Source organism: Candidatus Accumulibacter meliphilus (assembly GCF_036625345.1).
Taxonomy (GTDB): Bacteria; Pseudomonadota; Gammaproteobacteria; order Burkholderiales; family Rhodocyclaceae; genus Accumulibacter; species Accumulibacter meliphilus.
The window spans coordinates 1-56,763 of record NZ_JAZKTZ010000018.1; the positions used below are offsets into that span (position 1 = coordinate 1).

Annotated in this window: 50 protein-coding genes and 2 pseudogenes (1 of these 52 only partly in view); 18 read left to right on the forward strand and 34 right to left on the reverse strand. The window is 63.4% G+C overall.

Features of this window, described 5'->3' with window-relative positions:
• From V5B40_RS23320 to V5B40_RS23335, 4 genes are all read left to right on the forward strand, one after another.
• Positions 1-273 (forward strand): hypothetical protein (locus V5B40_RS23320; RefSeq protein WP_332356793.1); only part of this gene is annotated, 273 nt, incomplete at its 5' end.
• Entirely contained in the window at positions 270-578 is a 309-nt protein-coding gene (locus V5B40_RS23325; protein WP_332356794.1) for a hypothetical protein, read from the forward strand. The genes V5B40_RS23320 and V5B40_RS23325, both read left to right, overlap by 4 nt.
• 160 nt (positions 579-738) lie before the next feature.
• On the forward strand, positions 739-2,277 hold the full coding sequence (murJ, locus tag V5B40_RS23330; protein WP_332356795.1) for a murein biosynthesis integral membrane protein MurJ: 1,539 nt from the start codon (positions 739-741) through the stop codon (positions 2,275-2,277).
• 19 nt (positions 2,278-2,296) lie between these two features.
• Positions 2,297-2,923 (forward strand): YbhB/YbcL family Raf kinase inhibitor-like protein, encoded by a 627-nt coding sequence (locus V5B40_RS23335; RefSeq protein WP_332356796.1) that lies wholly within the window; start codon positions 2,297-2,299, stop codon positions 2,921-2,923.
• 152 nt (positions 2,924-3,075) lie between these two features.
• Here V5B40_RS23335 and V5B40_RS23340 read toward each other — a convergent pair whose 3' ends face one another.
• From V5B40_RS23340 to V5B40_RS23370, 7 genes are all read right to left on the reverse strand, one after another.
• Positions 3,076-5,544: a sodium-translocating pyrophosphatase gene (locus tag V5B40_RS23340; RefSeq protein WP_332356797.1), complete on the reverse strand. Its 2,469-nt coding sequence runs from the start codon at positions 5,542-5,544 to the stop codon at positions 3,076-3,078.
• Between the two features lie 181 nt (positions 5,545-5,725).
• Positions 5,726-6,379, reverse strand: a complete 654-nt coding sequence (gene adk, locus V5B40_RS23345) for an adenylate kinase (protein WP_332356798.1) — start codon at positions 6,377-6,379, stop codon at positions 5,726-5,728.
• 115 nt (positions 6,380-6,494) lie between these two features.
• Positions 6,495-7,283 (reverse strand): 3-deoxy-manno-octulosonate cytidylyltransferase, encoded by a 789-nt coding sequence (gene kdsB, locus V5B40_RS23350; RefSeq protein ID WP_332356799.1) that lies wholly within the window; start codon positions 7,281-7,283, stop codon positions 6,495-6,497.
• A gap of 15 nt (positions 7,284-7,298) precedes the next feature.
• A complete protein-coding gene (locus tag V5B40_RS23355) occupies positions 7,299-7,478 on the reverse strand; it encodes a Trm112 family protein (protein WP_332356800.1) in 180 nt (59 codons plus the stop codon).
• Positions 7,459-8,523: a tetraacyldisaccharide 4'-kinase gene (gene lpxK / locus V5B40_RS23360; RefSeq protein WP_332356801.1), complete on the reverse strand. Its 1,065-nt coding sequence runs from the start codon at positions 8,521-8,523 to the stop codon at positions 7,459-7,461. Before lpxK ends, V5B40_RS23355 begins: the two co-directional genes overlap by 20 nt.
• The gene (locus tag V5B40_RS23365) at positions 8,523-8,939 is read right to left on the reverse strand and encodes an ExbD/TolR family protein (RefSeq protein ID WP_332356802.1); all 417 of its coding nucleotides are present in this window, start codon (positions 8,937-8,939) and stop codon (positions 8,523-8,525) included. Before V5B40_RS23365 ends, lpxK begins: the two co-directional genes overlap by 1 nt.
• A 10-nt stretch (positions 8,940-8,949) precedes the next feature.
• Positions 8,950-9,558: a MotA/TolQ/ExbB proton channel family protein gene (locus tag V5B40_RS23370; protein ID WP_332356803.1), complete on the reverse strand. Its 609-nt coding sequence runs from the start codon at positions 9,556-9,558 to the stop codon at positions 8,950-8,952.
• A gap of 442 nt (positions 9,559-10,000) precedes the next feature.
• Between V5B40_RS23370 and xseA the strand changes: the two genes are divergently transcribed.
• From xseA to V5B40_RS23385, 3 genes and pseudogenes are all read left to right on the forward strand, one after another.
• Positions 10,001-10,687, forward strand: a complete 687-nt coding sequence (gene xseA, locus V5B40_RS23375) for an exodeoxyribonuclease VII large subunit (protein WP_332356860.1) — start codon at positions 10,001-10,003, stop codon at positions 10,685-10,687.
• Between the two features lie 7 nt (positions 10,688-10,694).
• Positions 10,695-11,350, forward strand: a pseudogene (locus V5B40_RS23380) (exodeoxyribonuclease VII large subunit).
• A gap of 183 nt (positions 11,351-11,533) precedes the next feature.
• Positions 11,534-12,123, forward strand: a pseudogene (locus V5B40_RS23385) (Fe-Mn family superoxide dismutase).
• 79 nt (positions 12,124-12,202) lie between these two features.
• Here V5B40_RS23385 and V5B40_RS23390 read toward each other — a convergent pair.
• Positions 12,203-13,594 (reverse strand): HAMP domain-containing sensor histidine kinase, encoded by a 1,392-nt coding sequence (locus tag V5B40_RS23390; RefSeq protein WP_332356804.1) that lies wholly within the window; start codon positions 13,592-13,594, stop codon positions 12,203-12,205.
• 2 nt (positions 13,595-13,596) lie between these two features.
• Positions 13,597-14,286 carry a response regulator transcription factor gene (locus V5B40_RS23395; protein WP_332356805.1) on the reverse strand — a complete coding sequence of 230 codons (690 nt, stop codon included), beginning with the start codon at positions 14,284-14,286 and terminating at the stop codon, positions 13,597-13,599.
• A gap of 231 nt (positions 14,287-14,517) precedes the next feature.
• On the opposite strand from V5B40_RS23395, the gene V5B40_RS23400 reads away from it, so the two are divergent.
• Positions 14,518-15,024 carry a Spy/CpxP family protein refolding chaperone gene (locus V5B40_RS23400; RefSeq protein ID WP_332356806.1) on the forward strand — a complete coding sequence of 169 codons (507 nt, stop codon included), beginning with the start codon at positions 14,518-14,520 and terminating at the stop codon, positions 15,022-15,024.
• Between the two features lie 61 nt (positions 15,025-15,085).
• Here V5B40_RS23400 and leuA read toward each other — a convergent pair whose 3' ends face one another.
• Positions 15,086-16,792, reverse strand: coding sequence for a 2-isopropylmalate synthase (gene leuA / locus V5B40_RS23405; protein WP_332356807.1), 1,707 nt, complete (start codon positions 16,790-16,792; stop codon positions 15,086-15,088).
• A 172-nt stretch (positions 16,793-16,964) separates the two neighbouring features.
• Here leuA and V5B40_RS23410 point away from each other — a divergent pair, with 172 nt between their 5' ends.
• Complete coding sequence (locus V5B40_RS23410; protein WP_332356808.1) at positions 16,965-17,438, forward strand: Lrp/AsnC family transcriptional regulator; 474 nt, start codon at positions 16,965-16,967, stop codon at positions 17,436-17,438.
• 186 nt (positions 17,439-17,624) lie between these two features.
• Here the strand turns inward: V5B40_RS23410 and V5B40_RS23415 are convergent, their stop codons facing one another.
• From V5B40_RS23415 to V5B40_RS23465, 11 genes are all read right to left on the reverse strand, one after another.
• On the reverse strand, positions 17,625-18,398 hold the full coding sequence (locus tag V5B40_RS23415; protein ID WP_332356861.1) for a LamB/YcsF family protein: 774 nt from the start codon (positions 18,396-18,398) through the stop codon (positions 17,625-17,627).
• A 13-nt stretch (positions 18,399-18,411) separates the two neighbouring features.
• On the reverse strand, positions 18,412-19,443 hold the full coding sequence (locus V5B40_RS23420; protein WP_332356809.1) for a biotin-dependent carboxyltransferase family protein: 1,032 nt from the start codon (positions 19,441-19,443) through the stop codon (positions 18,412-18,414).
• Positions 19,440-20,231: a 5-oxoprolinase subunit PxpB gene (gene pxpB / locus V5B40_RS23425; protein ID WP_332356810.1), complete on the reverse strand. Its 792-nt coding sequence runs from the start codon at positions 20,229-20,231 to the stop codon at positions 19,440-19,442. The genes V5B40_RS23420 and pxpB overlap by 4 nt, the downstream gene beginning before the upstream one ends.
• Positions 20,210-21,502: a TRAP transporter large permease gene (locus tag V5B40_RS23430; RefSeq protein ID WP_332356811.1), complete on the reverse strand. Its 1,293-nt coding sequence runs from the start codon at positions 21,500-21,502 to the stop codon at positions 20,210-20,212. The genes pxpB and V5B40_RS23430 overlap by 22 nt, the downstream gene beginning before the upstream one ends.
• A 17-nt stretch (positions 21,503-21,519) precedes the next feature.
• The gene (locus V5B40_RS23435) at positions 21,520-22,032 is read right to left on the reverse strand and encodes a TRAP transporter small permease (RefSeq protein WP_332356812.1); all 513 of its coding nucleotides are present in this window, start codon (positions 22,030-22,032) and stop codon (positions 21,520-21,522) included.
• A gap of 148 nt (positions 22,033-22,180) precedes the next feature.
• Positions 22,181-23,140, reverse strand: a complete 960-nt coding sequence (locus V5B40_RS23440) for a TRAP transporter substrate-binding protein (RefSeq protein ID WP_332356813.1) — start codon at positions 23,138-23,140, stop codon at positions 22,181-22,183.
• A 456-nt stretch (positions 23,141-23,596) separates the two neighbouring features.
• Entirely contained in the window at positions 23,597-25,612 is a 2,016-nt protein-coding gene (locus V5B40_RS23445) for a spermidine synthase (protein ID WP_332356814.1), read from the reverse strand.
• Positions 25,613-25,721: 109 nt separating this feature from the next.
• Entirely contained in the window at positions 25,722-27,368 is a 1,647-nt protein-coding gene (locus tag V5B40_RS23450) for a mechanosensitive ion channel family protein (protein ID WP_332356815.1), read from the reverse strand.
• A gap of 127 nt (positions 27,369-27,495) precedes the next feature.
• Positions 27,496-28,947, reverse strand: coding sequence for a metalloprotease TldD (gene tldD, locus V5B40_RS23455; RefSeq protein WP_332356816.1), 1,452 nt, complete (start codon positions 28,945-28,947; stop codon positions 27,496-27,498).
• 52 nt (positions 28,948-28,999) lie between these two features.
• On the reverse strand, positions 29,000-29,842 hold the full coding sequence (locus V5B40_RS23460) for a carbon-nitrogen hydrolase family protein (protein WP_332356817.1): 843 nt from the start codon (positions 29,840-29,842) through the stop codon (positions 29,000-29,002).
• Between the two features lie 37 nt (positions 29,843-29,879).
• The gene (locus V5B40_RS23465; RefSeq protein WP_332356818.1) at positions 29,880-33,869 is read right to left on the reverse strand and encodes a YhdP family protein; all 3,990 of its coding nucleotides are present in this window, start codon (positions 33,867-33,869) and stop codon (positions 29,880-29,882) included.
• Between the two features lie 326 nt (positions 33,870-34,195).
• On the opposite strand from V5B40_RS23465, the gene glnE reads away from it, so the two are divergent.
• On the forward strand, positions 34,196-36,967 hold the full coding sequence (gene glnE, locus V5B40_RS23470) for a bifunctional [glutamate--ammonia ligase]-adenylyl-L-tyrosine phosphorylase/[glutamate--ammonia-ligase] adenylyltransferase (protein WP_332356819.1): 2,772 nt from the start codon (positions 34,196-34,198) through the stop codon (positions 36,965-36,967).
• Positions 36,968-36,993: 26 nt separating this feature from the next.
• Positions 36,994-37,359, forward strand: a complete 366-nt coding sequence (locus tag V5B40_RS23475) for a translation initiation factor Sui1 (protein ID WP_332356862.1) — start codon at positions 36,994-36,996, stop codon at positions 37,357-37,359.
• Between the two features lie 49 nt (positions 37,360-37,408).
• On the opposite strand, the gene V5B40_RS23480 is transcribed toward V5B40_RS23475, so the two are convergent.
• Positions 37,409-38,791 (reverse strand): EAL and HDOD domain-containing protein, encoded by a 1,383-nt coding sequence (locus V5B40_RS23480; RefSeq protein WP_332356820.1) that lies wholly within the window; start codon positions 38,789-38,791, stop codon positions 37,409-37,411.
• Between the two features lie 234 nt (positions 38,792-39,025).
• Here V5B40_RS23480 and acuR point away from each other — a divergent pair, with 234 nt between their 5' ends.
• From acuR to mads3, 3 genes are all read left to right on the forward strand, one after another.
• On the forward strand, positions 39,026-39,682 hold the full coding sequence (gene acuR, locus V5B40_RS23485; RefSeq protein WP_332356821.1) for an acrylate utilization transcriptional regulator AcuR: 657 nt from the start codon (positions 39,026-39,028) through the stop codon (positions 39,680-39,682).
• 142 nt (positions 39,683-39,824) lie between these two features.
• A complete protein-coding gene (gene acuI, locus V5B40_RS23490; RefSeq protein WP_169064961.1) occupies positions 39,825-40,808 on the forward strand; it encodes an acrylyl-CoA reductase (NADPH) in 984 nt (327 codons plus the stop codon).
• A 286-nt stretch (positions 40,809-41,094) separates the two neighbouring features.
• Positions 41,095-42,384: a methylation-associated defense system AAA family ATPase MAD3 gene (gene mads3, locus V5B40_RS23495; protein WP_434735906.1), complete on the forward strand. Its 1,290-nt coding sequence runs from the start codon at positions 41,095-41,097 to the stop codon at positions 42,382-42,384.
• A gap of 291 nt (positions 42,385-42,675) precedes the next feature.
• Here mads3 and V5B40_RS23500 read toward each other — a convergent pair whose 3' ends face one another.
• The 4 genes from V5B40_RS23500 to V5B40_RS23515 form a co-directional block, all read right to left on the reverse strand.
• Complete coding sequence (locus tag V5B40_RS23500; protein ID WP_332356823.1) at positions 42,676-42,906, reverse strand: addiction module antitoxin RelB; 231 nt, start codon at positions 42,904-42,906, stop codon at positions 42,676-42,678.
• Positions 42,907-42,987: 81 nt separating this feature from the next.
• Positions 42,988-43,233 (reverse strand): YgaP family membrane protein, encoded by a 246-nt coding sequence (locus tag V5B40_RS23505; RefSeq protein ID WP_332356824.1) that lies wholly within the window; start codon positions 43,231-43,233, stop codon positions 42,988-42,990.
• The gene (locus V5B40_RS23510) at positions 43,230-46,463 is read right to left on the reverse strand and encodes an efflux RND transporter permease subunit (RefSeq protein ID WP_332356825.1); all 3,234 of its coding nucleotides are present in this window, start codon (positions 46,461-46,463) and stop codon (positions 43,230-43,232) included. The genes V5B40_RS23505 and V5B40_RS23510 overlap by 4 nt, the downstream gene beginning before the upstream one ends.
• 4 nt (positions 46,464-46,467) lie before the next feature.
• The gene (locus V5B40_RS23515) at positions 46,468-47,499 is read right to left on the reverse strand and encodes an efflux RND transporter periplasmic adaptor subunit (protein WP_332356826.1); all 1,032 of its coding nucleotides are present in this window, start codon (positions 47,497-47,499) and stop codon (positions 46,468-46,470) included.
• A gap of 137 nt (positions 47,500-47,636) precedes the next feature.
• On the opposite strand from V5B40_RS23515, the gene V5B40_RS23520 reads away from it, so the two are divergent.
• Positions 47,637-49,433, forward strand: a complete 1,797-nt coding sequence (locus tag V5B40_RS23520; protein ID WP_332356827.1) for a gamma-glutamyltransferase family protein — start codon at positions 47,637-47,639, stop codon at positions 49,431-49,433.
• Between the two features lie 167 nt (positions 49,434-49,600).
• Here V5B40_RS23520 and V5B40_RS23525 read toward each other — a convergent pair whose 3' ends face one another.
• On the reverse strand, positions 49,601-50,221 hold the full coding sequence (locus V5B40_RS23525; RefSeq protein WP_332356828.1) for a hypothetical protein: 621 nt from the start codon (positions 50,219-50,221) through the stop codon (positions 49,601-49,603).
• Positions 50,218-50,916 carry an SURF1 family protein gene (locus V5B40_RS23530; protein WP_332356829.1) on the reverse strand — a complete coding sequence of 233 codons (699 nt, stop codon included), beginning with the start codon at positions 50,914-50,916 and terminating at the stop codon, positions 50,218-50,220. The genes V5B40_RS23525 and V5B40_RS23530 overlap by 4 nt, the downstream gene beginning before the upstream one ends.
• A gap of 77 nt (positions 50,917-50,993) precedes the next feature.
• On the opposite strand from V5B40_RS23530, the gene V5B40_RS23535 reads away from it, so the two are divergent.
• Positions 50,994-51,185 carry a twin transmembrane helix small protein gene (locus V5B40_RS23535; RefSeq protein ID WP_332356830.1) on the forward strand — a complete coding sequence of 64 codons (192 nt, stop codon included), beginning with the start codon at positions 50,994-50,996 and terminating at the stop codon, positions 51,183-51,185.
• 80 nt (positions 51,186-51,265) lie between these two features.
• On the opposite strand, the gene V5B40_RS23540 is transcribed toward V5B40_RS23535, so the two are convergent.
• The 6 genes from V5B40_RS23540 to coxB are packed head-to-tail and all read right to left on the reverse strand — an operon-like array spanning position 51,266 to position 55,688.
• The gene (locus V5B40_RS23540; RefSeq protein WP_332356831.1) at positions 51,266-52,120 is read right to left on the reverse strand and encodes a cytochrome c oxidase subunit 3; all 855 of its coding nucleotides are present in this window, start codon (positions 52,118-52,120) and stop codon (positions 51,266-51,268) included.
• A 59-nt stretch (positions 52,121-52,179) separates the two neighbouring features.
• Positions 52,180-52,392 carry a DUF2970 domain-containing protein gene (locus V5B40_RS23545; RefSeq protein WP_332356832.1) on the reverse strand — a complete coding sequence of 71 codons (213 nt, stop codon included), beginning with the start codon at positions 52,390-52,392 and terminating at the stop codon, positions 52,180-52,182.
• 3 nt (positions 52,393-52,395) lie between these two features.
• Complete coding sequence (locus tag V5B40_RS23550; RefSeq protein WP_332356833.1) at positions 52,396-52,938, reverse strand: cytochrome c oxidase assembly protein; 543 nt, start codon at positions 52,936-52,938, stop codon at positions 52,396-52,398.
• 38 nt (positions 52,939-52,976) lie between these two features.
• Positions 52,977-53,093, reverse strand: a complete 117-nt coding sequence (locus tag V5B40_RS23555) for a cytochrome oxidase small assembly protein (protein ID WP_332356834.1) — start codon at positions 53,091-53,093, stop codon at positions 52,977-52,979.
• Complete coding sequence (ctaD, locus tag V5B40_RS23560; protein ID WP_332356835.1) at positions 53,090-54,700, reverse strand: cytochrome c oxidase subunit I; 1,611 nt, start codon at positions 54,698-54,700, stop codon at positions 53,090-53,092. The genes V5B40_RS23555 and ctaD overlap by 4 nt, the downstream gene beginning before the upstream one ends.
• 31 nt (positions 54,701-54,731) lie before the next feature.
• Positions 54,732-55,688 carry a cytochrome c oxidase subunit II gene (gene coxB / locus V5B40_RS23565; protein ID WP_434735907.1) on the reverse strand — a complete coding sequence of 319 codons (957 nt, stop codon included), beginning with the start codon at positions 55,686-55,688 and terminating at the stop codon, positions 54,732-54,734.
• Between coxB and V5B40_RS25355 the strand changes: the two genes are divergently transcribed.
• Both V5B40_RS25355 and V5B40_RS23570 read left to right on the forward strand, forming a co-directional pair.
• On the forward strand, positions 55,588-55,890 hold the full coding sequence (locus V5B40_RS25355) for a hypothetical protein (protein WP_434735908.1): 303 nt from the start codon (positions 55,588-55,590) through the stop codon (positions 55,888-55,890). The two genes, coxB and V5B40_RS25355, sit on opposite strands and share 101 nt — an antisense overlap.
• Positions 55,891-56,346: 456 nt before the next feature.
• Positions 56,347-56,763, forward strand: partial view of a DUF2244 domain-containing protein gene (locus tag V5B40_RS23570; RefSeq protein WP_332356836.1) — the 5' portion only. 75 nt of this gene lie beyond the right edge of the window; 417 of the gene's 492 nt are visible here — the first part of the coding sequence; it begins with the start codon at positions 56,347-56,349; the stop codon falls past the right edge of the window.

The following is a 56,763-nucleotide window of genomic DNA, read 5'->3' on the forward strand; positions in this document are numbered from 1 at the left end:
GCCCTGCTCGCCCTGGGAGCCTTGGCGCTGTGTCTGGCGATTGTTAACGCGGTGATGTTCAGCGCCAATCGGCAGGCGCAGAACGAACTGGCCACGCGCGGCCAATACATTCAGGAGAGCCTGCAACTGGAACCGCTCTACCAGTCCCTGATCAAGTCGCTGGCCGATCTGGCAGCACGCGACAACGATACCGCCCTGCGCGAGCTGCTGGCGTCACAGGGGATCACTTTCACCGCCGGCGCAGCAGCCGCTACGCCACGGTCAGCGCCATGAACGAACATCCGCAGCAACAAGCGAGACTCTTTCTCCCGGTGTTATTGATCGCCCTGGCGCTGGTGGTCTGGTTCGGCTTCCAGGCCAGCCAATTGAATCAGGAACGATCCCAGCTGGCCAACTTGCGCATCAATCAGGAAACCACCTATCAGAACGCGCAGAAAATGCGCGCGCAGCTCGATTCGCTGGCCGCCGGCACGCAGAAGCTGGCCAGCGCCGGCAACAGGAATGCGCAGACAGTGGTAGGCGCACTGCAACAGCGCGGTATCACCATCAATGCCGAGGCCAAGCCGGCCGCCCAGTAGGTCCTCATCGAAGGCTGCGCCGGGGGCCCGCCAACAGCGCACGGAGGCGCGCAGCTGGCTCGCCGGGATCCGGGTATCCGCCGTAGATTCGCCTTGCTTGCCGGCCAGCAAGCGCTAAGATGACGGGCTTTGCGCCTGCGCGGCGCCGCCCGGAGTCGCAATGAACCTCCTGAAGACCCTCGCCACCGTCAGCAGCATGACCCTGCTGTCGCGTATCCTCGGCTTCGTTCGCGACTTCGTGATTGCCCGTACTTTCGGTGCCGGCCTGTTCACCGACGCTTTCTTCGTCGCTTTCAAGCTCCCCAACCTGCTGCGCCGGCTTTTTGCCGAAGGCGCTTTCTCGCAAGCCTTCGTGCCGATTCTCGGCGAATACCGGAACCAGCGCGGCCCCGAGGAAACCCGGCTGCTGGTGGATCGTGTCAGCAGTACTCTTTTTCTTCTCGTCCTGGTCGTAACCGTGCTCGGCATGGCCGGCGCCTCGCTGCTCGTCTACCTCTCGGCACCGGGCTTTGCCGACGACCCGGAAAAGTTTGCCCTGACCGTCAGCCTGACGCGCATTACCTTCCCCTATATTCTCTTCATGTCGCTGGTCGCGCTCGCCGGCGGCGTGCTCAACACCTGGAGTCGCTTTGCCGTACCCGCTTTCACGCCGGTACTGCTCAACGTCTCCTTGATTGCCATGGCGCTGTTTGCCACGCCGTACTTCGAGCCACCGATCATGGCCCTGGCCTGGGCGGTGCTCCTCGGCGGCGCCGTGCAACTGGCCTTCCAGCTTCCGGCGCTGAAACGCATCGGCATGCTGCCAAGATTCTCCCTGAAGCCGCGCGACGAGGGCGTGCGACGCATCATGCGCCTAATGGCACCAGCCCTGCTGGGCGTATCAGTGGCCCAGGTCAGCCTGCTGCTGAATACCGTTTTCGCTTCTTTCCTGGGCACCGGCAGCGTCTCATGGCTGTACTACGCCGACCGCTTGATGGAGTTCCCGGCCGGGATGCTCGGTGCGGCCCTGGGCACCATCTTGCTGCCTTCGCTGTCGCGTCACCATGCCGCACAAGAGCACGACGATTACTCGCGGCTGCTCGACTGGGGGCTGCGGCTGACTTTTCTGCTTGCTGCACCGGCGGCACTGGCGCTGGCGATTCTGGCGGTGCCGCTGATCACGACGCTGTTTTACCACGGCGCGTTCACCGCCAACGATGTCTTGATGACCCGCAACGCACTGCTCGCCTACAGCATCGGCCTGCTCGGCCTGATCCTGGTGAAAGTCCTGGCGCCGGGTTTCTACGCTCGCCAGAACGTGCGCACGCCGGTCAGGATCGCGATCATTTCGCTGTGCACGACGCAGCTCTTCAACCTGCTGCTGGTCGGCTGGCTGCAGCACGCCGGGTTGGCGCTGGCCATCAGCCTGGCGGCGATCCTCAATGCCAGTCTGCTTTTCCGCGGTTTGCGGCAGAGCGCGATCTATGTCCCGCAACCGGGCTGGCTGCTCTTCTACGCTCGCCTGGCGCTGGCCATGCTCAGCATGGGTACGGCACTATGGTTCACCGTTGGCGAAGAAAGTGCCTGGTTGAGCTGGAACCTCAGCCAACGACTGCTGCGTCTTTCGATGCTCGTAAGCTTCGGTGCGGGCGTCTATTTCGCTACACTATGGATCGCAGGTTTTCGCCTGCGCGACTTCAAACGCAGCGCGGCCGAGTAATCAATCAGGAGGACCAACAATGGAATTGAGCAGCAGTAGTTTCAGTGACGGGCAGCAGATCCCGGGTGACTTCGCTTTCTGCATTGCCGATCCCGATCACCATGTTTGCCTGGGCAGCAACCGCAACCCGCAGTTGGCGTGGAACGGCGCCCCGGGCGGCACGCAGTCCTTCGCCATCATCTGTCATGACCCCGACGTTCCGAGCCAGGGTGACGACGTCAATCAGGAGGACCGCAGCGTGCCGGCGTCGCTGGCGCGCGTCGACTTCTTCCACTGGGTGCTGCTCGATCTACCGGCCAGCCTCGGCGAAATCAGGGACGGCGAGTTCTGCAGCGATGTCACGCCGCGCGGCAAACCCGGTCCGCACGCGCCCCACGACGCACGCCAGGGAATCAACGACTACACCAACTGGTTTGCCGGTGACAACGACATGCGCGGCGACTACTACGGCTATGACGGCCCCTGCCCGCCCTGGAACGACGAGATTGTCCACCGCTATGTGTTTACCGTCTTTGCGCTCGACATCGCCAAGCTCGATGTCGAAGGCCGGCTGACCGGCCAGCAGCTGCGGGCGGCGATGCAGGGACACGTCCTGGCGCAGGCCAGCCTGACCGGCACCTACACGCTCAATCCGGCGCTCAAGTAGGGCAGCCGGCAGAGCATACCGCTCACCGCCAAGCGGCAGACACAACAAAAGGGGGCCGCATAAATGCGGCCCCCTTTCATTTCTCGGACAGAGTACAGCGCCAGGCCAATAGGCCGCACGCCGCCCCTGCCGACCACTACCTGGCTATAGACTTACTTTACCTTGACCTCGACGCGACGCGCCGCGGCGCCTTCACCGGTGCCGGTAATGGTGACATTGATCGACTCTGGTTTGTTCACTTCGATACGCTCTCCGGCAACTCCAGCCGCTTTCAGCGCTTCACCGACAGCCACGGCACGGTCCGTCGAGAGCGCCGCACTGGCTTCCGTGCTAACGCTTGCATCGTGGAAACCCGAAATGGCGAGCTTGGCGCCGGCATTGGCTGTGACATGCAGGAGGATGCCTTCAAGCGTGATCGCCACATCACCCGGCAGTTCCGCCGAACCGACTTCGAAATACAGCGTGGCACCCGGCAAGGCGGCAGCCATCGCCGCCGCTGGAGCGGCCGAAGCCGCCGAAGCCGCCGGAGCCGCCGGAGCTTGTGCTGCCGGCATCGGCTTGGCACCTGCGGCAGGAACCATCAAGGGCACGATCATCAGCGCAACGATGTTGATGATCTTGATCAGCGGGTTGACCGCCGGACCCGCCGTATCCTTGTAAGGGTCGCCGACGGTATCGCCGGTCACCGATGCCTTGTGGGCTTCGGAACCTTTGCCGCCAAAGTTGCCGTCCTCGATGTGCTTCTTGGCGTTATCCCAGGCGCCACCACCGGTGGTCATCGAGATGGCGACGAAAAGGCCGGTGATGATCGTTCCCATCAGCAGGCCACCAAGTGCCTGCGGACCGAGAAGCAGGCCGACGACAACCGGTACCAGCACCGGCAACAGCGAGGGGATGATCATTTCGCGGATCGCGGCAGCGGTCAGCATACCAACAGCACGGGAGTAATCCGGCTTCGCCGTGCCTTCCATGATGCCCTTGATTTCCGCGAACTGCCGGCGTACCTCAACGACCACGGAACCGGCCGCACGACCCACCGCCTCCATCGCCATGGCCGCGAAGAGGTAGGGAATCAGACCGCCGAGGAAGAGACCGATGATCACCATGTGATTGGAGAGATCAAAGCTCAGGGTGGCACCGAAGCTCGCTTCGAGGGCGTGCGTGTAATCGGCGAACAGGACCAGCGCGGCCAGACCGGCGGAGCCGATGGCGTAGCCTTTGGTCACCGCTTTGGTGGTATTGCCCACCGCGTCGAGCGGGTCGGTAACATCACGCACCGACGACGGCAAACCCGCCATTTCGGCGATACCGCCAGCGTTGTCGGTAATCGGTCCGTAGGCGTCGAGGGCAACGATGATCCCGGACATCGACAGCATCGCGGTCGCGGCGATGGCGATGCCGTACAGACCGGCCAGCGCATAGGTGACGTAAATTGCCGCGCAGACGGAGAGTACCGGCAACGCGCAGGCTTTCATCGACACGGCCAGGCCGGCGATGATGTTGGTGCCGTGACCGGTGGTCGAGGCTTCGGCAACACCTCTGACCGGCGAAAACTCGGTCGCGGTGTAGTACTCGGTGATCCACACCAGCAGGCCGGTCAGAACCAGACCGACGGCCGCCGCCCAGAAAATGCTCCCCGAGCTGATCAAACTGCCGTCGGCCAGCGTCACACCGTCGCCGAGCAGCATCCTGGTCACCGGATAGAAGGCGACCAAGGCCAGGGCGCCAGCCACGGCCAGGCCGCGGTAGAGCGCGTTCATGATCTTGCCGCCATCGTTGGCCTTGACGAAGAAGCAGCCAATGATCGAGGCAATGATTGAAACGCCACCGAGGACCAGCGGGTAGATGATCAGGTTGTCGTTGGCGCCAGGGACGCCCTGGAGCATCATCGCGCCAAGCACCATCGTCGCCACCACGGTCACGCCGTAGGTCTCGAAGAGGTCGGCGGCCATGCCCGCACAGTCGCCGACGTTGTCGCCGACGTTGTCGGCGATGACCGCCGGGTTGCGTGGGTCGTCTTCCGGAATGCCGGCCTCGACCTTGCCGACCAGGTCGGCGCCGACGTCAGCACCCTTGGTGAAGATGCCACCGCCCAGACGGGCAAAGATCGAAATCAGCGATCCGCCGAAGGCCAGGCCGATCAGCGGTTGAACCGTATGGTGCAGATCGCCGCCCGGCTCTCTGAGAATGGCGTAGTAGCCGGCGACGCCGAGCAGGCCCAGGCCAACGACCAGCATGCCGGTAATTGCACCCCCCTTGAAGGCGACATCGAGCGCCGCGGCAATGCCGTTGCGCGCGGCTTCGGCGGTGCGCACATTGGCCCGTACCGAAACGTTCATGCCGATGAAGCCGGTGGCTCCCGACAGAACGGCGCCGATCAGGAAGCCCATGGCCATGGCCATGCCAAGCGCCAGCCAAATGACCACGAAGAGTACGGCACCGACGATGCCGATAGTGGTGTATTGCTTGTTGAGATATGCAGAGGCGCCTTCCTGAATGGCTTTGGCAATCTCCTGCATTTTTGGATTTCCGGCGGGCAAGCCGAGAATCCATTTAGTCATTGCGGCGCCGTAACCCACTGCAATGAGCGCGCATAGCAGCGCGAACACCAGATAACCCATATACAACCTCCCTCTCTAAAGTTCCCAGCTCCCAGGGAAACTCCCCGTGGCTCGAATTTACCTCATCCGCGACTCAAACAACAAAAAACCGACTTCTCACACCCTTTGTGCGCCTGCGGCTCGTGCCTGGGGCGAACTGCGCAGAGGCAATTTTCCGATCCACCGTCATTGACGGCGCGCGCTACTGCAACGCATCGAATGCGGCTTTCTTGATCTCCTCGACACTTCCTACACCGGCAATTCTCGGGCATTTCGGCGCCTTCGGGTCGCCAGTCGCTGCCCACGCCCGGTAGTAGTCGAGTAAGGGCTTGGTTTGCGAATGATAGATCTGCAAGCGCTTGCGGACCGTTTCCTCCTGGTCGTCGGCGCGCTGAATCAGCTCTTCTCCCGTCGTATCATCCTTTCCGGGCTCTTGCGGCGGGTTGAAGCGCAGATGATAGGTACGACCGGAGGCGAGATGAACGCGACGACCACTCATCCGTTCGATGATTTCCTCGTCGGCAACGTCGATTTCCAGCACGTAGTCGAGCGCCACGCCAGCGGCTTTCATCGCTTCGGCTTGTGGCAAAGTGCGCGGGAAGCCGTCGAAGAGATAGCCATCCGCACAGTCTGGTTTTTGCAGGCGATCGCTGACCAGGCCGATGATGATCTCGTCGGAGACCAGCCCCCCGGCGTCCATTACCTTCTTGGCAGCCACTCCCAGAGGGGTTCCCGCCTTGACCGCCGCACGCAGCATGTCGCCGGTCGAAATCTGCGGGATACCGAAATGCTCACAAATGAACTGGGCTTGCGTGCCTTTTCCGGCCCCTGGCGCACCTAGCAGAATGAGTTTCATGGTTCGCTTTCGTTGATTTTCAAATCGAGCAACTTGCCCATAAATTCAGACACTTGCAGTTCAGTTAGCGGCTGCTGCCAACACGTTGTCGTGACCAATACGCTGCAACTTACCCTCAAACTGGCGCACGGTCAAACTTTTTGAACCATGCCTGAACACGCTGCGCATCGGCAGGCGTATCGACGCCAGCAGCCGGCAGCTGATCGGCAATCGCGACGTTGATGCGAAAGCCGTGCCACAGGGCACGCAACTGCTCGAGAGCCTCCAGGCTTTCCAGCGGCGAAGGCGCCAGACTGGCATAGGTGCGCAGGAAACGCGCCCGATAGGCGTACAGTCCGACGTGCCGATAGGCAAGCATCTGCGCGGGCAGCGTTTCGCCGCCGGCCTCGCGTGCGAAGTGGTCGCGTGCGTAAGGAATCGGCGCTCGCGAAAAATACAGCGCGTCGCCACTGGCCGCGAGCACCACCTTGACCACATGTGGGTTGAAGAAATCAGCGGCATCGACGACCGCATGCGCAAGAGTGGCGATGTCGGCGCCGCTCTGTGCAAGCTGGGCCGCGGTCTGGGCAATCAGCAGCGGGTCAATGAGGGGCTCGTCGCCCTGCACATTGACCACCACGGTGTCGTCGCTCCAGCCGGTGGCCTCGACCACCTCCGCCAGGCGATCGGTCCCGCTGACATGATCAACACGGGTCAGCAGGGCGCGCAGGCCATGCTGCTCGGCCGCCGCCAGCACCTGTGGATGGTCGCTGGCCACCAGCACCTCGTCGGCCCCCGACAAGATGGCGCGCTCGGCGACGCGCACGACCATCGGCTTTCCGGCCAGGTCGAGCAGTGGCTTGCCGGGCAAGCGGGTCGACGCGTAGCGCGCCGGAATGACCACTTTGAACGGCATCGCAGGCATCCTTGGAGGTGGCGCTCAGGCGTCGTCGGTGGTGGTCAGCGGACGGGCTTCATCCTGCAACATGATCGGGATACCGTCGCGGACCGGGAAAGCCAGCTTGCAGGGCTTGCAGACCAGCTCCGACTGCGGCTTGCGGTATTCGAGGTTGGCCTTGCAGATCGGGCAGACGAGAATATCAAGCAGTCGTGCGTCCATTGAGTTTCTCCAGAATTATCTCGAACAGATCAGCGCCACCCGGCGGGCCGCTGATGACCGCTTCGACCGGCAGAAGCCAAGCCTCGCCGGTCACAATCGGCGCACATTTTACCGCATCTTTCTCGGTCATCAGCAGCACGCCATCGCTGGCAAAGGCCAGGTCGGCGGCCGTGTAGGGATGGTGATCGGGAAAGGGATGGGCCTCGAACTCCAGCCCCAGCGCCTGCAGTTGCGCGAAGAAACGACCGGGATCGCCGATGCCGGCCAGCGCGTATAGTTTGCAAGCGCGCAAGGACGCCGCTTCGCAACTGGCGTCAGGCCCACCGGCAAGCCCGCCAGCAGCGACGAAACGCTGACCGAGGAGGCGCATGTCGAACTGTGGACAAGCGCTGGCGGCATCAGCCACCAGAGGCTCGCGGCGGCCGTTCCAGACCACCGCGGCGACTCCCGCCAAGCGCTGCAGTGGCTCGCGCAGGGGACCCGCGGGCAGCAGCCAGCCATTACCGACGCCGCGCCCGTCAAAAACCACCACTTCGACCGCCCGCTGCAAACGATAATGCTGCAGGCCATCGTCGGAGACGATCACGTCACATTCGGTATGGGCGGCCAGCAATGCTTGCCCGGCCGCCACGCGATCGCGGCCGACGAAGACTGGCACGCCGCTACGCCGCGCGAGCAGCAGCGGCTCATCGCCAACCAGCGCCGGCGACGAGCCGGCGGCCACCGCGTGCACGCCCTCGCCGCGGCCACGGCCACCATAGCCGCCGCTGATGATCCCGGGTCGCCAACCCGCTTCGCGCAGGCGCTCGACCAGCCACAGCACCAGCGGCGTCTTGCCGCTACCCCCGACGGTCAGGTTGCCGACGACGATCACCGGCACCGCTAGCCGCTGCGTGCGCAATACCGCGCAGCGGAACAGCCAGCGGCGCAGCCCGGCGAGCCCGGCGAACAGCCAGGACAGCGGCAGTAGCGGCCACAGGGCGGGAGTCAGACGGCGCTCGTACCAGCGCCGGGGAAGGCTACTCGCGAGGCCGCCAGCGGCCATCAGCGCGGCGATTGCGTGGCGAAGGAAATGCGCGGGTAACCGGCGGCCTGAGCGGCCTGCATGACGTCCACCACGCTCTGGTGCGTGGCCTTGGCGTCGGCGTTGATGACGATCACCGGGTCCTTGGCGTCGCCGGCGGCACGGCGCAAGGCGTCACTGATCGCCTGCACGCTGACCGTGTCGAGCGGCACCTTGTTGACCAGCACCTGACCGGACGGGGTCACGCTGACGCTGACTTCATTGGGCGGTTCGTTCTGCTTGCTGGCGTCGGCCGTCGGCAGGTTGATCTCCAGCCCGGAGAACTTGGCGTAGGTGGTCGTCAGCATCAGAAAGATGATGATCACCAGCAGCACATCGATGAACGGAATCAGGTTGATCTCTGGAATGTCACTGCTGCGACCGCGGCGAAAGTTCATCCTCGCCTCCTCAGGACCGGCGTTCGCCGTGCAGGACTTCGACCAGACGCACCGCCTGTTGCTGCATATCGATGACGAAAGTGGAAACGAGGGCCCGGAAGTGGCGCCAGAAGATCATGCTCGGAATGGCAATCATCAGCCCAAAGCCGGTGTTGTAGAGGGCAATCGAAATCCCGTGTGCCAGCTGCATCGGGTTGCTGCCGCTGGGCGACTGCGACGCGAAGATTTCGATCATGCCGACGATGGTGCCGAAGAGGCCCATCAAGGGGCTAATCGAGGCAATGGTGCCGAGCGTCGTCAGATAGCGTTCGAGCTCGTGCGAGACGACGCTGCCAGCCTCCTCGATCGACTCTTTCATGATTTCGCGCGAACTGGCCTCGTTGCGCAGACCGGCGGCAAGCACCCGACCGAGCGGCGAATGCGCTTCCAGATCGACGACCATCGCCTGCGTGACACCGCGTTGCCGGAACTCGGTAACCACCCGCTGCAGCAGGTCGGGCGGCACGACTTTGACTCGACGCAGCGCCACCAGGCGCTCGATAATCAGCGCCACAGCCACGATCGACGCCAGCAGCAAGGGCCAGATGGGCCAACCAGCAGCCTGAACGATGGAAAACACGGTGCACCCCAGATGATTTTCAAGGGGGGAACTTTAGCCTGCGCCAGCATTTGCGGCAAGTGCCGAAACGCTGCGAACCAGTTCCAGCCACTGCGCAGCGCTGCGCGCGAACGCCAGGCAACTCACGCCCTCTGGCCGGCAAACCGGGAATCCACAGGAAGTTGTGGACAAAAGTGCTGCTAGCCTGTTGGCAAACAGCCGCAAGTGACCGACCGGCAAGCGTTTTTCGCGGCGCCCGTCGAGCGAGCAAGGCACAGGCGCGGCGAGTGCCAACAGCGGTGCGCGTGGGCGCCATCCGGATCGACAAGGAAGGGCCCGCCGGACCGCCGGAACACGGCCGTCGGCGCCTGATGCGGCAAGGCATGTAGAATTCGCGGATGTCAGAGACCGTCCTCAGGCAACACCGCCTTTCCCGCGAGCTCCTCCGGTGATCCCGGTGGCCATGCTCAATCGCCTGGTCCGCGAGCGACTCGAGGCCGCTTTTCCGCTGTGCTGGGTCGCCGGCGAGGTCTCCAACCTCAGCCGCGCAGCTTCCGGACATGTCTACTTCTCGCTCAAGGACGCCGCCGCCCAGGTGCGCTGCGTGATGTTCCGCAGCCGCGCACAAGCTGCTCGGCTGGCGAGCTGGAAAATGGCCAGCATATCGAAGCACGAGTACTGGTCACGCTGTACGAGGCGCGCGGCGACTTTCAACTCAATGTCGAGGCGGCACGCCGCGGCGGCGTCGGCAACCTCCACGAACAGTTCCTGCGCCTCAAGGAAAAGCTCGCAGCCGAAGGGCTCTTCGCCAGCGCCGGCAAACGCGCCTCTGCCCCCGTTTCCACGCTGTGTCGGCGTCGTCACGTCGCTGCAGGCGGCGGCGCTGCGTGATGTCCTGACGACGCTGGCGCGGCGCGCCCCGCAGGTGAGCGTCGTCCTCTACCCGACGCCGGTGCAGGGCGAGGGCGCGGGCGCGCAAATTGCCGACGCCATCCGCCGCGCCGGCGAACGCCGCGACTGCGACCTGCTGATCGTCTGCCGTGGCGGAGGCAGCATGGAAGACCTCTGGGCATTCAACGACGAGCGCGTCGCACGCGCAATCCGCGCCTGCCCGCTACCGGTGATCTGCGGTAGTCGGCCACGAAACTGATTTCAGCATCGCCGACTTCGCCGCCGATCAGCGGGCGCCGACGCCGACCGCAGCCGCCGAACTTGCCGCCCCCGAGCAGGCCGCCCTGCGGGCCCGTCTCGTCCGCCCTCGCAAAGCTGCGCTGCGCCGCCAGATCGAGCCGCTTCTCGAACAACGCAGCCAACAGCTAGACTGGCTGGCCCGCCGCCTGCAGCACCCGGCGCAGTACCTGGCCCAACACCGCGAGCGGCTGCGCAATCTGCAACGCCAGCTCGGCGCCGGCCTGCTGCAAGCCAGCGCCGCGCGCGCGGCGAACTGACCCACCTCAGCCGTCGCCTGCTGCTCAACCGCCCGGACCCGGCGCGCCACGCCGGCCGGCTGGCCGCGCTGGCACCACAGCTGCGCAGCGCCTGGCACGACGCGCAGCACGGCAGGCGCGCCAACCTCGAACGGCTGGCTGCCGGACTCGCGCACCTCAATCCGCAGGCGGTCCTGGCGCGCGGTTACAGCGTCGTCACCAGCGCCCAGGGCGAAATCGTCCGTGACAGCCGCAGCCTGGAACCAAGCGCGCGAATCGCTGTCTTGTTGCACCGTGGACGCGTCGAGGCCGAGGTGACTGCGCTTTTCGAAGATCATGGCGGACCTGATGGCCTGGCCTTTTCCAACAAGCGGCATTGCCAGTAGCGCGGGCCGCGAATAGAATTCTGCCGTCACCGATCCACGGCCGAAGCTCCCAGCCGATCGACGATCCACGGCTGAAAATCCTCAGCCATCGACTATCCACGAATGAAGGTCTCTAGCCGATCGATTCACCGCGCTCGTTTTCACCCTGTTTTCACCCTGTAACCGCCGTCACGGAGGACAACAATGGAACATCAACTGCCGCAACTTCCCTTTGCCATCGACGCTCTGGCGCCGCACATGTCGCAGGAGACGCTCGAATACCACTACGGCAAGCACCATCAAGCCTACGTCACGAACCTCAACAACCTGATCAAGGGAAGCGAATACGAAGCCCTTGACCTCGAAGCAATCGTCAAGTCAGCGCCCGCTGGCGGCATTTACAACAACTCGGCGCAGGTCTGGAACCACAGCTTCTTCTGGAACTGCCTGAAACCCGCGGGTGGCGGCGCACCCGCCGGCGCGCTGGCCGCGGCGATCGACGCCAAGTGGGGCTCGTTCGCCGAGTTCAGCCAAGGCCTTCCAGGCCTCTGCCGTCGGCAACTTCGGTTCGGGCTGGACCTGGCTGGTCAAGAAGGCCGACGGCTCGGTGGATATCGTCAACATGGGCGCTGCCGGCACGCCGCTGACCACCGGCGACAAGGCTCTGTTGTGCATCGACGTCTGGGAACACGCCTACTACGTCGACTACCGCAACATGCGTCCGAAGTTCGTCGAAACCTTTCCTCGCCCAACTCGCCAACTGGAGCTTCGCCGAGACGAACTTCGCCGGCTAAGTCGCAACGAGCATCGTTGCCAAACAGAACGGGGGCACACGCCCCCGTTTTTCATTGCTGGACCGGCTTCGCTACGCTGCTAGGCGAGCGGCAAGCTGAGCGTCACTTCGAGGCCGCCGTCCGAGCGGTTGCGCGCCCGCACCTGACCACCGTGCGCAAGCAGCGCGCGCTGAGCAATCGCCAACCCGAGTCCATAGCCAATCGTGCCGGCGTTGTTGTCGGCGCGGTAGAAAGGTTCAAAAATCGCCTCGAGATCGCCTTCCGGCACTCCCGGGCCGCGATCCGACACGACTATCTCGAATACGCCTGACGCCGCGGAAGTTCCGCGCGTCGGCCATTCGGCACCCGCCAGCAAGCGCCGTGCCTGCACTTCGACGCAGCTGCCAGCGACCGTGTATTTCGCGGCGTTGCGCACCACGTTCTCGACGGCGCGGTACAGCAACTCGCCCTGCACCGTCGCCGTTACTTCGCCCGCACCACTGAAATGCACGCTGCGGCCGCTCGCTTCAGCCTCGAAACCGGCGTCGTCGGCAATGCTGGCAACCATTTCCATGAGGTCGATAGTCACCGGCGGCGCCCCCGGCGTGCCGGCCTCGAGGCGCGACAGGGTGAGCAGTTCGCCAACCAGTTCGTCGAGGCGAAGAGACTCGCGTTCGATACGTTCGAGCGTCATTTCGAGCTTCTCCGGATTCTGTCGCGCCAGCCCGATGGCTGCGTGCAGGCGCGCCAGCGGCGATCGCAGCTCGTGCGAAACATCATGCAGCAGGCGCCGCTGGCTATGGATCTGCGCCTGCAAACGCTGTGCCATGCGGTCGAAATCGCGCCCGAGATCGGCCAGTTCATCGCGCCGCCTGCCCATCGACGGCTGCACGCGTGTCTCCAGACGCCCTTCGGAAACAGCGCGGAAAGCACCCCGCAGGCTGCGGATCGGCTTCGCCACGTACCACGCCAGCGCGGCGCTGAAAGCCAGGCTGGCGAGCAGGCCGGCAAAAATTGGCAGCGCCGCCGAAGGGCGTTCGCGATACGCCATGCGAGCGCGCCCACCCGGGCGCTCGTGACGTGCGAGCAGGGTGTAGGTCTGCCCGTCGCGGGCGAGCACCCGGCGCGCACCCGACAGCGGTCCGCGTCGGAAATCTCCCGAAGCCAGGGCGGCGCGCAGCTCGTCGGGAAGCTCGCGGCCGAAGAGGTCGCGACCGCCTTCGTCGACCACGAAAAGCTGCGCCTTGCCCGGCGCGTCGGCCCATTCGCGTAGCACCTCGCGCATCATCTGCGGATCGCCGCGGCGCAGGAAAACTTCCGCCGCGTCGAGCATGCCTGCCGCCCGCGGGCCACCCGGCAGGGCAGGCACCGCTGCGAATTCAAATTCGGCCTCGGCCTGACGATGCAGCCAGACGACGCTGCCGACGCCGATACCGGCGAGGAGCAGCGCCAGCCAGAAGGCAAAGAAGGATTTCCAGAACAGGCGTCCCACGTTCAGGCCTTGACCAACTGGTAGCCCTGGCCGCGAACGGTCTGGATCCACGAGTCGCCGTCGGGGCGTGCGCCGAGCTTCTGGCGAATGCTGCTCACATGCACGTCGATACTGCGGTCGAAACGCGCCAGCGGGCGCCCCATCGCCAGCTCGGAGAGATCGCTCTTGCTGACCACCCGGCCGGCGTGGCGGGCCAGGACTTCGAGAATACTGTATTCGGTACTGGTCAGTTCGAGCGGCTGTTGATGCCATTGGGCGTTGCGTCGCTCCGGCCACATGCTCAGCGGACCGACGACGATCGGCCCATCTGAGGTCCCTGCGGCGCTGTTGTCGGCGACCCGGCGCAGGATTGCCCGCAGCCGGGCGACCAGCTCGCGCGGCGAGCAGGGCTTCGGCACGTAGTCGTCGGCGCCGAGTTCCAGGCCGATAATGCGATCGATGTCGTCGCCCCTGGCGGTGAGCATCAACACCGGCAAGCGGCTGGCGGCGCGAATCCGGCGCAACACCTCGACCCCGTTGAGCCGCGGCATCATCACATCGAGGACGGCAATGGCAAAGCGACCGCTGAGCGCTTCGCGCACCCCGCTTTCCCCATCATGCACCGCCTCGGCTTCGAAGCCCTCCTGTTCGAGGTACTCACGCAGCATCGCGGCCAGTTCGACATCGTCATCGACCAGCAAAACTCGAGTCATCGCGCCCATCCTTTCAACAGCACTGATGATAAGCGCCCCTAACGCCGAGTCACGCGCCTTTACCGCCCTTTACCCGCTTTAACACCCGCCGCTGATCGCGCACAGCCATCCGCAGCCCATTTACACGGCTTTACAGACGATTAACCGCGTTTTACGACCCGCTGCACAAAAATTCAACCAACAGTCGAGGCCAGCCCCGACTGGATATATTCAACCACCAAGGAGCCAAACATGAACACCTTCAAACGCAGTCTCGCCGTTTTCCTGGCCACCAGCAGCATTGCCCTGGCCCTCCCACTGGCCGCCAACGCCGGTCCAATGATGGGCGGCGGCATGGGAGGCGATTGCGGCCAAGGCCGCTCAGCGATGCGTGGCGGCCCCGGCGACGGCCTGCCGCCAATGATGAAGAAGCTCAAGCTGACCCCCGAACAGGAGGCCAAGATCACCGAGCTGCGCAAGCAGGACAGCGAGCTGATCAGCGCCAAGTACCAGAGCATGCGTGACAGCCGGGCACAGCTGCACGAAATGCAGAAGAACGGAGATTACGACGAGGCGAAAGTCAAGGCACTCACCGAACAGGGCGCCCAGGCAATGGCCGAGATGGCGCAGCTGCGTGCCCGCCAGCATCATCAGATGATGGAAGTCCTCAGCCCCGAGCAGCGCCAGCAGTTCGCAGCGCAGCGCGAGGAAAGGATGAAGCGCTGGGAGAAAAAACGCGGCGACAAGCCTGCCGCCTGATCTCTCGCCTCAGGGCCAGCCGCCGCGCGCCGCGCGCGGCTGGCGAAGCACGACTACAGCACTACGCAGCTTCTTTCTGTGACCGTCGCGGTACACTGGACTGCAGACGGTTGATGCCGGTAATCACCGCCCGCAGTGACGCGGTGACGATATTGGTATCGACGCCGGCGCCGTAGAACTCGCTGCCGCCAGCGGTCGCCGGAGCGACTTCGATGAAGGCACAGGCGCGGGCGTTGGCACCCTCGCCGCTGGCGCTCATGGCGCGCTCTTCGTAGCTGCGCACCTGAATATCGATACCGGCACTCTGGAAGGCATTGACCGCCGCGTCGATCGGGCCGTTACCCGTACCGGTGAGCACCTGCGGCGTGCCATCGAGATCGACCGTGAGCCGAATGCCTTGCCCCTTGCCGCCAGCGTGCTCGAAAAGATGATGCTCGCGGTAGCGTACCGGGTTCACGGAATCGATATAGGTCGCCGAGAAGAGCTCCCAGATGGCCGCAGCACTCATCTCGCCGCCGTGCTGGTCGACCTGCTGCTGGACGACGCCCGAGAACTCGACCTGCAGGCGGCGCGGCATGACTACCCCGTATTCGGCTTCCAGCAGATAAGCAATGCCACCCTTGCCGGACTGGCTGTTGACCCGGATCACCGAGTCGTAACTGCGGCCGACGTCGGCCGGATCGATCGGCAAATAGGGAACGTTCCAGAAACCGTCGCTCTGCTCGACCGCAAAACCTTTCTTGATGGCGTCCTGATGCGAACCCGAAAATGCCGTGAACACCAGATCGCCGACGTAGGGATGACGCGGGTGAATCGGCAACTGGCAACACTGCTCAAAAGTCCGGGCGACGGCATTGATGTCCGAAAAGTCGAGCCCTGGCGCAACCCCCTGGGTGTACAAATTGAGCGCCAGGGTCACCAGGTCGACGTTGCCGGTACGCTCGCCGTTGCCGAACAGGCAGCCCTCGACGCGCTCGGCGCCAGCCATCAAGGCGAGTTCGGCAGCGGCAACTGCCGTGCCACGATCGTTATGCGGGTGCAGACTGACGATCACACTGTCGCGTCGATCGAGATGGCGGTGCATCCACTCGATCTGGTCGGCGTAGATGTTCGGCGTCGCCATCTCGACGGTGGTCGGCAAATTGAGGATCACCTTGTCATCCGGCGTCGCGCCCCAGGCCGCGGTTACCGCGTTGCAGACTTCCAGCGCGAAATCGAGTTCGGTGGCGGTGAAGGTTTCCGGGCTGTATTCGAGCACCCATTCGGTTTCCGGCGCCTGCGCAGCCAGCTCCCTGATCAACTTGACGGCGGCGACCGCCATGTCGATCACTTCCGCGCGGCTCATCTGGAAAACCGTCTCGCGGAAAGGCTTGGAGGTCGCGTTATAGACATGCACGATCGCCCGCCGCGCGCCGCGCACCGAGTCCATCGTCCGCCGAATGAGATGCTCGCGCGCCTGCGTGAGAACTTCGATGCTGACGTCGTCGGGAATATGGCCGCCGTCGATGAGGCTGCGCACGAAGTCGAAGTCGGTCTGCGACGCCGACGGAAAAGCGACCTCGATCTCCTTGAAACCAATCTCGCAAAGCATCTTGAACATGCGCGTCTTGCGTTCGGCGTTCATCGGCTCGAAGAGCGACTGATTGCCGTCGCGCAGATCGGTACTCATCCAGATCGGCGGCTTGCTGATCGTGCCATTCGGCCACTGGCGATCGGTGAGAACAACCGGCGGGAACGAGCGATACTTGCTGGCGGGGTTTGACAACATGATGGCGACTCCTCGGGGTTCGGATGTTGAAACTGATGACCGCCATGGTAAGGAAAAGCCGCCCGCAGGTGCTTGCGTATTGCCGCGCGAGAAAGAGTCATGGAGCAATCATATTGCGCACAAAAACAAAAAACAGCATTAAACTTGTGCCAACACATCAGGGAACAATTTCGTGCAACTCGATCGCTACGACTGGCAGATTCTGCGCGTCCTGCAAGAAGACGGCCGCATCAGCAATCAGGACCTCGCCGAGCGCATCGGCCTTTCACCCTCGCCCTGCCTGCGGCGAATGCGCGCGCTCGAGGAAGCAGGACTGATCACCGGCTATCGCGCGCTGCTCAACGCCAAGAAGCTAGGCCTGTCGCTGATGGCGCTGATTTACATTTCGATGGACCAGCACACCCCCGAGCGCTTCACCAGCTTCGACGCCGCCATCGCCGAAATCCCCGAGCTGCTCGAATGCCTGCTGATCACCGGACAGGACGCCGACTACCAGCTCAAGGTGGTGGTCAAGGACATGGACGCCTACCAGGAACTGCTCCTCAACCGCCTCACCCGCATCCCGGGCGTGACCGGCGTACATTCAAGCTTTGTTCTGCGCCGGGTGGTCGATAGGACGGCGTTGCCGCTGCTCCTGGCAAACTGACATCCAGCTGGCCAAACTTTGCTGCTGGTCGGGTTTTCAGGAACAACGTCCGCCACCACCTTGCAGGACATGTTGCGATCCTGAACGTCACTCTGGACGTCGGCGTGCGGTCGCCAAACGGGATTCTGCAGTTCAGTCAAAGTGAGCCCCAGGGCGGAAACAGGGGTCCGCGCCTGTTTCCGCCGATCAAATCGCAAGCATCGCCGTCAATGGCGCCAATGCGTAACCCGAAGCCACCAAGCCATCGCGCAGATGCCTTGCCAGCGCCACGGCATCCGGCGAGTCACCGTGGATGCAGACGCTGCCGGCCTGGACCGGAATGTGGTGGCCGCTGGCGCTGACCAGGGCACCGGCATCGAGCATGGCGCGGACATGGGCCAGGGCCTGCTCCGGGTCGTGGATGACGGCACCGGGCTGGCTGCGCGGGACGAGTTGGCCGTCGTCCTGATAGCGGCGGTCGGCGAAGATTTCGTCGACCACCGGCAGGCCGGCGGCGCGTCCGGCCAGCGCCAGTTGCGAGCAGGCCGGCGCCAGCAGGATCAGCGTCGGATCGAGAGCCTTGACGGCGCGGGCGATGGCCTCGGCCAGCGGCCGGTCGGCGCAGGCCTGGTTGTTCAGCGCGCCGTGCGGTTTCACGTGTGTCACCGCCATGCCCTCGCTGGCGGCCATGCCTTGCAGGGCGCCCACCTGATAGATCAGCAGCGCTTCCACTTCGGCGGCGCTGAGCGCCTGCGGTCGGCGACCAAAGCCTTGCAGGTCGGCGTAGCCGGGATGGGCGCCGACGCTGACCCCGCGCATCTTTGCAGACCGTAGCGTTGCGCGCATGACCATCGGGTCGCCGGCGTGAAAACCGCAGGCAATGTTGGCGCTGCCGACGATATCGAGCATCGCCGAGTCGTCGCCCATGGACCACGGTCCAAAGCTCTCGCCGAGATCGGCGTTCAGATTGATGGTTTTCATGTCGTTCACGTTCTCACTCCTCGCTTTCGAAGCCACTGATCGGCCCGCTGATCAGGCCGCTGTTGTAAAGCGCCTCGAGATCGACGCTGCCGTCACCCGGCAGGCGGCGAATGCTGGCGATGAGCCGGGCAAGATTCTCGGCATGGCTGCGCGCTGCATGCTCGGCGGCATCGACACCAACCAGCTGAAAGCGCAGCGTCTCGCCCGCGCGCCGGTTCGCCAGCCGTCCGAGGTCGGCCGAAATCACGGTGGCGATCTTGGGGTAACCACCGGCCGTCTGTGCGTCGGCCAGCAGCACGATCGGCTGGCCCGAGCCCGGCACCTGCATCGAACCCGGTACGGTGGCATCCGAGATGATGTCCTTGTGCGTGTCCGAACGGTGCTCGAGCAGCGGACCCTGCAAGCGGACGCCCATGCGGTCGGCCTGATCGGTGACCGTAAACGGCGCGCCGCACAAGGTCGCCAGGGCGTCGTCAAGGAAATGCCCGGCCTGCGGCCCGGCGACCACACGAATGACGCCATCATCGTCGGTGGGCGGCTCGGGCAGGAGAAAATCGGAGGCCTCGCTGAACTGCGCCGACAGCCGATCACCTACCGCCAGCGGCTTGCCGATGCCCGCACGCGCATAGGTCGAGGCACTACCCAGCGTTTCGGGCACCTGCAAGCCGGCAACGGCGACGACCACCAGTCGCCCGGCGCGCAGCGCCCCGATGCGCAGGGTTTCGCCGGCGTTAAGAGCAACGCTGCGCCAGCAGACGACGCGCTGCACGCCCTGTTCGCCGGTGATGTCAATGTCGGCCTGGCCGGCAACCGCCACGCGCACGCGCCCGTGCAGCGCTTTCAGCAGCAGCCCGCCGTCAAAATGCTCGATGACCGGCGCCGTGGCCTGATTGCCGACCAGGGCGTTGGCGATTTTCATCAACGCCGCATCGAGCACTCCGGACCAGGGCACACCGACGCGGCGCAGGCCACGCCGGCCACCGTCCTGAATCGACGCGTAGGCGCCGGCGCTGCGGACTTCGATCTCGGACAAGGGCTCGCTCATGACGTCACCTCTACCTCTGCAAACGCTCCCAGATCGAGCGCGCGCGCCTCGGCCGCCTGCTGCAAGCGCCTGTGCTCGGCCGCATTCACGGCCGTGAAGCAGACCCGGTCGCCGGGCTGGAGAAGGGACGGCTGCGGCCGTGCCGGGTCGAACAGCGGCACCGCGCACTGCCCGAGGAGATGCCAGCCACCGGGACTTTCCGATGGATAGATGGCGGTCAGGGCACCAGCGATGGCGACGCTGCCGGGCGGTACCCGCAGGCGCGGTTCGGTGCGCCGCGGCAATTGCAGCGGCGGCGGCAGGTCGCCCATGAACGGGAAACCGGGCAGGAAGCCGAGCATGTAGACGCGGTATTCGCTCTGCCGATGCTGATCGATCAGCGTCTCGACGCTGATTCCCAAGGTCGCCGCGGTGGCTTCGAGATCCGGGCCGCAATCGCCTTCGTAGCAGACCGGCAGGCGCCACAGGCGGGACGCTGCGCTGCTACGAAGCGTGTCCGCTGGTGGCAGCTGTTCGAGTTCCGCCAGCAATTGCTGGCGAGACGTCTGCAGCGGATCGTAAATCACCGTCAGCGAGCAGAAAGTGGGCACCGTCTCGATCAGTCCGGACAACCCGCCGGCCTGATGCCAGACGGTGATCTGCCGGTCGAGCGCGGTCACCGTGTCGACCACTTCAGGTGCGATTCGATCGCCGAGGACCAGGGTGAATGCCTGATCGCCGGCGTCGGCCACGCGCATTCGCTCGCTCAGGCGAGAAGTGACCTTCGTTACATTCGATTCGGCAGCCATAGCACGATGTCCTGAAAGTAATAGGTCGCAATGACGCATGTCATCATCACCGCGAAGAGCGGCGCCGCAGCGCGCGCGATATAGGTCACCTCGTGTTTCGTCAGCCCCTGCAGGACAAAGAGGTTCAGGCCCACCGGCGGGGTGATCTGCGCCATTTCCACCGTCAGGACCACGAAAACGCCGAACCAGATCAGATCGAAGCCCGCCGCCTCGACCGTCGGCAGAAGCACGCCAATGGTCAGCACCACCAGCGAGATGCCGTCCAGGAAGCAGCCCAGTAGAATGAAAAAGACGGCCAGTGCCAGCATCAAGGCCAGCGGCGACAGATTGAGTGCGCCAATGTATTCGGCGAGGTGGCGCGGCAGGCCAACGAAGCCCATGGCCAGGGTCAGGAAGGCAGCGCCCGCGAGAATCAGGCCGATCATGCAATAGACCCGGCAGGCGGCAGCCAGACCTTCGGTAAAGCTTTTCCAGCTCAAGCCGCCTTCGATGGCGGCAAGGATCAGTGAGCCGGTGACGCCGAGTGCGGCGGCTTCGGTGGCAGTGGCGACGCCGCTATAGATCGAACCCAGCACCAGGGCGATCAGGCCGACGACCGGAATCAGGTGCCGCGAGGCATACAGCTTCTCGGCAAGCGTCATGGCGGCATCGGCGGCGGGCACCTTGTCCTTGTTGAACAGAGCCCAGACGGCGATATAGAGCATGAACAGCGTGCCCAGCAGCAGACCCGGCATGACCCCGGCGAGAAACAGCTTGGCGATCGAGACGTTGGCCGCCACGCCGTAGACGATCATGATGATCGACGGCGGAATCAGCAGCCCCAGGGTGGCGGCGCCGGCCAGCGTACCGATGGCCATGGACTCGGGATAACCGCGGCGCTGCAGTTCCGGTAGCGAAATCTTGCCGATGGTGGCGCAGGTGGCGGCCGACGAACCGGACACCGCCGCAAAGATCGTGCTGCCGATGACATTCACGTGCAGCAGGCGGCCTGGCAGGTGGTTGAGCCAGGGCGCGAGGCCCTTGAACATGTCTTCCGACAGCTTGGTGCGAAAAAGGATCTCCCCCATCCACAGGAACAGCGGCAAGGCGGTCAGGGTCCAGCTGGAGGTCGACCCCCAGATGGTCAGCACCATGGCGTCGCCAACCGGGCGGCTGCTGACGAACTCCATGGCAATCAGACCCACCCCCAGGAGGGACAGCCCGATCCATAAACCCGAGCCGAGGATGGCGAACAGGAACACGAGCAAGCCGAATGCGAGTGCAACTTCCATGATCTCTCCCTCCCGACCTATTCAGCGCGCTCGGCTTCAGCATGTACGGCGTCGAAGAACTCCTGTCCCTGCCAGCGAGCGACCAGGGCGTGAATGAAAGCCAGCAGGAAACCGGCACAACCAATGGCCATACTCAGCTGTGGTATCCACATCGGCGTCACGTCCGCCGCCGGCGAAACGTCATGGAGGATGTAAGAAACCCACACCAGATTGGCGGAAAACCAGCACAGATAGGCAGCCAGCAGCAGGCCAACGGCTAGGCAGCCATATTCAAAGCCACCACGAACCCGGGCGGATAGTCCCTGCAGGATCAGGGTGACGCGAATGTGATCGCCATGCTTGAAGGCCGCAGGCAGCGCCAGAAAAAGTGCCGCGGCGATGGAATAGCCGGCATAGGCATCGAGGCCGGGAAGATTCCAGTCGATCTGGCGGCCGATGATGCCGAGCATGACGGAGATCAGCGCGGCCACCATCGACACACAGGCCAGGGCCAGCAAGGCCCGGTAAATGGGGTTGGCGAATTTGTTCAAGTTTCATCTCCTCGTCAGTCGTGATTTTGCGCAGGGCGCTCACCATCTTTGCTCACGCGCACGGCGATCATTCGTTTCCCGCAAGCCGGAGTACAGCGCGCGTGGCGAGCCCGCCCCAATCGTGCGCGGCCCGCCACTGGGCATGACGCTACTTCCGATAGGCGTCGATAATCGCCTTGCCGTCAGGCCCGGCGGCAGCCAGCCACTCGCTGGTCATGGTTTCGCCAATGCGCTTGAGCTCTTTGCGCAAGGCCTCCGACGGCTGGGCGATGGTCATGCCGTTGCTCTGCAGCACTTGCAGCGAATCGGCGTCGTTCTTCTCGCTGGCCTGCCAGCCGCGCGTCTCGGCCGCCGACGCTGCTTTCAGCACGGCCTCCTGCGTTGCCTTGTCGAGCCCGCCGAAAGCTTTCTGACTGACGGCGACGACGTTGCGTGGGTACCAGGCATTGACCGGGTAGAAGAACTTGGTCTGCTCGTAGAGCTTGCTATCGACGCCGCTGGCACTGGAGGTCAGAAAGTTCTGCACGGCGCCAGTGGCCAGCGCCTGCCCGAGCTCCGGCAGCTGAATCGTCACCGGCGCGGCACCGAGCATTTGCGCAATCTTGGTCGTTGCCGGATTGTAGGTACGCATCTTGCTGCCCTTGAGATCGTCCGGCCCGCTGATGGCGCTGACCGAGTATAGCGACTGGCCCGGCCACGGCACCGAATAGAGCAGCTTCAAGCCTTGTCCGGCGAGCACCTTTTGTTGCACCGGCCTGGCCGCGTCGTAGAGTTTGCGCGCCTCGACATAGCTGGTCGCCAGGAAGGGAATCGAATCGACGCCGAAGAGCGGATTTTCATTGGACTGACCGGAGATGATGAACTCGCCCATGGGCACCAGGCCGGTCTGGATCGCCCGCTTGATTTCCGGTTGCTTGAACAGGGACGCACCGGGATGCACCGTAATCACCAGCTTGCCAGCGCTGCTCGCGTTCACGTCTTTAGCGAATTGCTCCAGATTCTGCGTATGGAAAGTATTCGCCGCGTACCCCGAAGGCAGGTCCCACTTGGTTTCCGCCTGGGCGGCAAAAGCCGTGGCTAGCAAACAGGCAAATAGCAGTTTCTTCATTGATCGTCTCCTCTGGTCACTCTTGCTTAGAAACTTGCCAATCAATGATTGGACAAGTCAGTAATCAGCATCGCCCCAGGTGCGTGGGTAATGCAGATTTCGGGGTGCGCCAGGCTCGCTGACGGCCAGCAACGGGCAGGGTTTGGGATTGCGCTGGCAGTAGCGAAGGAAATCGTTTGCCGCGCCGGATTGCGGCGCGGACGCGCGAACCTTCTACCGAACTCACTCCTGAACCTGCGACCATAACCAGCCTCCTTTCGCCGAACGGATTGCCCTGCGCGCCCTCAATCTAGGCTTCTTTGCCGGGAAGTGGTAAACATTCTTTTTCTGTTTGCCCCCTCACTTTTTTCGAAGTCTCGTCAGACGGGTTTGCGGAACGCTGTGGCGAATTCACCAAAAAGGTCGGGGAGGAAGGCGCTGGCGGGCCAGGGTTTACGTGGCAGCCAGCGCCAATCGCTACTGCAGGATACCGAGCAGGTTCGAGAAACTGTCGGTCCACACCGGGAAGCCAGGCCGTGGAACGAGCTTCTCGCCGCCGTGGAAAGTTTTCGCCAGCTGCGCCGCGCGCTCGGCGGGCATCAGCAGCACCCATACCGAATGGCGGCAGAAGCGGTCGCCTGCGGCAGGGTCGAGGTCGAAAATCAGCGCGCTGAGGCCGAGCTGCTCGGCGGCGGCGGCGATCACCGGGCGCAGGTCGAGGTAGCGGTTGGTGATATGCACCGCCAGCACGCCATCACTTTTCAGGTGACGCAAATACGCCTGCATCGCTTCGAGAGTCAGCAGGTGCGTGGGAATCGAATCTCCGGAGAAAGCGTCGATGGCCAGCAGGTCGAAATTCTGGACGGGCTCGCGTTCGAGCATCAGGCGGCCGTCGCCGAGCACAGGGACGATCGTCGCCAGGCTGTCGCCGAGGTAGCTGAATTCGTTGCGGGCGAGATCGAGGACCTGCTCGTTGATTTCGTACATGCGCAGTTCATCGCCGCTGCGGCCGTAAGTGGCCAGCGTACCGGCTCCGAGTCCGAGAATGCCGACTTTCAGCGGCCGCTCACCGGCGACGGCGCGCAGCGCCTGACCGACGCCCGAGTCCTCGCAATAATAGGCAGTCGGCTGACGGCGGTGCTCGGCGGCGAGAAACTGCTCGCCGTGATTGATGCGACCGTGCAGGATCCGGCGTTTGATGCCAAGCCCCTCCTGGTCAGCGTCGTCGACGCGCAACTGGCCGTAGAAGTTGCGCACCACTACCCGGTAGTTTTCGACGTAATCGATCGAGATACCAGCAAGTCGGTAAGCGTAGGCGAGTAGCGCCACGACCAGCAGAAGCCGCCGAATCAGTCGCAGGTCGCGCCAGAGAACGATGCTCACCAGCAAGGCGCAGAGGAAGAGGCCGATCGGCAGTTCGAAATAGGCGTTGAAGATCGCCGGCGCCAGCAGGCCGACGAAAGTACCGCCGAGCGCGCCGCCGATCGACAGCATCAGGTAGAACAGAGTCAGGTGGCGAACCGGCGGCCGGCGCCTGACCAGCTCGCCGTGACAGACCATGCAGAAGACGAACAGCGACAAGCACATCAAGCTGACCAACACCGGCACCTCCATGCCGCCGCCGTCGAGAACCCGGTCGAGGACCAGGAAAGCGATGGGCAGTGCGACCAGGAATCCGGGGCGGTAGTAGTAGCGCGGAGCGTCGAAGCAAAGAATGAAGCTCAGCAGATAGATGCTCAGCGGCACCACCCACAGGAAAGGCACCGGCGCCACGTCCTGCGTCAGGTGACGGGTCATCGCCAGCAGCAGCAGCGACGCAGTCATCGCCAGACCGATCCACAGCAGACACTCGCCGAGTGGCGGTCGCGGGATCGGCTCGCTGCTCACCTTCAGCACCTCGCGCTCGCTCGACACGCCTTTCCACGACTGCCAGGCGCTGCCAAAGCAGGCGACAACGAAAAGTGCATAGGCCGCCGACCAGGCCATGGCCTGGTCGTGCACCCGAAAATACGGTTCGACGAGCACGGGATAGCTCAACAGCGCGATCATCGATGCCAGGTTCGAAAGTGCGTAGAGGCGATAGGGCATGGCAGAGGCAAAACTGCGCGCATACCAGGCCTGCATGAGCGGACCGGTGGTCGACAGCAGCAGATAGGGCATGCCGACTGCCGCGGCAAGCACGACCAGCACGTTCCACGTCGGGTTGGCAAAAGCGACGTCTTTCCAGGCCGGGTCGGCGATGACCGGCAGCGTCGCCAGACTGAGCAGCAGGAGAACGCAGTGAACGACATTCTGGCGCCGCGGCGAAAGCAACTCGTGCAGCAGATGAACATACAGATAGCCGAGCAGCAGTTCGGCCTGGAAGAAAACCAGGCAGGTGCTCCACACCGAGGACGAGCCACCGAACCACGGCAGAATCATCTTGGCAATGATTGGCTGGATCTGGAAAAGCAGAAAAGCAGACAGAAAGACGGTGATCGCAAAACTGAGCATCAAGACATCCTATTGGAAAGCGGCATGGCGGCCACGCTTCGGTGCTGGCGTGCTGGGCGAAAAAATCTGCGGCCGCTGAGTCCTTCGCCGCTGCCTTTACAGGCCGTGATCAGCCTTGGCGCGTGGCGCTGGCCGGCGTCTCCGGCTCAGCCGGCTCGGTATGCCAGTTTTCGCGTGGCACGACCAGATTGTTGGCGGGCTGCGAGTTGAAATGTGGCGACATGATCTGCACGCCGTAGGTATTGAATTGATCCTGGATGTTGCCCAGCAAGGCCGACAGGACGGACACACGTTTGAGCGGCTGGTCCATGTGCGCGAAAAGCTCGTACTCCACATACCAGTCTTCCAGGCTCTTCTGATAGACAAAGGGCGTCGGCAGCGGCCTCAATCCGGGCGTCAGCTTGGCGGCGGCGATGAGCATCGCATGTACCTGCCGCCACGGTGTGTCGTAGCCGATGGTCACTTTGGTAGACACCAGCGTACCGCGCTCACGGGCAAGCCGTGAAAAGTTGCGAATGGGATTGCCGACCAGCACGGCATTGGGAATCGTGATCTCTTCGTTGCGCATGTTGATGATCTTGGTCGACAGCACGCCGACCTGGCTGACGACGCCCCCGTTCTCGCCGACTTCAACGAAGTCGCCGACCGACAGAGCACGCGCATAGACCAGCACCAGACCGCTCATCAACTGGTTGACGATTCCGGCAGAGCCGAGCGTCAACATGAAACCGAACATCACCGACAGGCCCTTGAAGGCGTCGCTGTTGGACATCGGAATGAAGGGGTAGGCGATGGCGATGCCGAGTCCCCAGACCATGACCGTCACCAGCCGGTGGGTGGCGCTGACGGTGTCGGCATGCAGTCCCGGCGCATGTACGCGGCCGGCCTTGGCGGCCTTGAAGAAATTGCCGAGGGCGTCGTTGGCGGCCTTGGTCATGAACAGGATGACCACCGCCGTGGTCAGCGACGGCATGGCGCCGATGAAACTGGTGCCAATGGTCTCCAGCAGGTCGAGGAGGAAGTCGCCGAGGCGATCCCCGAGCGGCTCGGTGAGCGGAAAACGCGCCAGCACGTAGGTCAACCAGAGATAGGCGACGCTCAGCCACAGGAAACCCATGAACAGCTGCGAAACGCGTTGCACCAGCAACCAGCCGTGCCGCGCCCAGCGCAGCTTGCTGGCGGCATCGTCTTCTTCGATGACTCGCTGCAGGCGAGCGACCAGCAGCCGGGTCGCGCGACTGATCAGCCAGAGCAGGGCAAACGCAAACAGCGTGGCTGCCGCCGAGAAGGCGAGTCCCTTGAGCAGGACTGCCGGGCGACGTTGCGTGGCGTCCGCCAGCAGTGCGGCGCTGAGTTCCTTGCGCGCACGCTCGGCGGCCTGCTCCAGCGTGAGTTTTTCCTGCGGGTCCAGGTCGCCGTCGATCACGGCCAGGAGGATATTGTCGTTAACCGTCAGAGTGATGCCACGGCCGCCGTCATAGCTGAAAGGGGTCAGCTCGATGCCTTGCACCATCTGGCTTGGCGTTAGCTCGTCGATGCGATTCTCGGACTTGCGAGCCCGAGCGACCGGCGGTGCGCCGAGGAAGTTCGCCCGAAAAGTGACGATCGGCCGAAAGTTGTGGAACAGGATCGCCTCCCCCGTCGACAGCTGCTCCGCTGCCGGCGCCGACGCCGCTCCGGCGATGAACGGCCAGCAGGCGAGGACGACGAATGACAGCGCCGCGGCGAGCTTCGCGAAGGCACGAGTAGAAGTCATGGCGGGGAGTTCCAGTCAGCAACGTCGGGAGGATGCGATTATACGACCGAAAAGCGCTGTTATGATTGCGGAAAGTCGCCTTCAGGCGGAGCCGGAAGAGGGCCTCCGGAGCCGCCCCTTCTGCCGCTTAAGCCGTGCCGCCGACCGTCAATCCGTCGATGCGCAGGGTCGGCTGGCCGACACCGACCGGCACGCTTTGACCTTCCTTGCCGCAGGTGCCGACACCCGGGTCGAGACACATGTCGTTACCGATCATCGATACCTGGTTCATGGCGTCCGGACCGCTGCCGATCAGGGTCGCGCCCTTGACCGGGCGGCCGATCTTGCCGTTTTCGATCAGATAAGCCTCGGACATCGAAAAGACGAACTTGCCGTTGGTGATATCGACCTGACCGCCACCAAAATTGACCGCGTAAATCCCTTTCTTGACCGACTTGATGATCTCTTCCGGGCTTTTGTCGCCGTTGAGCATGGTGGTATTGGTCATGCGCGGCAGGGGCAGATGGGCGAAGGATTCGCGACGGCCGTTGCCGGTCGGCGCGACGCCGCTGAGACGGGCGTTGAGGCTGTCCTGCATATAGCCCTTGAGAATGCCGTCTTCGATAAGCACCGTGCGTTGCGTCGGATTGCCTTCGTCGTCGATGGTCAAGGACCCGCGACGGTCGGGAAGGGTGCCGTCGTCGATGACGGTGACGCCTTTCGAGGCCACCTGACTGCCGATGCGGCCGGCAAAAGTCGAGCTGCCCTTGCGGTTGAAGTCGCCTTCGAGGCCATGGCCGACAGCTTCGTGCAACAGGATGCCGGGCCAGCCAGGACCGAGGACGACCGACATCGTGCCCGCCGGAGCCGGCTGGGCAACGAGATTGGTCACCGCCTGATGGACCGCGTCACGCGCATAGCCGTGCAGTACCTCGTCGGTGAAACAGCTGTAGTCGGTGCGCCCACCGCCACCGGCCGAGCCCTGTTCGCGCTGAGCGCCCTGTTCAACAATGACCGTCAGCGACACCCGCACCAGCGGCCGAATGTCGGCGGCCAGGCGACCATCGCTGCTGGCGACGAGAATAACTTCGTACTCGCCGGCGAGATGCGCCATCACCTGCGTCACACGGCTGTCCTCGGCGCGGGCCAGCGCTTCCAGCCGTTCGAGCAGCTTGACCTTGCTGACCGCATCGAGCGACGCCAGTGGATCGTTCGGCACGTACAGGGCGCGCTGCACGCGGCCCTTCTTCAGAGCCGGTACGCTTTGCTGCACGCCGGCGGCGGCAATCGCCCGCACGGCTGCGGCCGCGTCACTGAGGGCTGGCGAGCTGATGTCGTCCGAATAGGCAAAAGCAGTCTTCTCGCCAGCAATGGCGCGCACGCCAACCCCTTCGTCGATACTGAAACTGCCGGATTTGACAATTCCCTCCTCGAGACTCCAGCCCTCGGAGCGGCTGTACTGGAAGTAGAGGTCGGCGTAGTCGACCTGGTGCGACATGATCTGGCCAAAGACCTTGTTCAGGTCGGCGACGTCGAGACCGTAGGGAGTAAGCAGGGTTTTCTGAGCCTGCACGAGAAGCGTGGGTTGTTTGGCGTTCATCGGGTTTCCGTTAATACAGCGGTTTGCGTGCATCGCGCAGCGCATTACAGGATTACATTACGCGGTGTTTGAGCGCCGGCAAGCTGGCGCGGACCGAAGCCAGGCGGCCCTGTTCAAGCTTGCCGACGACAACTCCCGGCCCCTTCGGCTGGCGATCGAGGATCTCCCCCCAGGGGTCGATCAACATGCTGTTGCCGTGCGTCTCGCGCCCATTTTCGTGGCGACCACCCTGCGCGACGGCCAGTACGTAGCACTGATTCTCGATCGCCCGGGCACGCAGCAAGATCTCCCAGTGCGCCCGCCCGGTGGTTTCGGTAAATGCCGCGGGAACGACCAGTAGCTCTGTGACCCCAAGCGCACGATAAAGCTCCGGGAATCTCAGGTCGTAACAGATCGACAAGCCAACGCGGCCAAAAGGCATGTCGAAGCTGACTGGCTGCTGGCCGGCCTGGATGGTCGCGCTTTCATCGTAGGCCTCGGCACCCTGCCGGAAGCCAAAGAGGTGAATCTTGTCATAGCGCGCGACGCGCTGGCCTTGCGGATTGTACGCGACGCACGAGTTGAGCACCTTGTCCGGGCTCTCGGCCGACAATGGCAAGGAGCCGCCGATCAGCCAGATGCCGTGCTGGCGGGCGCTGGCGGCGAGAAAATCCTGGATCGGTCCGCTGCCATCTTGCTCGCGCAGCCTGACCTTGTCGCTGTCAGTCATGCCCATGATGGCAAAGTACTCGGGCAGGGCAAGCAGCTCGGCGCCCCGCGCCACGGCCTCGGCAATTAGCCCCGCCGCCGTCTGCAGGTTCTCTTCGATGCGCGGCGTAGAGACCATCTGCACTGCCGCCACACACAGGCTGGGGGCCCGCTGCCGGTCGTCTGCCGCTTGCTTGCTTGGGTTCATGGCTTGCTCCAAAGAGGTTGCGAAAGGCGAAAGTTGCTCACGGCGTGGTCGCTGGCGCCCGGGTCGCTGGCTCCGACGACCCGGTGATTCTCGCGACGATCGGATCGTCCCACTTGCCGGTCACCAGATACTCGAAACTGAACATCTTGTTCAAGGGGTTTTGCAATACCCTGTTGGCCAACAGGGTGGCGATGCCGGCGAGTGGGTTGATCACTGCCACGCCCAGGGCGGCGGTGCTGCTCAACTCGGGCTGAACACTGACCGTCAGGTGCTGCGTTTCGTTTTTCAGATCGGTTTCGCCGCGCATCAGCACGCGCGCAGCCGGGCCATCAATCAGCAATTGGTCGGTCCTCATCACGCCATCTTTCACCGTCACCTTGCCGCTGATGCTATCAAAAGCGAAACCTTCGCTGAAGACATCGCCGAAATCAAGCGTGAATCGACGCGGCAAACCCTGCAGGCTGATCAAGCCAAGCAGCTTGCCGGCAGCACCCGGGTCAAGCTTGAGGAACTCGCCTTTGTGCGCCACAAGCTGCATGTCGCCGTTGAGCGTCGCATAGTCGAGCCCCTCCGGGGGCCCGTTCCAGCCCAGCTTCCCGGTCATGCGCGTGCTGCCGCCACGTACGCTACCAGGATAGCCAAGGCGATCAAGCAACTGGCCGACGTCGCTGCTGTCCACGGCGAAATCGAGCTGGGTGCGGTTGCCGCTGGCCACCTGCCACTGGCCGGTGCCGGAAAACTTGGCCACCGCGTTGAGCAGCTCGACTTTATCGAGCCGCCAAGTGCCACCATCGTTATGGGCCAGCACTTCGAGCCGCCCGAAGCGGCGGACGCCGACTTCGAACTCGTCGACCACGATATCGAGCGCTGGCAGTGTCTGCAAGGCATCATCGACCTGGACGGGCTCGAGCCGACGCTCGTCCTTGCCGGGCAGCTGCCATTTCGTCAAGCGCGCGCTGAGCTTGCCGGCACCGGCGCCGTCCCATTGCAATGCCCCCGTCGCCTCGCGCGACGACAGGCTTGCCGTCCAGCGCGGATGCTCGCCGGTGACCGCCAAAATCACTTGGCTGTTGCGCCATCCCGAAACGACGAGCTCCCCCGCCTCGAGATCGACCCGGACCGGCAGACTCCCGACGGACGCGGGCTCGGGCTCGGATGCTTCGTCAATACTGGCCAGCACCTCACTGCGAGCCGCCTCCTGCGCGGGACCCGCGAAAACCTTGCGCCAGGTGTCAATATCGAGCAGCGGGGTGGTGATGCCGACGTGGATACCCCTTTCCGGCAGCGCTTTCATCGCCCTCCCGACCGCAATCACAGCACTTTCGATGGAGCGTTTTCCGTCCTCCTGGCGGCTGATCAGCTGCATGTTCAACACCCTGCCCAGCGCCACGCGTAGCTGCTCACGCTTGCTTGGCCGAGTTTTGCCGAGCTGTGTCGGCGGCAGGGCGAGACTGTCGAGATGCAGGTGCATCGGCTCGCCGAGCTTCTTGCTGAAGGGAGCCGGCAGCGTCGATGCCAGGTCCAGCAAATCCGACTCCAGCACCACTTCGACCTTGCGCTGCTTGACCTGGATCTCGGCACTGTAAGCAGCGCGCCCGGAAAGCTGTGCCAACAGCGGCCAGGCGGCCAACTCGCGCAAGGCAGCGACGCCGAGGCTGCCATCGACCTTGATCAGCACCTTGCCATTCTCGGCACCGCCCGTGATCTTCAGCGGACCTCCCGCCAGTTTCGCCTTGATCTCCGGAACGCGCAGCTCATCGGCGGTGAACTGCAGGCGACCATTGACCTCGCGCAAGGGCGGCAGGGCCGGATCGACGCTCACTTCGTTAGCCAGGAAGACGTAGTCCCCGGCGATCTTCGACTCGCCGAGTCGTGCCTCTTCAAGAGGAATCAGCAGCCCGATATCGAGACGCCCTTTGCCGCTGGCGCGCATGGCGTCGCTGAAATGGTCGATGCGCTCGGCGACCGGGCTGTCGACGACGAACTTGAGGAACTGCGCCGTATCGCCTTCGGCGTGCCCTTGCACTTTCAAAGTCGACACCGGCGCGTCGAAGTCGGGAATTTCGGCGCGTGTCTGCGACAGCCTGGCGCCGAGGATCGCGCCGCGCTGCAGTTCGATCAGCATGCCGTTTCCCTCGAAACGCAAATCGGCGTCGATATCGGAGATCTCTGGCCAAGCAGTGCCATAGTCGAGGCGTACGTCCTGTGCCTTGACGGTGACCAGGAACTGACCCTGCTGGCGATCGAGAAACGGAAAGTTGGCCAGATCGCCCTTGAGGACCAGCTTGGCCGCGCTGGCGCTTCCCGCCTTCAGTGCGTCGCGAACCCAGTACCGCGCATCACTATTCAGCGCCGCCGGCAGATAGCGCCAGACGGCGCGCGCGTCGGCACGGCTAAGCGCGGCACTGAGGTCGATGCTGCCCGGTCCGTCGCCGGCATGGCGATAAGTGCCCTTTGCCGAACCGGTCGCATCCGGCCCGGAAAATTCAGCACGCAGCAACTCGGCATCGAGCACGCCCTGGTCGATCTTCCAGCGAGCCTGTGCGTCGAGCTTGCCAAGGCGAATGGGCGAGTCCGGCAGGACCCTGGGCAAATTGACGCTCGCTTTTTGCGCACGCAGAGTGGCGCTGCCACCTTTTTCGCTGACATCAAGAACTCCGGACAACCCCGACACCCCAGGCAGGGAGTCCTTGGCCTGCACCGCCAGGTCGTCAAAACCGGCTTTCAGCGAGTAGCTTTGCAGCGCTTCGGCGTCGCCGACCCAGGCGGCGCGCAGTTGGCTGATCCGGCCACGCGGTGCGTAGTCGACGAGCAATTGCCGCGATCCGGCATCCAGCGGCAGGTAGCCGGCCAGACTGGCGAAAGCGGCGAGGTCGAGTGCGCTGGCGGTGACCTGACCGCGCTGCGCAGCGCCGTCTGCGGCGTACTGCCAGTCAAGGCGGAAATCGGTCGGCTCGACGCGAACGAACGCGGTTTCGGGAGCACTCTGGCGTTCGCGCGCCTGGCTCAGGAGTTCGACGCGCTGCCCATCGACGCTGATCCCGGCAGCCGAGAAACGCACACCGACACGGCCTGACAGATGTTGCAGAGCGAGCTCTGGCAGGTCTTTCGCCAGACGCAAGCTAAGGTCGTCGAGCGACAAATCTGCCGTCAGCTCCTGTAACTCACCTTGCGCAACGCCTACCCAGGCGCGGAGTGCCCCGCGGCCATGTGGAAGCGCGACCGGATAGTCGATCCAGGTGCGCCAGACGGCGAGGTCGGCGTAGTCGATCTGAACGAATACCTGCCCGTTCCACAACTCCAGCTGGCCGAGATGGCGGCCGTGAAAGTCCCCGCGCAGGTCGATCGCGGCGGCCAGAGCGGGCGGCGGCGCGGCAGTGAGGCCGAAGCGGTGCTGGCGACCGTCGTTGTCGAGGCCGAAATTGACCGCTTCGAGAATCAGCGGCGGCGCCTGCCGCATGGCGTCCTCCCAGGCCACGGTCGCGCCGCTGACGCGAATTCGTTTCTGCGCCAGAATCCAGTCGCCGGCGGCGTTGTCACCTCCCTCGGCGGCCATGGCAATGCCGGCAACGGTGAAGCGGCCGTCGCTATCGCGACGCAGATGCAGAGTCGGCTCGTCGATCTGCAGCAGGCGCAAACGCAGCGCCATGCGCGGTAGCGAAGACCACGAGAGGACGCTGTGCACACGCGGCAAGGCCAGTGCCGGCTGACCCTTGCTGTCGGCGATGCGCACGTCCGAGAGCAGCAGATCGGGATGGATGCCATCCCAGCTGGCGGCGATCCGCCCGATGCTGACCGACAGCCCGAGCGTCCGGCTGAGCTGCTGCTCGATGGCTGGCCGGTAAGTCTCGATGTTCGGCAGTAGCAGGTAGCGCAGCGCCAGAATCAGCAGCACGAAAGCGAAGTAGAGCAGCCAGAAGACACGCACCACAAGCCGCCAGACGCGGCCCGTCGCCGGATGCGCGAGCAGCGGCACGAGAAAATGGAAGCGATGGTAGAGCGCCTGGCGCAACTCCTCCTGGCGCATCAGCCGTGATCGTCGCGCAGAGAGTTTTGCCAATCGCCGCCGGGCGTCACTAGAATGTCGGGAGAGCTAGGCAAGGGCACGGGGAAACCACGCGACAAACGGCGAGGCAGCGGGCGCGAATGGTCGTCCGGGCAGTTGACCGGCAAGGCGCGGAGCGGCGGCGCTGCTATGCATGCGATTGCGATGTCCAGGAGGAGAAATGGGCAGCCAGATTCGCGGTCGGTGACTGCTGTTTTCGGCGTGAAGCCGGCATTGTAACGGCTTTACCTTTGCTCACCAGCGCCAAGCATGGCGACCCCGTATGACATCCTTTTACCGAGAAGAGCATGGAACCTACTGTAGAACGCTCCAACACGCGTCCGCCGCCACTGGCAACAGCGCTACAGGCAGCACAAGGGCACAGCCATTACCTGCGCAATCTGCTCGCCGCCCGACCCGAAATCACGGCCTGGCTGGACGCGCACGCCATGCAGGCACTCGGCGTGGAGCAGATGAACGATTTCCTCGACAGCGACGCGACACCTGCTGCGACTCCCGAGAGTGCTGTTGCCAGCGATGACGATCTGAAGCGCTCCCTGCGCAGCCTGCGCCAGCGGGTAATGGCCGCGCTGGTGGTGCGCGATATTGGCGGTCTGGCGACCCTCGCCGAAGTCGTTGAAAGCATGACCGTGCTTGCCGAAGTAAGCACCAATCGCGCCCTGGATTTCCATCATCGGCAACTGCGCGAGCAGTTCGGCGAGCCGCTCGACAGCCACGGGCAGCCGCAACGGCTACTGGTGATCGGCATGGGCAAGCTCGGCGGCCGCGAGCTCAATGTTTCTTCCGATGTCGATTACATCTTCATCTACCCGGAGGATGGACAAACCGGCGGCGACGGCCGCCGGATCGACAACTACGACTTCTTCCAGCGCCTCGGCAAGCGCCTGATCGCCACACTCGGCGAACTCACCGCGGACGGCCAGGTATTCCGGGTGGACATGCGCTTGCGGCCCAACGGCGACTCCGGACCGCTAGTCTGCTCGCTGGACTCACTCGAACACTACCTGATCACGCAAGGCAGGGAGTGGGAACGCTACGCCTGGATCAAGGCCAGGGTCTTGAACCAGGGCGAGAATCTGCAGCCGGAATGGGTAAGCGCGCTACAGAACATCAGTCGCCCTTTCGTTTTTCGCAAGTATCTCGACTTTGGCGCGATAAATGCCATGCGCGATCTGCATGCGCAGATTCGCCGCGAGGTGGCGCGCAAGGACATGGCCGAGCACATCAAGCTGGGCCCGGGAGGCATCCGCGAGATCGAGTTCATCGCCCAGGTTTTCCAGTTGATCCGCGGCGGTCGCGACCCGCTCCTGCAAGTGCGACCGACACTGCAGGTACTGGCGCAGCTCGCCGAGCGGCGGCTTCTACCGCCAGAAAACGAGCACGAACTGGCCACTGCCTACGACTTCCTGCGCCGCCTCGAGCACCGCTTGCAATACGTGAACGACGCCCAGACGCACCGCCTGCCAAGTGCTGACGAGGAACGCCAGCAGATCGCCACAGCGATGGCTTTTACCGACTGGAGCGAGTTTCTGGCCGTTCTCGAAGGGCATCGGGCGATCGTTTCGCGCTGCTTCGAAGAAGTGTTTTCCGAGCCGGAAGAAGGCACCCACCCGCTGCTCGGCGTCTGGGAAGAAGTCGTCGCCAAGGATGATGCGCTGGAACGTCTGTCCGGCCTCGGCTTCCGCCAGCCGAAAGCGATCCTCGAACGCCTGCACAGCTTCCGGCAAAGCAGCCGCTATGTGCAACTGCCGGCGAGCAACCGCGAGCGCCTCGACGCCCTGGGGCCGCGCCTCATCGACGCCGCGGCTGCCACCAAAAACCCTGACGCCACCTGGCAGCGCGGCCTCGATTTTCTCGAAACCATTAGCAAGCGTGGCGCCTATCTGGCGCTCCTGCAGCAGTACCCGCAAGCGCTCAGTCACCTGGCCGAACTGATCGGCAGCTCTTCCTGGGCGGCCGACTATCTGAACCGGCACCCGATCCTGCTCGACGAGTTGCTGGACTCGCAGATCTTCGACGTGAAGACCGATTGGCAGGAGTTTCGCGACGAACTGCAATTGCGGCTGGCGCAGCACCGCGACGATACCGAGCGCGAGATGGATATCCTGCGCGAAGTGCACCACGCGCAGGTTCTGCATTTTCTGGCGCAGGACTTTGCCGGCCTGCACAGCGTCGAACATCTCGCCGACCGCCTCAGCCAGCTTGCCGACATCATGGTCCAGACGACCCTGGACCTGTGCTGGCGGCTGTTGCGCAATCGCCATCCGCATCCCGAGCAGCCACCCCGTTTTGCGGTCATCGCCTACGGCAAGCTCGGTGGCAAGGAACTCGGTTTCGCCTCGGATCTGGACCTCATCTATCTGCACGACGACCCTGCCGAGGGTGCGGGGGAAGTGTACGCACGCCTGGGGCAACGGCTGAGCACCTGGATGTCGAGCCGGACCTCGGCGGGCATGCTTTTCGAAGTCGATCTGCGCCTGCGCCCGAACGGTGATTCCGGCATGCTGGTGTCGCCGATCAGCGCTTTTCGTGATTATCAACTGAAGAACGCCTGGGCCTGGGAGCATCAGGCGCTGACCCGGGCCCGCTTTTGCGCCGGCGACCCGGCGGTCGGCGAACAGTTCGAAGCGCTGCGCATCGAGATCCTGCGGCAAGCCCGCGAGCTCGCCAAGCTCAAGGAAGAAGTGCTGTCGATGCGCCAGCGGATGTTCGACGAACACGGCTCACGCAGCGAAGAAAACTTCGATATCAAGCACGACCGCGGTGGCCTGATCGACGTCGAGTTCATCGTCCAGTACCTGATCCTCGGACACGCGCATGCGCACGCCGAACTGTGCGGCAACCTGGGCAACATCGCCCTGCTCGGGATCGCTGCCGAACTCGGCCTGATCCCGGCCGAGCTGGCCGACCCGGCGCGCGACGCCTATCGCGAATTTCGCCGCTTGCAGCACGTATTGCGGCTGAACGCCGATCGCCGGGCGCGCGTCGAGCGCGCCTCGCTCAGTCGCCAGATTGCGGCGGTCAAGGCGCTGTGGGAGGAGGTGTTCAATGCAGCATGAGCAAGAACGGCATGGCGGGCCTGGCCATGCGTAAGCCATCGGCCGGGGGGCTGGTCTATTCCACCGACACGGGACGCATGTGCCCAGGCTGCCGAAGACCGCTACCGCAATGCTGCTGCGCCGCAAATCGCGCCGCGTCACTTCCCCAGACTGACGGCAGCGTGCGTGTCAGCCGCGAAAGCAAGGGGCGGGGCGGCAAGACGGTGACGCTGGTGCGCGGGCTGGCGCTCGCCCCCGGCGATCTCGCCGCGCTGGCAAAACGCCTGAAGACCGCCTGCGGATCGGGCGGCACGGTCAAGGACGGCGTCATCGAAGTGCAGGGGGATCACTGCCAGCGCCTGCTCGAGTGTCTCGAGAAGGAGGGTTTCACCGGCAAGCGCGCCGGCGGCTGAATCGCGCCAGCGGGAAGACGGGGGGTGCCGCGCCGAGCGCTGCAGGCGATCAGTTCTTGCCGGCGTGGACGACGTTCTGCGCCCAATCCAGCGCTTCCAGCATCACGGCCGTGACTTGCTGAGCTTCAAGTCCACACAAGAGGGCAGCGGCGGCGATCTCGTCGGGCGCTTTCGATTCGACGGCGATGGCCAGAGCCAGAGCATCGCACATCGCGCCCGGCGCTCCCTGGAGTGCAGAGACGACGTCGTCCGGCAAGGAAACCTTCTTCAGAATCTCCGCGAGCGGCTGTTTCATCATCACGTCGAGCAGCGAAAACAGCCCGATCATGAACAGTTTGTCGGCCTCCTGCGGCAAGCCCCCCTGTCCGGCCAGCCTTTCCATGAAGCGCGCGCGGGTCAGCGCGTTCTCGTTCAGGACCCGCCCCACATAGCCGGGCTGATTGAGATCGAAGAGCAGCAGGGAAAGCCATCGCGAGAACTGGTCCCGGCCCAGAATCAGCAGCGCTTGCGGTATTTTTTCGATACGTTTGAGCATTCCGATACCGGGCGAATTGATGTAGCGCAAGAGCTTGTAGGTCAGGATCGGGTCGTTGCGCAGGCGGTCGGCGATGACGCCGAAATCGGCTCGCGAGCGAAGCATGTTCAGGACTTCGAAGACCAGCAGCCGGTTGACTTCGCTTTTCGGCGGGTGCCAGTTCTCACGACTGCAAACGAAAGGCCCCATGAAGTAATCGAAGCCACTTTGATAGCAAAGGCTGAAGTCGTCCGCGCTCTGGATCTTGCTGGCAATGACTCTGGGCTTCCCTTTGCTGGCGTGCAGGTCGACGCACAGCTTCTTCAACTGGATGCCGTCGAAAGCGGTGGTGTCGATCTCGACGAGAGCCGCCTGTTCGAGAAACTCGGCCATCCCGGGGAGTGGCCGATCGAGCGACCAGGCATGCCTGACGCCGAGGTCCTGCAAGCGCCGCAGCGCCACGCGTACGTCCGCAAGATCGCTCGCCACCGCCGTCGCCGGAGTGATCATGATGATCACATTGCGGTTCGCGAAAGCGGGCAGCAGAAGACTGCTCAGCGAGGCCGAAGAAAGGCGGATGAAGGCAAAGCGATCGCCCAGCAGCGATGAAACAGCCAGCGGCGAAAGATTGTGCAGCAGCGCTTCGTCATGGACCTGCCGCAGCTTCGCGCTCTTCTCCAGCATCGGCGATTGCAGATTGCGCCCGAGGGCAAACTCGTAGCCGGCAATCTGTTCGCCGCGATCGAGAAGCTCCTCGCGGCAAACAAAGGACGCGGCGCGGCGCGTGTTGGTCGTGGCGCCGGCCCGTGGCGCAGACTGGAGAGGCGCCAGCGCGTCGAGCTGCGCGGCGGCTTCTTGCGGTAGAGGCGCGGCATCTGGCGGGACCAGACCCAGCCAGCGCAGGATTGTCTTGAACACGGGCACCCCCTTCTCGGCATCGATTGCCTGTTTTCTTATTCCACGTGCTTGACCCGCGTAAGCCAAAGACATGGAGCTGCGGGCGCTCGGGGATTCTAGCACGTTCAACTTTTCCGGCTCTGCTCCCGGGCCGCCAGCCGAAAATACCATGGCAACGCCAATCGGCACGCCGCCAGTAGCGGCTCAGCAAGAGTTTTTTGACATTTATAAACGCTCGGTCTAATATATCAGGCAATGGAAACGACTCGCACCCTCCCTCGCCGTCCACGCGGTCGCCCGGCGCGCAATGGCCTCGATTACGCGGACACCCGGGCCTTGCTGATTCGTCGCGGCCTCGAAATCCTGACCACCCAGGGCGTCAGTGCGACGGCACTTGATGATGTCCTGAAGTCGATCAATGTCCCGAAGGGCTCCTTCTATCACTACTTCGCAAGCAAGGATGCTTTTGTCGCGGTGACCGTCGATACCTATGCCGAGTACTTTGCGCGCAAGCTCAAGCTGCATTTTCACAATCCGCTCCTGACGCCGCTGGCAAGGCTGGCAGCTTTTGTCGATGACGCCTGCCACGGCGTCGAAAGGCATGCCTTCAAGCGCGGCTGCCTGGTCGGCAATCTGGGACAGGAAGTCAGCGCGCTCGATGAACGCTTGCGCCTGCGCCTGGAAGCGATTTTTTCCGACTGGGAGCAAGCGCTGGCCGACTGTCTGTCAGCCGCGGCAAGCAGCGGCGAACTGGCGACGGACGCCGACTGCCCGGCACTGGCGCACGCTTTCTGGGTCGGCTGGGAGGGGGCGATACTGCGCGCCAGGCTGTCCCGCTCGACGGCGCCGATGCGCGCCTTCTTCAAGCTCTTTCTGTCGGCATTGCCGCGCACCCGAGCTTTTTTACCGTGAAAGGCGCATCCGCGACTCACGAGACTTCCTTCTCCCACTGCGCGAGAAGGGTCGGGAACGAGAGAGCGGTCATGACCTTTCATGACTGTTTTGCACGTTCATACTTTACTGGTCTATTTTTTCACCACCAAGGAGAATCACCATGTTCAAGGGAATCCTGATCACCAAAGACGACGGCGTTTACCAAGCTCAACTGCAGGACATCGACGATGCCGTGCTGCCAGAAGCCGACACCACGGTCCAGGTCGAATGGTCGACGCTCAATTACAAGGACGGCCTGGCACTGACCGGCAAGTCGCCGGTGGTGCGCCGCTTTCCGATGGTGCCGGGGATCGACTTTGCCGGCACGGTGACAGAAACTTCGAATGCGGCCTGGAAAGTCGGCGACCGCGTCGTCCTCAACGGTTGGGGAGTCGGGGAAACGCATTGCGGCGGCCTGGCCGAAAAAGCGCGTGTCAAGGGAGAGTGGCTGGTGCCGCTGCCGGCAAGTTTCTCCGCCCGGCAGGCGATGGCCATCGGCACCGCCGGGTACACGGCGATGCTCTGCGTCCTCGCTCTCGAGAAGCACGGCATCAAGCCTGCTGACGGCGAGGTTCTGGTCACCGGCGCCAACGGTGGTGTCGGCAGCGTAGCCATCGCCTTGCTCGCCAAACTTGGCTATCAGGTGGCCGCCTCGACCGGCCGCCCCGGCGAAGCCGAGCACCTCAAGTCCCTGGGCGCCAGCACGATCATCGACCGCAGCGAACTGTCGGCGCCGGGCAAGCCGATCGGCAAGGAACGCTGGGCGGGAGTAATCGACACCGTCGGCAGCCACACCCTGGCGAACGCCTGTGCGACGACGAAATACCGCGGCGCGGTGGCTGCCTGCGGCCTCGCCGGCGGCATGGATTTCCCGGCGACGGTAGCGCCCTTCATCCTGCGCGGCGTCACGCTCTATGGCATCGACAGCGTGATGGCACCGCTCGCCATTCGTCAGGAAGCGTGGGAACGGCTCGGCCGTGATCTCGAAATCGCCAAGCTGGACGCCATTACGCGCGAGATCCCGCTTTCGGAAGCAGTCGCGGTCGGCGCCGAACTGCTCGAAGGCAAGGTGCGCGGACGAGTGGTGGTGGACGTGAGCAGGTAAAGCGCAGCCGGGGCTTGGCCGGGCGCATTGACCAGGAGTCATAGCGCCCGAGCGCGACTTCCGGCGGTCGCGGGCAGGTGTCACCAAGTCGCGCCTGGCTCCGTTTGCAGGCTTGTCGCCTCGCCGGGATCGGGAAGGCAGATAGCCTGAGGCCCCGCTCGTGATGGCCAGCATTCCGGCACACAGGATATCGCCCATCACCGATTCTTGAGGATTCCTGCGGCGATGTCGAGAAAACATCGCCTATACTCGGATCCTTGCCATTGCATCGGTTACCCTCCGTTCGATGTTTTCCCGTATTCAGACGAGACATTTCCGCAGCCTAAAAGCCGTGGACCAGACCTTGGGACCGATTCAGGCCTTGGTGGGACCAAACGCCAGCGGCAAAACGACCTTTCTGGATGTGATCGGACTGCTCAGCGATCTCGTACATGTGCACCCGCGTGGCACCGTGCGTGAAACCATGCTCTCGCGCAGCGCCAGTTTCGACAAGTTGATCTGGCAGGGGCCAGGCGAAGACGCGGGCTCGCGGGCGGCGTTTCAGCTGGCAGTTGAGGCGCCGATTCCCGCCGCTGTCCGTGCGCGGATGGCCGACGACAAGCAACGCTACACTCTGGTCCGCTACGAACTGGAAATTGGCTTTGACGCGCCTACGGAGGAGCTCGGGCTGAATCACGAGACCTTGTGGCTGCGCACGACAGACTCGGAGACACCCGCCCAGCAGCGCGACCTGTTCCCCTTGGTCCCTGATCACGCGCCGTCCATCTTTGTCGGCAAAGGGCGCCCAGGTTTCAAGGTGGTGATGAAGAAGACACCGGGCGGTAACGACAACTACTACACGGAAGGGGCGAAGAAGTCGTACGCGCCATCCTTTCGCCTCGGGCGAAGCAAACTGGCCCTGGCTCACATTCCCGCCGATGAGGACAACTTTCCTGTCAGCTCGTGGTTCCGGGATCTGCTTGAGAGCGGTGTACAGAACGTAGTACTCAACAGCCAGGTCATTCGTCAGCCGAGTCCGCCTGGTCTCGGGCAGCGTTTTCAAACCAACGGCTCAAATCTGCCTTGGGTGATTGCCGAATTGCGCCGCGACCGGCAGCGTTTTGGCGACTGGCTTGAGCATGTGCGTACTGCCCTGGAGGATATCATCGACATCGACACCGTCGAGCGCAGAGAAGACCGACACCGTTACCTGGTCATCAAATACGCGAACGGTGCCGAGATTCCCTCGTGGCTGGCGTCGGACGGAACCCTTCGGCTATTGGCCTTGACCATCCCCGCGTATTTGTCGGATCTGAACGGTGTGTTCCTTATCGAAGAGCCCGAAAACGGCATCCACCCTCGCGCTATCGAAACCGTGATCCAGTCGCTCTCGTCGATCTACGATGGTCAGGTGCTTATCGCCACGCACAGCCCGGTGGCTCTGAACATGCTGGAACCCGCCCAGATCCTGTGCTTTGCCAAAGACCAGGCGGGAGCAACTGATATCGTTGCAGGAGACTGTCATCCGGCACTACAGAACTGGAAGCAAGGGCAAGCCGATTTGGGAAGTCTTTTTGCGGCCGGAATTCTGAGCTGAGCTGGCTTTGCAAGACCTGGTCGTCTTGGTGGCCGACAAAAACATGCAGTTCGCATTGCAGGGCGCCCTCGCCCGTCCGCAGGCTTTGGGCATTCGGCCGTTAACCTATGCATTTCGTCCGCATATGGGCCGTGACGGACGGCGAGCCTGCAAGTGGGAACGCCAGTGCTCTGGCGACCGCAGCTTCGACGGCAGCGATGAAGCGCAAACCGAGACCGGGCTGTGCCTGATTGTAGTGGTCAATCTCGCTGAGGAACTCGTGGCGCGCTGCGGCAATGAAACGCGCACGCCTCATCGAGCCTTGCGCCGTGCCTCGGCGAGGACTTCGTCGGCTGCGTAGGTTTGCAGATCGCCTCGGTCGAAGGCTGCAACGCAGCCGGCGACTTCTCGCCCCCACTCGTCTTCGAGCTCGGACGAAAAGGAGTCGCACAGGGACTCGAGAAGAACGTCGGCCAGGTGGGCACACTCATCGGGTGCTAGGGCGCGCGCTTTACTCTCCAGCTCGTTCAACAAAGCGGACATATTGGATCCTCCATCGCGTTGACCGCGACATTCTACGTCTGCTGCGTGCAGAAGTCGTATCCGCTGCATTGGCTCCGCGCCTCAACCATGACCCAAATCCGGGCGATTGCAGGACGCGTCTTCGAGCCGCTTCAGGCCGAATTTGACCATGATGCTCTCGGCCGGACAGAAGCGCGTGAAGCCGCTCTGCAGGAGATTGGCGCCGACGAAAGTGGTCAGCCACAGGAAGTGCTTCGAAACGAAAAGTGGGCTGGCTTCGACGCCCAGGGCGAGCGAGATGAGGATGAAGCTGCCGGCCATGATGCGCACGGCGCGATCGGTGGTCATGTCTGATTCTCCTTGCTGAAGGCTGCGTAGTACAACACCGGGATCACCACCAGCGTCAGCACGGTGGAGACGAAAATGCCGAAGATCAGGCTGATGGCCAGCCCGTTGAAGATCGGGTCATCGAGAATGAACATGGCGCCGAGCATCGCCGCCAGCCCGGTCAGAGCAATCGGTTTGGCGCGCACCGCGGCGGACTGGATGATCGCTTCACGCAGCGCCATTCCTTCGCCGATTTGCTGACGGATGAAGTCGACCAGCAGGATCGAATTGCGGACGATGATCCCGGCCAGGGCAATCATGCCGATCATCGATGTCGCCGTGTACTGGCTGCCGAGCAAGGCGTGCCCCGGCATGACGCCGATGATGGTCAGCGGGATTGGCGCCATGATGATCAGCGGCACCAGATAACTCTTGAAGTGCGCGACGACGAGCAGGTAGATGAGGATCAGGCCGACGCCGTAGGCGATGCCCATGTCGCGAAACGTCTCGTAGGTCACCTGCCACTCGCCGTCCCACTTGATGCTGTACGAGGCGTCCGGCGCGCTTGGCTGTTTGATGAACCACTCGTCCAGCGAGCCGGCCGCGTGATCGACCCCCTCCAGCGCGCGCCCGGCGATCTCGCTGCGCGCCGCGAACATGCCGTAGAGCGGCGAATCGAGCTTGCCGCCCATGTCGGCGACGACATACACCACCGGCAGCAGGTTCTTGTGGTAGATCGCCTGCTCGCGACCTAGTTCACGCACCTCGACAAGTTCGGAAACCGGTACCAGCTGCCCGTCGCGCGAGCGGACGCGCAGCTTGAGCAAGGCGTCAAGCGTGCTCTGCTGTTCGGCCGGCAAGGTCAGACGTACCGGGATTTCGTATTTCGAGCCGGTGTTGTGCACCGGCGTGACGTCATCGCCGGCCAGGCCCATGCGTATGACGTCGACAATGTCGCTTTGCGTGACGCCGAGCAGCGCCGCCTTGTTCTGCAGAACGTGCACGACGCTACGCTGGCCGCCGGCGTTGACCGAATCGTCGATGGCCACCAGGTCCGGCGTCGCTTCAAGCACTTTGCGCACTTCCCTGGCCACCGCTCTCTGACCGCGGTAGTCGGGCCCATAGACCTCGGCGACGATTGGTGAGAGAACCGGCGGTCCCGGCGGCACTTCGACGACCTTGGCGTTGCCACCGGCGCGCTTGCCGATCGCTTCGATGGCATCGCGAACCGAGATGGCGATCTCGTGGCTCTTGCGGGCGCGCTGCTGGTGGTCGACCAGATTGACCTGCAGGTCGCCCAGTTCCGGAGCAGCGCGCAGGTAATACTGGCGGACCAGCCCGTTGAAGTTGATCGGGCTGGCAGTGCCCGCGTAGGCCTGGTAATTGCTCACTTCCGGCACTTTTGCGATTTCAGCGCCGAGCTCGTGCAGTACGCGCGCGGTTTCTTCGAGCGGTGTACCGACCGGCATGTCGAGCACGACCTGGAATTCGCTCTTGTTGTCGAAAGGCAACATCTTCAGGACCACCAGCTGCACCACTGCCAGGAGTAGCGAGCCCGCGATCAGCAGCATGATGACCAGCAACAGCCAGCGGCGCGCCACACGACCTTTCCGGGCATCGAGAAACGGTGTCAGCAGGCGCCGAAACAGGCGCTCGATTCGGCTTGGGCTGGGCGACTCGCTCGCCGCGTGCGGCGCAGCGCCAGCCGCCGAGTGCGCAGTCTGCGCAGTCTTCGCCAGCAGCCGGGCGGCCAGCCACGGGGTGACGACAAAAGCAACGGCCAGCGAGATGAACATGCCGAGTGACGAGTTGATCGGGATCGGGCTCATGTACGGCCCCATCAGGCCGGTCACGAAAGCCATCGGCAAGAGTGCGGCGATGACCGTAAAAGTGGCCAGGATCGTCGGACCGCCGACTTCATCGACCGCCAGCGGGATGATTTCGAGTAGTGGCTTGCCGGGCTGCAAGGCCTGCCAGCGGTGAATGTTCTCGACGACGACGATGGCGTCGTCGACGAGGATGCCAATCGAGAAAATCAGGGCAAACAGCGAAACACGATTGAGGGTGAATCCCCAGGCCCAGGAGGCAAACAGCGTCGCGGCAAGAGTCAGGCTGACCGCCACGCCGACAATTAGCGCTTCACGCTTGCCAAGCGCAAAGAAGACCAGGAGGACCACGAAAGCGGTAGCGAAGACCAGCTTGCCGATCAACTTCTGTGCCTTGTCGGTCGCCGTCTGGCCGTAATTACGTGTCGTCGTGACTTCGACGCCGGCCGGGATCAGCGTGCCTTTGAGCGACTCGGCGCGCGCGATGACGGCACTGGCGACGTCGGCGGCATTGACCCCAGGTTTCTTCGAAACCTGCACGGTAACCGCCGGAAACTCGCCGTCTCGATTGCCGAACCAGACGTACTGGCGCGGCTGATCGGGGCCTTCCTCAACGCGGGCGACATCGCCGATGAAGACCGGCTTGCGCTCGCTGCCAGTGCCGCGCACGGCAACGACCAGTTGCCTGACGTCGGCCGCGGATTCGAGATAGCTGCCAGTTTCGACGAGGACCTGGCGGTTTTCGGCGACCAGACTTCCCGACGACTGGCGGGCGTTACCAGCACGCAGGGTGGCGGCAATATCCTGCGGGGTCACCGAAAAAGCGTTCATGCGCTCGCTGTCCATCGCCACGCGCAACACGTGATCGGGACCGCCGAGCGTGGACACGTCACGCGTTCCCTTGATTCGCTTGAAGTCCACTTCGGCTGCGCGCGCCACCTGTTGCAGATCGAACGCCGAGCGCTCGGGGTCGGTGCTCCAGAAGGTCAGCGAAACGATAGGCACATCATCAATGCCGCGCGGCTTGACCACTGGTTCGAGCACGCCGAGATCAGACGACAGCCAGTCGCGGTTGGAATGTACGGTGTCGTAGAGACGCACGACGGCATCGTTGTACTTGACGCCGACTTCGAACTGCACGGTGACCACCGCCATTCCCGGTCGCGACACCGAGTACACATGCTCGACACCCGACATTCGCGACAAGACCTGTTCGGCGGGCGTTGCCACCAGATTCTCGACGTCCTGCACCGACGCGCCGGGAAAGGCGATGAACACGTCGGCCATGGTGACGTCGATCTGCGGCTCTTCCTCGCGCGGCGTGACCAGGGTGGCAAAAATGCCCATCAACAGCGCGACCAGCGCCAGCAAGGGCGTCATCTGCGAGCTGGCAAAGAAACGGGCGATGCGGCCGGAAACACCCATTACGCTACTCTCCCGGCCGCTTCGACGACTTCAGGGCGATGGCCGCTTTTACGGGGTCGAGGACGACACGCTCGCCGGCGTGCAGACCGGCGAGCACTTCGACCTCACCGATGCCGACGCTTTCGCCAAGGCGCAGCTGGCGCAAGGACAGCACGGCGTCCTGATTCTGGACATAAACGGCAGTCACCGCGCCACGCCTGACGATAGCGGCCTGCGGCACGGTGAGCTTGCTTGCCCGGCCAATGACGAAGTGCACCCGTGCGTGCATGCCGGGAACGACATCGGCAAGCTCGCTGACGCCAGCGGGCAGGCCAACCCGTACCGGCGAGACGTGCGTCGCCGCGTCGGCGGTCGGCAGCACGGTGACACTGCTGGCGCCCACCCACTTGCCAAGTTCGGGAAATTCGACGCGCGCTTGTCTGACCGCGCGCATTTGCGGCAGCTGATATTGTGGGATGCTGGCGGTGACCCGCAGGCCATTCGGATCGTGGATGGTCAACAGCGGCCGACCGGGCGCCGCCATCTCTCCGAGTTCGGTCAAGCGCGCGGCGACGATCCCGGAGATCGGCGCGTACACCGTCGCATGCTCCACGCTCACCGCAGCTTGCGCACCTGCCGCCTGTGCGGCGTCAAAATCGGCTTTCGCCTTGTCCACCGCTGCCTGGCTGACGAAGCCCTGCTGACGCAGGCCCAGGGTGCGTTGGTAGTGCGCGCGCGCATTGCCGAACACGGCCGCGGCGGCGGCCGCAGCTTCCTTGGCCTCACGAGCGTCGATCTTCATCAGCAGATCGCCCTTGCGCACCGCCTGCCCGGCATCGACCCGTACTTCGACGACCCGCCCCGACACCTGTGCCGCCAGGGTTGCCTGATTGACCGCCTCGACCAGGGCCTCGGCAGGCAAGGTCAGCTCGACCAAATGCGGCTCGACAACAAGTATCGGCAAGGCTTGTGCCTGCACGGCAAGGGAGGCGACGGCAGCTATGCTGGCCAGCAGCCCACGCCACCCGGAGAGTAGGGTTTCACGATTGGTAAGCATACGCATAAGCATATACTAATATAGATGCCGAAACAAGCGCTACGGGGATCGCGCCAGCGCGTCAAATGAGTCTTCCCCCTTGACCTTTGCCCGTCTTCAATGAGACAAAGCGCTGATCTGTCCACCGGCCTGCCACCATGAAACTTGCCTACTTCGCTTTCCTCGCGGCCTTGCTCGCCGTCGGCTGCTCGCACGCACCCTCGGCGCGCCAAGCAAGCGGCCTCTCCCACGCCGGGCTGAATCAGCCGGAAGGCACCTCAGAGGCGACCCACCAGCCGAGCTGGAGCGGCCAACGCTTCGCCGTTGCCACTGCGCATCCGCTGGCCAGCAAGGCCGGCCTGGAAATCCTGCAGGCGGGCGGCTCGGCGGTCGATGCCGCGATCGCCGCGCAAATGGTGCTGACGCTGGTCGAACCGCAGTCGAGCGGCATTGGTGGCGGCGCTTTCCTGATGCACTACGATGGTCGTGAGATCGTCGCTTTTGACGGCCGCGAGACGGCACCGGCAAGCGTCAGCGAGATGCTGTTCATGAAAGCCGACGGCACGCCAATGGCTTTTCGCGAAGCGGTGGTCGGCGGCCGCGCGGTCGGCGTTCCCGGCACGGTGCGGATGCTCGAAATGGCCCACGCCGAGTACGGCCGCCTTTCCTGGGCACGCCTCTTCGCGCCAGCGATCGCCCTCGCCGAGGAGGGTTTTCCGCTTGGCCTGCGCCTGTACACGCTGCTCAAGACTGAACGCGATCTGCGTAAGGACCCCAAGGCCGGCCCCTACTTCTACGAGCGCGACGGCGAACCGCACCCAGTGGGGACAATCCTGCGCAACACTGAACTGGCAGCGGTCTTGCGGCGCATTGCCAGCGAAGGCTCGCAAGCCTTCTACGAAGGCGAGGTCGCGCAGGCGGTGGTCGCGCGGGTGCGTGACCATCCGGATAATCCTGGTCAGCTGAGCATGGCCGACATGGCGGGCTACCAGGCGAAGCGGCGGGCACCGCTATGCGCGACCTACGAGCCGCGGGCGGCCTTGCCGGCGCACAGTTACCGCATCTGCGGCTTCCCACCACCAAGTTCCGGTGAGATCACCATCGCCCAGATCCTGGGGATTCTCAACCGCACGCGCGCGCCCTTCCTGCGCTTCGAAGATCCCCTCTGGATGCACTACTACACGGAAGCCTCGCGCCTGGCCTTCGCCGATCGCGCCAGGTATATCGCCGATCCGGATTTCGTGGCCGCACCGGCCGGCAGTTGGGATTCGCTGATCAGGCCGGACTACCTGGCCGAGAGAGCACGCCTGATCGGTCCGCAGAGCATGAAAGTCGCCACGGCGGGTTCGCCGACACCACTGCGAGCCAGTTTTGCGCCGATGCCCGAGCAGGTCGAGTATGGCACTTCGCATATCAGCGTCGTGGACGCCGAGGGCAAGGCCGTGGCCATGACCAGCAGCATTGAGGACGCTTTTGGCGCGCGCCAGATGGTGCGCGGTTTCTTGCTCAACAACCAGCTCACCGATTTTTCCTTCCTGCCGACTGACAGCAACGGCACGCCGATCGCCAACCGCGTCGAGCCAGGCAAGCGACCGCGCTCGTCGATGAGCCCGACGCTGGTATTCGACAACGACAGCGGTGAACTGCTGATGAGCGGCGGCTCGCCGGGCGGCGCGATGATCATCCACTACACCGCCAAGCTGCTCTACGCGACGCTCAATTGGGGACTGACACCACAAGACGCGATCAACCTGCCCAATTTCGGCTCGCTGAACGGCCCGACGCTGCTCGAGGAAGAGCGCTTTTCGGCGGACTTTGTCGGCGCCCTGCAAGCCAGGGGCCACACGGTCAAGGAAATCGGCTTGAGTAGCGGCCTGCAGGCGATTCAGAAACGCCAGGGCGCTTACGTCGGGGGCGCTGACCCGCGTCGCGAGGGCCGGGTGATGGGCGAGTAGGGCGAGCATCCGCGCTCCGACCTCCTGACGAGCGCCAGGATGCCTTTGGCTGATCGCGGCCACCCTCGCCGGCTGCGCCACGGATGGCAGCAGCTACAAGGGCCGCATCGACGCTTTCCAGGATGGGTTGAGCAAAGGCGTTGAACACCACAGCCTGGAAGCAGCACTCAGAACTTGATCAGCTTTCCGAGTTCGCGAATGAAACCCTTGGGGTCGGCATCATCCGGGTAGCGGAAAACCAGAAAACCTCGGCGGTCCACAAGGTTTATCTTTCGGCCTTCAGCGCCCCCGAGAAGGGTCAGCAATTGCGCATCGCTGGCCTTGACCAGCACCAGGTCCGGGTGAGCGGCGAGCAGCTCCGCCGCCGGCGTCGTGCCATCGGTAATCAGCCACAGACGCTCCAGCCGGGCCATGTTGCGCCCCTGCGCCGTGCGCGCCTGCCGGGTCAGGTAGAGCGTATGGCGACAGCGTTCATCGCAGGCGCCCGGAGCCGCGAAAATCGCCAGCCACTTGCCGCTGACTGCGGGGTGTTCGAGGACTGCGCCATCCCGACGCTGCAGCATTTCAAAAGGCACCTGCAGCGGCTCGGGCAGCGGCTGGCCGACCATCGCCACGGCCTCGGGCGGCGCGACAAAGCGAAAATACAAGGCGGCGAGAAGAGGCAGCACGCAGACCGCAACGATTGCCAGCAAGGTCAAGCGGCCCTTGCGCTGCGCCGCGCGCATGGCGGTGCTCATTGGCACGGAAAGCTCGTCGACGGCGTCGGCCGTCGGTCGGGGTGTACTCATTTTTTCTGCCAGGCAAATAGGCCGTACGCTACGGCCATGAGAGCGAAAACCAGCCACATCGTCGCGTAGCCGTAGTGTTTTGTCCCGGGATTGTCCGCACTGCCCCAGTCACGGGCCAGACCATCGCTTTCGCCGGTGGTTTGCAGGAGAATCACCGGCAGCGCTTCGAGGCCGCTACGCTGACGGTAGTCGGCTTCACGGATGTGCTGCCAGAGAGGCCCTTCGGGCTCACTTTCCTGCAACTCGAAAATCCGCGTTTCGAAGTTGCGGGTCACTCCGGAAACTTCGATCTCGCCGGCTGGCGTCGCCACGGACGGACTATCCGAGCGTAAGCGCGGCGCTCCGATCCAGCCGCGATTGACGAGAATCACGGCGTCGCTACCGGACAATTGCAAGGGGGTGAGGACATGATAGCCCGGCCGGCTGCGATAGATCTTGTTGTCGAGAAACAGGGTTTTGTCCGCCAGCCAGTGACCGCGCGCCGTGGCCGGTCTATCGATCAACTCATCACGCTGGCGCTGCTGCGCCGACAAGGCGATTGGCGTCGCGATCATCGCCGCCTGCTCGCGTTCGAAACGCTGGCCACGAGTTTCAGCGCGCCACCACTGAAAACGCGCCATGGCCAGGCAACTGATAACCAGCAGGCTGACCAGCAGCAGGCGCAGAGTGCGACGCTTGAAAAGGGAAATTGACATGGCAGAACGCTTGGCCCGGGGCGGGGTCCTATGAGGTCGCGAGTCCGGTAGACTACGAGCTTTCTGGAGGAAACTCGATGCACATCATCGTCGCACTGCTGCTGATTACCATCGTCGCCAGTCTTGGCAGTGCCCTGGTGTTCATCTATCGCGACCAGGGCCAGGGCAAGACGCGTGCGGTCAAGGCACTTTCCCTGCGCGTCGGTCTTTCCTTCGTGCTCTTTGCACTGCTTATCGCCTCGCAGCGATTTGGCTGGGTTAGCGGTTAGCGAGCGCCTGATGCACGCACGCAGGGCGGAAGGGGCGCGACGCACCCCTGGTGCGCCGCCGTTCCCGTAGCGGAAGCTTTTTACAACCAGTAGATGACGATGAACAGACCGAGCCAGACGACGTCAACGAAGTGCCAGTACCAGGCGACGCCTTCAAAGGCGAAATGACGCTCGGCGGTGAAATGCCCCTTCAGGACGCGAAACAGAATCACCGTCAACATTGTCACCCCGAGGGTGACGTGGAAGCCGTGGAAGCCGGTCAGCATGTAGAAGGTCGAACCATACACACCGGTAGTCATCTTGAGATTCAAGTGGGCGTAGGCTTCACCATACTCGTAGACCTGGAAGGCAAGAAAGGTCACACCGAGCACGATGGTCAGCACCAGCCCGAGGATCAACTGCGAGCGTTTCTCGGCGACCAGCCCCCAGTGCGCCCAGGTCAGGGTCGCTCCGGAAGTCAGCAGCAGCAGCGTATTGACCGCCGGAATGCCCCAGGCGTGCATCTGCGAGAAAGGATCGCTCGCCCCAGGTCCGGCACTTGGCCATGAATCCTGGAAGCCTTCCCACAGCGCGGCCTGCTCGGGACTCGCCAGGTCGGGAATAGCCAGGACGCGAATGTAGAACAGGGCTCCGAAGAAGGCGACGAAGAACATCACTTCGGAGAAAATGAACCAGGCCATTGCCCAACGGAAGGAACGATCGACCTGCAGGTTGTAGCGCTGACCCTCGGATTCGCCGATGACGCGCCCAAACCAGCCGAAAAGCATGGTCGTCAGGACGGCGAGACCCGCCAGCAGAACGAAGCCGCCGTTGGCAATCGAATTCATCATCAGCACTGCGCCGCTAGCCAGCAGGAGCAAGGCGATCGCGCCAACCAGCGGCCAGTGCGACGGCTGGGGAACAAAATAGCGGCTTGCGGATGCGGGATGACTCATCTTGACTTCCTCCAGATCATATTATCGTTATTGCCCGGTTACTGCGTTGATGCGTCCGACTACTGACGACTGATGTAAATTGCGACGCTCACCAGCACCAGCACAAAAATCAGCATGAAAACCAGCGCGGTGATCAAAATCTGCAACGGCGACAAGGGTTCTGCGTCGTGCTCGTGCGGCTTGTGTCCGCGTACTCCGAGCAAAGCCCAGGCAACCGTGCGAATGGTGCTGAAGCGGCGGCTTTTCGCCGTCTGCGTATCGGATGGCGACATCGCTCACTTCCGGCTTTCCACCGGTACCTCGAAAAAAGTATACGAAAGCGTAACCGTGTTCACCTCTTCGGGCAGCCGAGTATCCAGGAAGAAGACGACCGGCATTTCACGCACCTCGCGCGGCGCAAAAGTCTGCTGCTTGAAGCAAAAGCAATCCAGCTTCTTGACATAACTACCCGCGTACTGCGGCCCGTAACTGGGCACCGCCTGGCCTATCACCGTGTGGTCGCGCGTGTTCTCGACGCGATACACGACGTGCACGATATCGCCGGTCTTGGCCGGCAGAATCGGCGTCTGGGGACGGAAAAGCAGCGCTCCGTCATGACTGTTGGCATCGAACTGCAGCGTGATCGGCCGACCCGGGATCGCCGACGCAGAGACTTCCTGCGCACGATCAATATCATAGAGCCCGGTCCACTCGCAAAAAGCCTTGTACAGGCCCGGCTGCAAGGATACAAAAAACAGGCTGCCGAGCACTATCGTCAGCAGAATCAGGGCCAGGCGCCGGTTTTTTCCGGTCCGCGGCGACGGCAACCGCGCAGTCACAGTCGCGGGCGCCGTCGCAGGCGGGTGCAGCACAGGATTCACGTGCCGCCCAGCCACTGCCGGATGATGTAGCTCAGAAAAACAGCGGCCGCGAAAAAAGCCAGACCGATCGCGATGCGCCGGTTGCCCTGCTCGGGTGAGGGGTCACGAGTCATCCGTGCGCCTCGGCCTGATCAAAATGCGGCGGATCTTCAAAGGTATGATACGGCGCCGGTGAGGGCACGGTCCATTCCAGCCCGTGCGCCCCATCCCAGGGCCGACTCGCCGCACGAGCGCCGCCCCTGACGGTCTGGAAGACGATGACCAGCACCAGCAGCTGGCTGAAGCCGAAGCCGAAGGCGCCGATGCCGGAAATGACGTTGAAATCGGCGAACTGCTGCGCATAGTCCGGAATCCGTCGCGGCATGCCGGCCAGACCGAGGAAGTGCTGCGGGAAGAAGGCGATGTTGAAGAAAATCATCGACAGCCAGAAATGCCACTTGCCGAGGGTTTCGTTGTACATGTGCCCGGTCCACTTCGGCAGCCAGAAGTACAGGCCGGCGTAGGCGGAGAAAAGGGCACCAGCAACCATCACGTAGTGGAAGTGAGCGACAACGTAATAGGTGTCCTGCAACTGAATGTCCACCGCGGTCATCGCCAGCACCAGGCCGGTCAGCCCGCCGATGGTGAACAGCACCAGGAAACCCAGGGCAAACAGCATTGGCGTTTCAAAAGTCAGCGAGCCGCGCCACATGGTGGTGACCCAGTTGAACACTTTTACCCCGGTCGGCACCGCGATCAGCATCGTCGCATACATGAAGTAAAGCTGGCCGGTCAGCGGAATACCGGTCACGTACATGTGGTGCGCCCAGACAAAGAACGAGATCAAGCCGATCGCGGCAATCGCGTAGACCATCGAGACATAGCCAAACAGCGGCTTGCGCGAGAAGGCCGGGATCACATGCGAGACGACGCCAAAAGCCGGCAAGGCAATGATGTACACCTCGGGGTGTCCAAAGAACCAGAAAATGTGCTGGAAGAGCACCGGATCACCGCCACCGGCAGCACTGAAGAAGCTGGTGCCGAAGTGGCGGTCGGTCAGCAACATGGTCACCGCACCGGCCAGGATGGGCATCGAGGCAATCAGCAGGAAGGCCGTCACCAGCCAGGTCCAGCAGAACAGCGGCATTTTCATCAGCGTCATGCCGGGAGTGCGCATGTTGAGGATGGTGGTGACGATGTTGATCGAACCCATGATCGACGACATGCCGAGGATGTGCACCGCGAAAATGGCCATGTCCATGCCCATGCCCATCTGGATCGACAGTGGCGGGTACAGGGTCCAGCCGGTGCCAGGCGCGCCACCGGGAACGAAGATCGAGGCGGTCAACAGAATCGCTGCCGGCGGCAACAACCAGAAACTCCAGTTGTTCATCCGTGCGAAGGCCATGTCCGAGGCCCCGATCATCATCGGAATCATCCAGTTGGCGAAGCCGACGAAAGCCGGCATGATCGCACCGAAGACCATGATCAGCGCATGCAATGTCAGCATCTGGTTGTAGAACTCCGGCGACACGTACTGCAGCCCCGGTGAAAAGAGCTCGGCGCGAATGATCAGCGACATCGCGCCGCCGACGAGGAACATCACGAAGCTGAACCACAGGTACATCGAACCGATGTCCTTGTGGTTGGTGGTGGTCACCCAGCGCTTCCAACCCGTCGGGTGCCCGTGGCTATCGTGGTCATGGTGGCCGGCGTAACCGGTGTGTGACGTGGCTTGCATAATCGGATTCTCCTGATGGCCTGTGGCGCGATTACTTGCCGCGAAGCGCCTTGACTTCGGCGGGCTGGATGACTTCACCGAGTTTGTTGTTCCATGCGTTGCGCTCGTAGGCGACAACGGCGGCAATATCGGTATCGCTCAACTGTTCTCCGAAAGCAGCCATGGCCGTACCAGCCTTGCCTTTGAGAACCATCTCGATATGTGCCTCCCTGGGCCCCGTGGCGATCTTCGAACCGTCCAGCGCTGGAAAGGCAGGTGGCAAGCCGGCGCCGTTTGCCTGGTGGCAGGCCGCACAGTTGGTGGTGTAGACCTTCTCGCCCAGGGCAAGCTGTTCATCAAGCGCCCAGACCTTGTTCGGATCCTCGGCGACGGCAGCTAGCTGTTGCTTCTGTTCGCCAACCCAGGCCGCGTACTTTTCCTCGGATACGACCTCGACGACCACCGGCATGAAACCGTGGTCTTTGCCGCAAAGCTCGGAACACTGGCCGCGGTAGGTGCCTTCCTTCTCGGCCCGGAACCAGGTGTCGCGGAGGAATCCCGGCACGGCATCGGTCTTGACGGCGAATGCCGGCACCGCCCAGTTGTGAATCACATCGTTGGCTGTCGTGAGAATGCGCACTTTCTTGCCGACCGGCACCACCAGCGGGCGATCGACTTCCAGCAGGTAATGCTCGCCCTTGGGGGCCTTGTTCTCGATCTGCTCCCGCGGAGTGGACAGCACACTCATGTACTTGACGCCGGCAGCATCGCCAGTAAGGTATTCGTAACCCCACTTCCACTGATAGCCGGTGACCTTGACCGTCAGATCGGGCTCCGAGGTGTCGCGCATGTCGACCAGGGCTGAGGTCGCCGGGAAGGCTATCGCCACCAGGATCAGCGCCGGCACGATGGTCCACGCCAGTTCGACAGTCGTGTTGTCGTGGAAACTCAGCCGCCTTGTGACCCTTGGACTTGCGGTGATAAACGAGCGAATAGGCGACGACCGCAAAAACGCCGACGAAAATGACCACGATCACCCACAACAGGAGCGTGTGCAGCTCGTAGACGCGGCGAGCAACAGCGGTGACCGGCTCCTGCAGATTGAGTTCCCAGGCGGCGTTCGCAGCGCCACTGAACAAGCCGAGCAATCCCGCAATGAACAGCCCGGTGGATCCACGTCGCAGATGATTGCTGCCGCGATTGCTGTTTGAGTTTCGTGCCATTTTCTCCCTTTCCCCGCCAGCTTCCGCGCCCGCCGTGTGGCAGAGCATCGGCGCCAGCCCCTGACATTCTCGAAAACGTACCAAAATGAACCCGAGCGGGCTCCGTTCCAGTGGCTCACCAAGCGCGGAGGTTAACATACTCCACTTGATATGGATCAATGTTCAACCGAAAAAATGGCGACCGCCCGCGTGACACCCGCCTTGCTGCGACCCATGACGGACCGCCAGACGAAACAGTGGCTCGACAGGCCATACCTGATGAAAGGCGCGGGCAAACCCACGACAAGACCGCGCAATGCCATATGAAGGCGCATATAATCATCAAGTTGGGTGTTCACCTTGCCAAGCGCGCCGGGCCCCGTGGTAGAATTTCCCGCTTGATACCCTGTCCTGCGTCAAGCCCCGCCGGGGCGCTCCTGGGCCCTGCGCATTCGGGAGGAATCGATGAGCGTGGTTGCGGCACGGACAGCGACAGCGCAGACTTGGGAGGCCCGCCGCGACTGCTCGCTGTCGTTTAGCGAACGCAAGTGGGTGTTTCTTGCCACCGCGGCCTGGTTGGCTGCCATCGCCATCGCTTTCTCGTATTTCGGCGCCTGGCCGGTCCTTCCTTTTACCGGACTTGAGCTGGCTCTACTGTGGTGGGCCCTGCGGCAGATCGACGCGACCGCCGAGGATTTCGAGAGAATCACCCTCGAAGCGGAGCGCCTGACGATAGAGACACGCCGCGGCACACTGCTGCAGCGCCATACCTTCCATCCATACTGGGCACAGTTGCAGTTTGATCAGCCTCCGGGACAGCAGCAGCACCGCCTGCTGATCCGCTCACATGGCAAGGAAGTCGAAGTCGGCCGCTGGCTGTCG

What these genes read in the sequence shown, in the direction of transcription:
- V5B40_RS23325 (WP_332356794.1), top strand. Translation starts at nt 270, where the DNA reads ATGAACGAACATCCGCAGCAACAAGCGAGACTCTTTCTCCCGGTGTTA.
- murJ (WP_332356795.1), top strand. Translation starts at nt 739, where the DNA reads ATGAACCTCCTGAAGACCCTCGCCACCGTCAGCAGCATGACCCTGCTG.
- V5B40_RS23335 (WP_332356796.1), top strand. Translation starts at nt 2,297, where the DNA reads ATGGAATTGAGCAGCAGTAGTTTCAGTGACGGGCAGCAGATCCCGGGT.
- V5B40_RS23340 (WP_332356797.1), bottom strand. Translation starts at nt 5,544, where the DNA reads ATGGGTTATCTGGTGTTCGCGCTGCTATGCGCGCTCATTGCAGTGGGT.
- adk (WP_332356798.1), bottom strand. Translation starts at nt 6,379, where the DNA reads ATGAAACTCATTCTGCTAGGTGCGCCAGGGGCCGGAAAAGGCACGCAA.
- kdsB (WP_332356799.1), bottom strand. Translation starts at nt 7,283, where the DNA reads ATGCCTGCGATGCCGTTCAAAGTGGTCATTCCGGCGCGCTACGCGTCG.
- V5B40_RS23355 (WP_332356800.1), bottom strand. Translation starts at nt 7,478, where the DNA reads ATGGACGCACGACTGCTTGATATTCTCGTCTGCCCGATCTGCAAGGCC.
- lpxK (WP_332356801.1), bottom strand. Translation starts at nt 8,523, where the DNA reads ATGGCCGCTGGCGGCCTCGCGAGTAGCCTTCCCCGGCGCTGGTACGAG.
- V5B40_RS23365 (WP_332356802.1), bottom strand. Translation starts at nt 8,939, where the DNA reads ATGAACTTTCGCCGCGGTCGCAGCAGTGACATTCCAGAGATCAACCTG.
- xseA (WP_332356860.1), top strand. Translation starts at nt 10,001, where the DNA reads ATGCTCAATCGCCTGGTCCGCGAGCGACTCGAGGCCGCTTTTCCGCTG.
- V5B40_RS23395 (WP_332356805.1), bottom strand. Translation starts at nt 14,286, where the DNA reads ATGACTCGAGTTTTGCTGGTCGATGACGATGTCGAACTGGCCGCGATG.
- V5B40_RS23400 (WP_332356806.1), top strand. Translation starts at nt 14,518, where the DNA reads ATGAACACCTTCAAACGCAGTCTCGCCGTTTTCCTGGCCACCAGCAGC.
- leuA (WP_332356807.1), bottom strand. Translation starts at nt 16,792, where the DNA reads ATGTTGTCAAACCCCGCCAGCAAGTATCGCTCGTTCCCGCCGGTTGTT.
- V5B40_RS23415 (WP_332356861.1), bottom strand. Translation starts at nt 18,398, where the DNA reads ATGAAAACCATCAATCTGAACGCCGATCTCGGCGAGAGCTTTGGACCG.
- V5B40_RS23420 (WP_332356809.1), bottom strand. Translation starts at nt 19,443, where the DNA reads ATGAGCGAGCCCTTGTCCGAGATCGAAGTCCGCAGCGCCGGCGCCTAC.
- pxpB (WP_332356810.1), bottom strand. Translation starts at nt 20,231, where the DNA reads ATGGCTGCCGAATCGAATGTAACGAAGGTCACTTCTCGCCTGAGCGAG.
- V5B40_RS23430 (WP_332356811.1), bottom strand. Translation starts at nt 21,502, where the DNA reads ATGGAAGTTGCACTCGCATTCGGCTTGCTCGTGTTCCTGTTCGCCATC.
- V5B40_RS23440 (WP_332356813.1), bottom strand. Translation starts at nt 23,140, where the DNA reads ATGAAGAAACTGCTATTTGCCTGTTTGCTAGCCACGGCTTTTGCCGCC.
- V5B40_RS23445 (WP_332356814.1), bottom strand. Translation starts at nt 25,612, where the DNA reads ATGCTCAGTTTTGCGATCACCGTCTTTCTGTCTGCTTTTCTGCTTTTC.
- V5B40_RS23450 (WP_332356815.1), bottom strand. Translation starts at nt 27,368, where the DNA reads ATGACTTCTACTCGTGCCTTCGCGAAGCTCGCCGCGGCGCTGTCATTC.
- tldD (WP_332356816.1), bottom strand. Translation starts at nt 28,947, where the DNA reads ATGAACGCCAAACAACCCACGCTTCTCGTGCAGGCTCAGAAAACCCTG.
- V5B40_RS23460 (WP_332356817.1), bottom strand. Translation starts at nt 29,842, where the DNA reads ATGAACCCAAGCAAGCAAGCGGCAGACGACCGGCAGCGGGCCCCCAGC.
- V5B40_RS23465 (WP_332356818.1), bottom strand. Translation starts at nt 33,869, where the DNA reads ATGCGCCAGGAGGAGTTGCGCCAGGCGCTCTACCATCGCTTCCATTTT.
- glnE (WP_332356819.1), top strand. Translation starts at nt 34,196, where the DNA reads ATGGAACCTACTGTAGAACGCTCCAACACGCGTCCGCCGCCACTGGCA.
- V5B40_RS23475 (WP_332356862.1), top strand. Translation starts at nt 36,994, where the DNA reads ATGCGTAAGCCATCGGCCGGGGGGCTGGTCTATTCCACCGACACGGGA.
- acuR (WP_332356821.1), top strand. Translation starts at nt 39,026, where the DNA reads ATGGAAACGACTCGCACCCTCCCTCGCCGTCCACGCGGTCGCCCGGCG.
- acuI (WP_169064961.1), top strand. Translation starts at nt 39,825, where the DNA reads ATGTTCAAGGGAATCCTGATCACCAAAGACGACGGCGTTTACCAAGCT.
- mads3 (WP_434735906.1), top strand. Translation starts at nt 41,095, where the DNA reads ATGTTTTCCCGTATTCAGACGAGACATTTCCGCAGCCTAAAAGCCGTG.
- V5B40_RS23500 (WP_332356823.1), bottom strand. Translation starts at nt 42,906, where the DNA reads ATGTCCGCTTTGTTGAACGAGCTGGAGAGTAAAGCGCGCGCCCTAGCA.
- V5B40_RS23505 (WP_332356824.1), bottom strand. Translation starts at nt 43,233, where the DNA reads ATGACCACCGATCGCGCCGTGCGCATCATGGCCGGCAGCTTCATCCTC.
- V5B40_RS23510 (WP_332356825.1), bottom strand. Translation starts at nt 46,463, where the DNA reads ATGGGTGTTTCCGGCCGCATCGCCCGTTTCTTTGCCAGCTCGCAGATG.
- V5B40_RS23515 (WP_332356826.1), bottom strand. Translation starts at nt 47,499, where the DNA reads ATGCTTACCAATCGTGAAACCCTACTCTCCGGGTGGCGTGGGCTGCTG.
- V5B40_RS23520 (WP_332356827.1), top strand. Translation starts at nt 47,637, where the DNA reads ATGAAACTTGCCTACTTCGCTTTCCTCGCGGCCTTGCTCGCCGTCGGC.
- V5B40_RS23525 (WP_332356828.1), bottom strand. Translation starts at nt 50,221, where the DNA reads ATGAGTACACCCCGACCGACGGCCGACGCCGTCGACGAGCTTTCCGTG.
- V5B40_RS23530 (WP_332356829.1), bottom strand. Translation starts at nt 50,916, where the DNA reads ATGTCAATTTCCCTTTTCAAGCGTCGCACTCTGCGCCTGCTGCTGGTC.
- V5B40_RS23535 (WP_332356830.1), top strand. Translation starts at nt 50,994, where the DNA reads ATGCACATCATCGTCGCACTGCTGCTGATTACCATCGTCGCCAGTCTT.
- V5B40_RS23540 (WP_332356831.1), bottom strand. Translation starts at nt 52,120, where the DNA reads ATGAGTCATCCCGCATCCGCAAGCCGCTATTTTGTTCCCCAGCCGTCG.
- V5B40_RS23545 (WP_332356832.1), bottom strand. Translation starts at nt 52,392, where the DNA reads ATGTCGCCATCCGATACGCAGACGGCGAAAAGCCGCCGCTTCAGCACC.
- V5B40_RS23555 (WP_332356834.1), bottom strand. Translation starts at nt 53,093, where the DNA reads ATGACTCGTGACCCCTCACCCGAGCAGGGCAACCGGCGCATCGCGATC.
- ctaD (WP_332356835.1), bottom strand. Translation starts at nt 54,700, where the DNA reads ATGCAAGCCACGTCACACACCGGTTACGCCGGCCACCATGACCACGAT.
- V5B40_RS25355 (WP_434735908.1), top strand. Translation starts at nt 55,588, where the DNA reads ATGGTCCACGCCAGTTCGACAGTCGTGTTGTCGTGGAAACTCAGCCGC.